The organism is Pseudomonas sp. GOM6 (genome assembly GCF_029537485.1).
Taxonomy (GTDB): Bacteria; Pseudomonadota; Gammaproteobacteria; order Pseudomonadales; family Pseudomonadaceae; genus Aquipseudomonas.
Window position 1 is genome coordinate 1 of the sequence record NZ_JARPUS010000014.1, and the last position, 57,400, is coordinate 57,400.

The 57,400-nt window shown below is 57.9% G+C and carries 52 protein-coding genes and 3 pseudogenes (1 of these 55 cut by a window edge); 27 read left to right on the top strand and 28 right to left on the bottom strand.

What is annotated here, in order from left to right; all coding sequences use genetic code 11:
• Nucleotides 1-2: 2 nt before the first annotated feature.
• Genes P7A97_RS15855 through P7A97_RS15865 form a run of 3 tightly spaced genes read left to right on the top strand, consistent with a single transcriptional unit; the run spans nt 3 to nt 1,606 of the window.
• Nucleotides 3-953: a hydrolase or metal-binding protein gene (locus P7A97_RS15855; protein WP_074918674.1), complete on the top strand. Its 951-nt coding sequence runs from the start codon at nt 3-5 to the stop codon at nt 951-953.
• On the top strand, nt 925-1,422 hold the full coding sequence (radC, locus tag P7A97_RS15860) for a DNA repair protein RadC (RefSeq protein WP_074918671.1): 498 nt from the start codon (nt 925-927) through the stop codon (nt 1,420-1,422). Before P7A97_RS15855 ends, radC begins: the two co-directional genes overlap by 29 nt.
• Nucleotides 1,423-1,432: 10 nt before the next feature.
• On the top strand, nt 1,433-1,606 hold the full coding sequence (locus P7A97_RS15865; RefSeq protein WP_009686156.1) for a hypothetical protein: 174 nt from the start codon (nt 1,433-1,435) through the stop codon (nt 1,604-1,606).
• A gap of 69 nt (nt 1,607-1,675) precedes the next feature.
• Here the strand turns inward: P7A97_RS15865 and P7A97_RS15870 are convergent, their stop codons facing one another.
• The 3 genes from P7A97_RS15870 to P7A97_RS15880 all read right to left on the bottom strand — a co-directional run bounded on the left by P7A97_RS15870 (nt 1,676) and on the right by P7A97_RS15880 (nt 3,075).
• Entirely contained in the window at nt 1,676-1,957 is a 282-nt protein-coding gene (locus tag P7A97_RS15870) for a type II toxin-antitoxin system RelE/ParE family toxin (protein ID WP_074918669.1), read from the bottom strand.
• The gene (locus P7A97_RS15875) at nt 1,947-2,192 is read right to left on the bottom strand and encodes a type II toxin-antitoxin system Phd/YefM family antitoxin (protein WP_033942931.1); all 246 of its coding nucleotides are present in this window, start codon (nt 2,190-2,192) and stop codon (nt 1,947-1,949) included. Before P7A97_RS15875 ends, P7A97_RS15870 begins: the two co-directional genes overlap by 11 nt.
• A gap of 184 nt (nt 2,193-2,376) precedes the next feature.
• Nucleotides 2,377-3,075, bottom strand: a complete 699-nt coding sequence (locus tag P7A97_RS15880; protein WP_271659928.1) for an inovirus Gp2 family protein — start codon at nt 3,073-3,075, stop codon at nt 2,377-2,379.
• A gap of 927 nt (nt 3,076-4,002) precedes the next feature.
• On the opposite strand from P7A97_RS15880, the gene P7A97_RS15885 reads away from it, so the two are divergent.
• The 5 genes from P7A97_RS15885 (at nt 4,003) to P7A97_RS15905 (ending at nt 11,828) form a co-directional block, all read left to right on the top strand.
• On the top strand, nt 4,003-5,265 hold the full coding sequence (locus P7A97_RS15885; protein ID WP_003139513.1) for a TolC family protein: 1,263 nt from the start codon (nt 4,003-4,005) through the stop codon (nt 5,263-5,265).
• On the top strand, nt 5,262-6,722 hold the full coding sequence (locus P7A97_RS15890; protein ID WP_003452298.1) for an efflux RND transporter periplasmic adaptor subunit: 1,461 nt from the start codon (nt 5,262-5,264) through the stop codon (nt 6,720-6,722). The genes P7A97_RS15885 and P7A97_RS15890 overlap by 4 nt, the downstream gene beginning before the upstream one ends.
• Entirely contained in the window at nt 6,719-9,868 is a 3,150-nt protein-coding gene (locus tag P7A97_RS15895) for an efflux RND transporter permease subunit (RefSeq protein WP_003452300.1), read from the top strand. Before P7A97_RS15890 ends, P7A97_RS15895 begins: the two co-directional genes overlap by 4 nt.
• Nucleotides 9,869-10,013: 145 nt before the next feature.
• Nucleotides 10,014-10,346, top strand: a complete 333-nt coding sequence (locus P7A97_RS15900; protein WP_003452302.1) for a DUF2790 domain-containing protein — start codon at nt 10,014-10,016, stop codon at nt 10,344-10,346.
• A 156-nt stretch (nt 10,347-10,502) separates the two neighbouring features.
• Nucleotides 10,503-11,828, top strand: a complete 1,326-nt coding sequence (locus tag P7A97_RS15905; protein ID WP_003452303.1) for an OprD family porin — start codon at nt 10,503-10,505, stop codon at nt 11,826-11,828.
• Between the two features lie 177 nt (nt 11,829-12,005).
• Here P7A97_RS15905 and P7A97_RS15910 read toward each other — a convergent pair whose 3' ends face one another.
• The 6 genes from P7A97_RS15910 to P7A97_RS15935 form a co-directional block, all read right to left on the bottom strand.
• Complete coding sequence (locus tag P7A97_RS15910; RefSeq protein WP_004574337.1) at nt 12,006-12,449, bottom strand: DUF411 domain-containing protein; 444 nt, start codon at nt 12,447-12,449, stop codon at nt 12,006-12,008.
• Nucleotides 12,439-13,281, bottom strand: coding sequence for a cytochrome c (locus tag P7A97_RS15915; protein WP_090432318.1), 843 nt, complete (start codon nt 13,279-13,281; stop codon nt 12,439-12,441). Before P7A97_RS15915 ends, P7A97_RS15910 begins: the two co-directional genes overlap by 11 nt.
• 9 nt (nt 13,282-13,290) lie before the next feature.
• Nucleotides 13,291-14,382, bottom strand: coding sequence for a copper resistance protein B (locus tag P7A97_RS15920; RefSeq protein WP_277691000.1), 1,092 nt, complete (start codon nt 14,380-14,382; stop codon nt 13,291-13,293).
• Nucleotides 14,372-14,686, bottom strand: a complete 315-nt coding sequence (locus P7A97_RS15925; RefSeq protein ID WP_024616826.1) for a hypothetical protein — start codon at nt 14,684-14,686, stop codon at nt 14,372-14,374. Before P7A97_RS15925 ends, P7A97_RS15920 begins: the two co-directional genes overlap by 11 nt.
• Before the next feature lie 12 nt (nt 14,687-14,698).
• Nucleotides 14,699-16,522: a copper resistance system multicopper oxidase gene (locus P7A97_RS15930; protein WP_277691001.1), complete on the bottom strand. Its 1,824-nt coding sequence runs from the start codon at nt 16,520-16,522 to the stop codon at nt 14,699-14,701.
• Between the two features lie 189 nt (nt 16,523-16,711).
• Nucleotides 16,712-16,918 (bottom strand): co-regulatory protein PtrA N-terminal domain-containing protein, encoded by a 207-nt coding sequence (locus P7A97_RS15935; RefSeq protein ID WP_220814142.1) that lies wholly within the window; start codon nt 16,916-16,918, stop codon nt 16,712-16,714.
• 291 nt (nt 16,919-17,209) lie between these two features.
• On the opposite strand from P7A97_RS15935, the gene P7A97_RS15940 reads away from it, so the two are divergent.
• The 4 genes from P7A97_RS15940 to P7A97_RS15955 all read left to right on the top strand — a co-directional run bounded on the left by P7A97_RS15940 (nt 17,210) and on the right by P7A97_RS15955 (nt 19,508).
• The gene (locus P7A97_RS15940) at nt 17,210-17,470 is read left to right on the top strand and encodes a hypothetical protein (protein ID WP_268126217.1); all 261 of its coding nucleotides are present in this window, start codon (nt 17,210-17,212) and stop codon (nt 17,468-17,470) included.
• A 44-nt stretch (nt 17,471-17,514) separates the two neighbouring features.
• On the top strand, nt 17,515-18,351 hold the full coding sequence (locus P7A97_RS15945) for a DUF692 domain-containing protein (RefSeq protein WP_277691004.1): 837 nt from the start codon (nt 17,515-17,517) through the stop codon (nt 18,349-18,351).
• A complete protein-coding gene (locus tag P7A97_RS15950; protein WP_277691006.1) occupies nt 18,348-19,142 on the top strand; it encodes a DNA-binding domain-containing protein in 795 nt (264 codons plus the stop codon). The genes P7A97_RS15945 and P7A97_RS15950 overlap by 4 nt, the downstream gene beginning before the upstream one ends.
• 87 nt (nt 19,143-19,229) lie before the next feature.
• Complete coding sequence (locus tag P7A97_RS15955) at nt 19,230-19,508, top strand: hypothetical protein (RefSeq protein WP_176739308.1); 279 nt, start codon at nt 19,230-19,232, stop codon at nt 19,506-19,508.
• Between the two features lie 19 nt (nt 19,509-19,527).
• Here the strand turns inward: P7A97_RS15955 and P7A97_RS15960 are convergent, their stop codons facing one another.
• Both P7A97_RS15960 and cadR read right to left on the bottom strand, forming a co-directional pair.
• Nucleotides 19,528-19,728 carry a heavy metal-associated domain-containing protein gene (locus tag P7A97_RS15960; protein WP_277691007.1) on the bottom strand — a complete coding sequence of 67 codons (201 nt, stop codon included), beginning with the start codon at nt 19,726-19,728 and terminating at the stop codon, nt 19,528-19,530.
• A 134-nt stretch (nt 19,729-19,862) separates the two neighbouring features.
• Nucleotides 19,863-20,315, bottom strand: coding sequence for a Cd(II)/Pb(II)-responsive transcriptional regulator (gene cadR / locus P7A97_RS15965; RefSeq protein WP_074918645.1), 453 nt, complete (start codon nt 20,313-20,315; stop codon nt 19,863-19,865).
• A gap of 191 nt (nt 20,316-20,506) precedes the next feature.
• Here cadR and P7A97_RS15970 point away from each other — a divergent pair, with 191 nt between their 5' ends.
• The 6 genes and pseudogenes from P7A97_RS15970 to P7A97_RS15995 form a co-directional block, all read left to right on the top strand.
• Nucleotides 20,507-22,783: a heavy metal translocating P-type ATPase gene (locus P7A97_RS15970; RefSeq protein WP_043217286.1), complete on the top strand. Its 2,277-nt coding sequence runs from the start codon at nt 20,507-20,509 to the stop codon at nt 22,781-22,783.
• A 12-nt stretch (nt 22,784-22,795) separates the two neighbouring features.
• Entirely contained in the window at nt 22,796-23,140 is a 345-nt protein-coding gene (locus tag P7A97_RS15975) for a DUF3703 domain-containing protein (protein WP_095938464.1), read from the top strand.
• Nucleotides 23,141-23,456: 316 nt separating this feature from the next.
• A complete protein-coding gene (locus P7A97_RS15980; protein ID WP_052520214.1) occupies nt 23,457-24,725 on the top strand; it encodes an OprD family porin in 1,269 nt (422 codons plus the stop codon).
• Between the two features lie 162 nt (nt 24,726-24,887).
• Complete coding sequence (locus P7A97_RS15985; protein ID WP_277691009.1) at nt 24,888-25,115, top strand: hypothetical protein; 228 nt, start codon at nt 24,888-24,890, stop codon at nt 25,113-25,115.
• A 310-nt stretch (nt 25,116-25,425) separates the two neighbouring features.
• A complete protein-coding gene (locus P7A97_RS15990; protein ID WP_021703091.1) occupies nt 25,426-25,653 on the top strand; it encodes a hypothetical protein in 228 nt (75 codons plus the stop codon).
• Between the two features lie 150 nt (nt 25,654-25,803).
• A pseudogene (locus P7A97_RS15995) lies at nt 25,804-26,351 on the top strand (IS3 family transposase); the annotation flags it as partial.
• Between the two features lie 446 nt (nt 26,352-26,797).
• On the opposite strand, the gene P7A97_RS16000 reads toward P7A97_RS15995, so the two are convergent.
• The 3 genes from P7A97_RS16000 to P7A97_RS16010 form a co-directional block, all read right to left on the bottom strand.
• Nucleotides 26,798-29,986, bottom strand: coding sequence for a CusA/CzcA family heavy metal efflux RND transporter (locus P7A97_RS16000; protein WP_074918641.1), 3,189 nt, complete (start codon nt 29,984-29,986; stop codon nt 26,798-26,800).
• Nucleotides 29,987-30,009: 23 nt separating this feature from the next.
• Complete coding sequence (locus tag P7A97_RS16005) at nt 30,010-31,263, bottom strand: efflux RND transporter periplasmic adaptor subunit (protein WP_021703094.1); 1,254 nt, start codon at nt 31,261-31,263, stop codon at nt 30,010-30,012.
• A 371-nt stretch (nt 31,264-31,634) separates the two neighbouring features.
• A complete protein-coding gene (locus P7A97_RS16010; RefSeq protein WP_228723613.1) occupies nt 31,635-32,843 on the bottom strand; it encodes a TolC family protein in 1,209 nt (402 codons plus the stop codon).
• Nucleotides 32,844-33,381: 538 nt separating this feature from the next.
• Between P7A97_RS16010 and P7A97_RS16015 the strand changes: the two genes are divergently transcribed.
• The 3 genes from P7A97_RS16015 (at nt 33,382) to P7A97_RS16025 (ending at nt 36,898) form a co-directional block, all read left to right on the top strand.
• Nucleotides 33,382-34,056, top strand: a complete 675-nt coding sequence (locus P7A97_RS16015; protein ID WP_277691011.1) for a heavy metal response regulator transcription factor — start codon at nt 33,382-33,384, stop codon at nt 34,054-34,056.
• Entirely contained in the window at nt 34,053-35,498 is a 1,446-nt protein-coding gene (locus tag P7A97_RS16020; RefSeq protein ID WP_277691012.1) for a heavy metal sensor histidine kinase, read from the top strand. Before P7A97_RS16015 ends, P7A97_RS16020 begins: the two co-directional genes overlap by 4 nt.
• 65 nt (nt 35,499-35,563) lie before the next feature.
• Nucleotides 35,564-36,898: an OprD family porin gene (locus P7A97_RS16025; RefSeq protein ID WP_021703182.1), complete on the top strand. Its 1,335-nt coding sequence runs from the start codon at nt 35,564-35,566 to the stop codon at nt 36,896-36,898.
• Between the two features lie 139 nt (nt 36,899-37,037).
• On the opposite strand, the gene P7A97_RS16030 is transcribed toward P7A97_RS16025, so the two are convergent.
• The 5 genes from P7A97_RS16030 to P7A97_RS16050 form a co-directional block, all read right to left on the bottom strand.
• Nucleotides 37,038-39,407, bottom strand: coding sequence for a heavy metal translocating P-type ATPase (locus P7A97_RS16030; RefSeq protein ID WP_277691013.1), 2,370 nt, complete (start codon nt 39,405-39,407; stop codon nt 37,038-37,040).
• 5 nt (nt 39,408-39,412) lie between these two features.
• Complete coding sequence (locus tag P7A97_RS16035; RefSeq protein ID WP_009686142.1) at nt 39,413-39,661, bottom strand: DUF2933 domain-containing protein; 249 nt, start codon at nt 39,659-39,661, stop codon at nt 39,413-39,415.
• 79 nt (nt 39,662-39,740) lie between these two features.
• Nucleotides 39,741-40,274, bottom strand: a complete 534-nt coding sequence (locus P7A97_RS16040; protein WP_169967924.1) for a plastocyanin/azurin family copper-binding protein — start codon at nt 40,272-40,274, stop codon at nt 39,741-39,743.
• A gap of 147 nt (nt 40,275-40,421) precedes the next feature.
• Nucleotides 40,422-40,979 carry a plastocyanin/azurin family copper-binding protein gene (locus P7A97_RS16045; RefSeq protein WP_021221949.1) on the bottom strand — a complete coding sequence of 186 codons (558 nt, stop codon included), beginning with the start codon at nt 40,977-40,979 and terminating at the stop codon, nt 40,422-40,424.
• Between the two features lie 166 nt (nt 40,980-41,145).
• A complete protein-coding gene (locus tag P7A97_RS16050; protein WP_003246763.1) occupies nt 41,146-41,505 on the bottom strand; it encodes a co-regulatory protein PtrA N-terminal domain-containing protein in 360 nt (119 codons plus the stop codon).
• Between the two features lie 206 nt (nt 41,506-41,711).
• On the opposite strand from P7A97_RS16050, the gene P7A97_RS16055 reads away from it, so the two are divergent.
• Both P7A97_RS16055 and P7A97_RS16060 read left to right on the top strand, forming a co-directional pair.
• Complete coding sequence (locus P7A97_RS16055) at nt 41,712-42,389, top strand: heavy metal response regulator transcription factor (RefSeq protein WP_004374688.1); 678 nt, start codon at nt 41,712-41,714, stop codon at nt 42,387-42,389.
• Between the two features lie 2 nt (nt 42,390-42,391).
• Nucleotides 42,392-43,768: a heavy metal sensor histidine kinase gene (locus P7A97_RS16060; RefSeq protein ID WP_012018612.1), complete on the top strand. Its 1,377-nt coding sequence runs from the start codon at nt 42,392-42,394 to the stop codon at nt 43,766-43,768.
• Nucleotides 43,769-43,899: 131 nt separating this feature from the next.
• Here P7A97_RS16060 and P7A97_RS16065 read toward each other — a convergent pair.
• Nucleotides 43,900-44,253, bottom strand: a pseudogene (locus P7A97_RS16065) (type IIL restriction-modification enzyme MmeI); the annotation flags it as partial.
• A 157-nt stretch (nt 44,254-44,410) separates the two neighbouring features.
• Between P7A97_RS16065 and P7A97_RS16070 the strand changes: the two are divergent.
• Complete coding sequence (locus P7A97_RS16070; protein ID WP_225850683.1) at nt 44,411-44,521, top strand: DUF4113 domain-containing protein; 111 nt, start codon at nt 44,411-44,413, stop codon at nt 44,519-44,521.
• A 3-nt stretch (nt 44,522-44,524) separates the two neighbouring features.
• Here P7A97_RS16070 and P7A97_RS16075 read toward each other — a convergent pair whose 3' ends face one another.
• The 3 genes from P7A97_RS16075 to P7A97_RS16085 all read right to left on the bottom strand — a co-directional run bounded on the left by P7A97_RS16075 (nt 44,525) and on the right by P7A97_RS16085 (nt 47,332).
• Nucleotides 44,525-45,250, bottom strand: a complete 726-nt coding sequence (locus P7A97_RS16075; RefSeq protein WP_034019520.1) for an inovirus Gp2 family protein — start codon at nt 45,248-45,250, stop codon at nt 44,525-44,527.
• Between the two features lie 477 nt (nt 45,251-45,727).
• On the bottom strand, nt 45,728-45,958 hold the full coding sequence (locus P7A97_RS16080) for an AlpA family transcriptional regulator (protein ID WP_034019465.1): 231 nt from the start codon (nt 45,956-45,958) through the stop codon (nt 45,728-45,730).
• 69 nt (nt 45,959-46,027) lie between these two features.
• Entirely contained in the window at nt 46,028-47,332 is a 1,305-nt protein-coding gene (locus tag P7A97_RS16085) for a hypothetical protein (protein WP_034019463.1), read from the bottom strand.
• 234 nt (nt 47,333-47,566) lie between these two features.
• Here P7A97_RS16085 and P7A97_RS16090 point away from each other — a divergent pair, with 234 nt between their 5' ends.
• On the top strand, nt 47,567-48,241 hold the full coding sequence (locus P7A97_RS16090) for a hypothetical protein (RefSeq protein ID WP_034019461.1): 675 nt from the start codon (nt 47,567-47,569) through the stop codon (nt 48,239-48,241).
• 148 nt (nt 48,242-48,389) lie between these two features.
• Here P7A97_RS16090 and P7A97_RS16095 read toward each other — a convergent pair.
• Nucleotides 48,390-49,286, bottom strand: a pseudogene (locus tag P7A97_RS16095) (alpha/beta fold hydrolase).
• A 139-nt stretch (nt 49,287-49,425) separates the two neighbouring features.
• Here P7A97_RS16095 and P7A97_RS16100 point away from each other — a divergent pair.
• Nucleotides 49,426-49,986, top strand: coding sequence for a TetR/AcrR family transcriptional regulator (locus P7A97_RS16100; RefSeq protein ID WP_277691027.1), 561 nt, complete (start codon nt 49,426-49,428; stop codon nt 49,984-49,986).
• Here the strand turns inward: P7A97_RS16100 and aspT are convergent, their stop codons facing one another.
• Entirely contained in the window at nt 49,987-51,681 is a 1,695-nt protein-coding gene (gene aspT / locus P7A97_RS16105; protein WP_277691028.1) for an aspartate-alanine antiporter, read from the bottom strand. It lies immediately after the preceding gene.
• A gap of 51 nt (nt 51,682-51,732) precedes the next feature.
• Nucleotides 51,733-53,355 (bottom strand): mechanosensitive ion channel domain-containing protein, encoded by a 1,623-nt coding sequence (locus tag P7A97_RS16110; protein ID WP_277691029.1) that lies wholly within the window; start codon nt 53,353-53,355, stop codon nt 51,733-51,735.
• A 257-nt stretch (nt 53,356-53,612) separates the two neighbouring features.
• On the opposite strand from P7A97_RS16110, the gene P7A97_RS16115 reads away from it, so the two are divergent.
• Complete coding sequence (locus P7A97_RS16115; protein ID WP_277691030.1) at nt 53,613-54,902, top strand: OmpP1/FadL family transporter; 1,290 nt, start codon at nt 53,613-53,615, stop codon at nt 54,900-54,902.
• A gap of 57 nt (nt 54,903-54,959) precedes the next feature.
• Here the strand turns inward: P7A97_RS16115 and P7A97_RS16120 are convergent, their stop codons facing one another.
• Both P7A97_RS16120 and P7A97_RS16125 read right to left on the bottom strand, forming a co-directional pair.
• Nucleotides 54,960-56,255, bottom strand: a complete 1,296-nt coding sequence (locus tag P7A97_RS16120; RefSeq protein WP_277691032.1) for an adenylosuccinate synthase — start codon at nt 56,253-56,255, stop codon at nt 54,960-54,962.
• Between the two features lie 56 nt (nt 56,256-56,311).
• Nucleotides 56,312-57,400 carry the 3' portion of an ATP phosphoribosyltransferase regulatory subunit gene (locus P7A97_RS16125; protein WP_277691034.1) on the bottom strand. Its footprint extends 99 nt past the window's final position, so the window shows 1,089 of its 1,188 coding nt (coding positions 100-1,188); its start codon lies off the right edge, out of view; the stop codon is at nt 56,312-56,314.

The window sequence follows — 57,400 nt, forward strand, 5'->3', positions numbered from 1 at the left end:
CCATGCTCAAAGGTCTGGCTATCACTCCGCCGGTACTCGGGCGGATTTCCATCGGCAAGGTCATCGAGAAGAACGGCAAGCGTCTGCCGGAGAAAGATGACCAGTTCACCATCACTTCCCAAGTGCAAGGCAAGGACGGCTGGCTGCTGCACCCGCTCAATGACGAGCTGCGCCAGGGCAAGGACGACAAGCTGCGCAGCATTCCGGTACGGCTTCTGTTCAACGAACCGGAGCTGAATTTCCGAGCTGACTACACGCTGTTCGACCGACAGTCCGGACGCCCAATCTGCGTGGGCAATGGTGAAACCTGCAAGCGGGTCACTCAGGACGGCATGCAGTCACTGCCCTGCCCGTCACCGGATGCCTGCCCACTGGCCAAAGGCGGTGCCTGTAAGCCCTACGGCCGACTGAATGTGGTCATTGGTGATGAGGATCCGCTGGGCAGCTTCGTGTTCCGCACCACCGGCTTCAACAGCATCCGCACCCTCGCCGCTCGCCTGCATTACTTCCAGGCCATCTCGGGCAACCGCCTGGCCTGCCTGCCACTGGAACTACGTCTACGTGGTAAGTCGACTCGCCAGAGCCATGGCACGCCGATCTTCTACGCCGATCTGACGGTACGTGGTGGCATGGACATGTCTGAAGCACTGGTGTCCGCCAGTGAACTCGATTCGCGGCGGCAAGCTGCCGGCTTCAATCAAGCAGCGTTGGATGAGGCTGCACGACGCGGCTTCGGCAACGGAGCCTTCGAGGACAGCGAGGAGGATGCCAGCGCCATCGTGGAAGAGTTCTACCCCGAGGGTGAAGCTCCTGCTGCAGCAACAATTTCCCAACTCAACCCCACCAAACCCAGCCTGGCTGAAAAGCTCGATGCACAGGCTGCTCGTCACACCCCACCCACAGACCAAGACCAAGGAGGCCGCCATGCACCTGCACAAGCTGAAAGCCAGTGACACGGCCGGCACCTACTTGGTCGAGTCCCCGGTGACGGAAAACGACATCCTGCTGATGGCCAGGCAACTGGCCAGCCTGCGCCTGCGCAAGGGACGTGCACTGACCTCGCCTAAGGAGGCGTTCAGTCACCTGCAGACGCTGCTGGCTGATTATGAGCACGAGGTTTTTGCACTGCTCATGCTCGACAGCCGACACCGGGTGATTGCGTTCGAGGAAGTGTTTCGCGGAACCCTGGATGGAGCCAGCGTCTACCCACGGGAAATCGTGAAGATCGCCTTGGAACACAACGCAGCGGCAATCATCCTGGTACACAACCACCCCTCAGGTGATCCCGAGCCCAGCCAGGCGGATCGCAATCTCACCACGAAACTGCAGGACGCACTGAATCTGGTCGGAGTCAGAACGCTCGATCACGTTGTGGTAGGCCAGGAGGATTGTGTGTCGTTGGCTGAGCGCGGCTACCTGTAAGGAGGTGCCAATGAAACTGCTGCTACGGACTGTTGCCTCGGCATTCATGTTTGCCGGGATCTTGGCCGGTTGTCTGGCGATATTGCTGCTGATGATTCTGATGGTGCGCTTTCCACCATTGCTGATTGCCGTGGTGTTGGCGTGCTGGATCTACCGGAAGCAGAAAGTAAGAATGAACCCTTGAACGGTGAGCCAGCGTGGGTAGTCGAAAGACTGCCTGCAATGGCTCTCACTTCTTCTTTTGCCCTGGTAGCTAACGCTTACCTGCTGCCTTGTAAGCTGCACTTCGTTCACGCTTGCCCACTGCGACCACAATCACAACCACCCGATCATCTTCGACCCGATACACCAAACGATAGCCTGCTGTTCGGAGCTTGATCTTGTAGTGCCCAGGCAGATCCCTGAGGGCATCAGCCTGTACCTTTGGTGCTTCCAGCCGCTCACGCAGTTTTTTCTTTGCCTGCTCACGCACTGTATGACCCAGCTTCTCCCATTCCTTCAGCGCTGAGGGCAGGAACTCGAGCTTATAGGTCATCCAGGTTCACCGGCACCCCCTTCTCACCGGAGCGTGCATTAACGACATCGATCAGATCCAGATCGTCCAGACGGTCCAGCATCTGCTCGTACAGCTCGGCTGGCACCATGTACCCCATCACGCGGTTATGATTGAGAACGGCGACCGGCATGCCACCAGCACCAGCCATAACACCGGTGGGGTTTTTCTTCAGCTCAGAAACGCTCACTGCAACGTCAGCCAAAACACTCTGCATACCATAGCTCCTTTTTTAGGTCTTTATTTTGGTCTTAAGGTGCATAGCATAGCAAGGCATCCCCATGGGCAATCTTCCAAATGGCACGAGGCGTCCAATTTTGAACCGCCGCCATCTGGGAGAACTGATTGCCCTGAAGCCTCCCATTGAGCTGTGAGCCCATGCGGCTTGCGCGGACTGCTCCCTACCCCCGACTGGTCTCGAAACTCCGCTGACGATCGCCGTAGGACTTGGTCGCTTTCTTACACAGGTAGCTGGCTCGTTTGAACAGCTCAGGCAGCTCATCGAACTCGTCTCGACGAATTTCTCGATTGATAAAGTACTCAGGATTCTTTGGCCTATGGACCAGCCCCCTAACCTGATCAGCTGATAATCCAAGTACACTGGCCCAAGACTCTTCAATCCGTCTGAACATGTTAATCCGTTCAGAACCTATCCGGCCTAGCCTGTAATAGGCATCACGGTTCAAAAGAATCAGTAGGTGGTAATGGCGACGACCTCTCTGACCGATCTCTTTCGACCAGACGTATCGTACTTTGCAACCACGCGAGTAACCACGCTCAGCCACGCGCTCCTGGTGGTACTGGATCTTCTTCGTAAACGATTCGAAGAACTTGCTTATGACCTTGTTCGTATAGGCGTACTCGGGTAGCTCGATAGCATTAGGCACATAAAGATCTACTCTGAAGGCAAGTACTCTAGGGTACTCAGCCATGGCTAAGTCGATGGTATGTTTGAGATCATAAAGGTATTCCAGAGCAAAGGGGCCTACTTCTGCCTGGATAGGAAAACCTTCAAAGGTCTCCCCGTAGTGCAAATGAAGATTGGTATTATCGGGATGACGTAGTGGGGAGTGCTGGGTTGTAGCGATATCGTTGACCATGGTTATGACTCCAGTTAATTTGACTCATAACACATATGCCATTATTAAATATTTAATACACCCTACACCCTCCACCCTTAACACCCGCACCATGCTAGATAAGTTTAATAGTTATCAATAAAATAATAATACTCCCGCCGCAAAATAAATAAGCAGAAAGCCCAGCAAACACGAAGGGCGCTATAGATAAAACAAAGCAATTACAGAGCTTTTAACAATCAATACAATTTCGGAATTAAATTATCCAAATTATCCAAAAATAATACGCTGATCCATGTAGTTAATTATAGAGTGATTATAGAATCCTCTTTGGCCTGAACTCTATCGCTTGCTCGATTGAAATCTCACCCGCTACAAAATCAGCTCGCCCTGTGAGACCAGCCACTCTATTTGATCCAAATCAACGAAGTGCTGTTATCGTCAAAAGGAGCATTCATGGCTCGGGGGCAATCTGCTATCGTCGGCCTATTGCCCCGCCTGGTGAATTGCTGTGCGTCGGATTGGATTGATCCTGCTAATGATTGCTAGCCTCGTGCTGCCGACCTTCGGCGGTGTGGCTTTCAGCATGCCGGCACAACCTTGCCCGATGCAGAGCGCCGATCATCAGGGCCATGCAATGGCCGATGCTCCGTGCTGCGAGCAAATGGACAAGTCTGATGGGGTGGCCAAGAAGTCCCCTTGCAAACCCGGCCAGGAATGCAAGACCGGAGGACTTCTCCAGACCACCGTGATCAAGAGCATATCCCCTCTCCCCTCACGCCCCGAGATATTGCTGACCCAGTCGGTGATTAAGCGAGAGCCCGCAGGACTCTGGCGCCCTCCTCGTTTCGTCTAATGCAGTGATCATCCCGCGCCTTACAGTCAGGCGCATCGTCGCGGTCACGTTTCGTAGTCGCGACTTCGATCAATCGCAATGGAGGCGAAAGCATGTCCGCTTTCCTTTTTCCACGCCGTGGCTTTCTCGGTGTGTTGGCTGCCGCATTCTGGGCAGCTCCCTGGCTTGCCGCGCAGGCGCAGCCCCTAACTTTCGAACGAGCCCAAGCTCTGGCCGAGCAGAGTGCCCCTGAGAACCTCGCGCGCCAGGCGCAGGTGGCATCGGCACAGCAGGCTGTCGAGCCCGCAGACGCCCTGCCCGATCCCAAGCTGATTCTAGGCATCGACAACCTGCCGATCGAAGGCCCTGACCGTTACACGCTTAATCGTGACTCCATGACCATGCGCCGCATTGGGTTCATGCAGGAAGTCCCCAACAGTGACAAGCGTCAGGCTCGGCGCCAGTTGGCCGAGGCTTCAGTAGGCCGAGCCGAGGCCGAGCAGCGTGCCATGCAGTTGGAGATCAAGCGCCAGACGGCAGTGAGCTGGCTGGATGTGTACTACGCCGAACGCAGTGTTGGCCTCTTCGATCAACTGGACCGTCAGATCGAGATGCTCCGCTCGACCGTGCAATCGCTGATTGCCGGCGGTAGTGCTCAGCCTGGCGAGCTGTTGCAGGCCGACCAGGAAGCTTTGGCGTTACAAGATCGGCGAGATGAACTGAATCGCGATGTGGCAGTAGCTCGTGCCAAGCTGCGCCGCTGGATAGGCAACGAGGCTGACCAGCCTTTGCAAGGAGGTGTTCCCAGTCTGAACCTGGTGGCACCGCACCTGCAGCAACGCATTGCCTCACACCCTGAGTTGCGCGCTGCCTCCGCCCGAGTCGGCGAGGCTAGCGCCGAGCTGAACGAGGCCATCGCCGAGAAGACCCCCGACTGGGGTGTTGAGTTTGCCTACAACAATCGCGACAACCAGTTCGGCGATATGGTGATGGTGCAATTTACCTTCGACCTGCCGTTGTTCGTAGGCACACGTCAGGGGCCCAAGATCAACGCCAGACAACAAAGCGTGTCGCAGATGGAAGCCGAGCAGGAAGCATTACTGCGCGCCCATCAGGCTGAGCTGGAAGGCGGTATTGCCGAGCTTGAGCAACTGCGCAGGACCTTGTCACGCACCGAAAAAACCTTGATCCCGCTTGCAAGCAAACGTGCCGATCTCGAACTGGCCGCCTACCAAGCCGGTAACAGCCAGCTCACATCCGTTATTACTGCCCAGCGCGACCTGATTGATGCGCAACTGCGGCAGATTGAACAACAGCGCAAGTTGAGCCAGCTCTCCGCAAGCCTGTACTACGCCTATGTGGAGGGCCTGAAATGAAGATATCGACATTTGGTTTTGCGGTCGCCGTGCTGACCGTGGGCATTGGCGCGGCGGGCGGTGGCTACTGGCTGGCCCAGCGGCAAGCCAAACACGAGCTACTGCCTAGCTCCGCACCGACGGACGAGCGCAAGGTGCTCTATTGGTACGACCCGATGCAGCCTGAGCAGCGCTTCGATAAACCGGGCAAGTCACCTTTCATGGATATGGAGCTTGTCCCTAAATACGCAGGATCCGAGCAAGATCCGTCTGTCCTGAGCGTCCCCGCTCAAGCCGTGCAGAACCTCGGAATGCGGACCTCGACGGTGATCCGCGGTGTACTGCCCTCGGATATCGAGGTGGTCGGCTCCCTGGCCTATAACCAGCGAGAGGTAGCGAACCTCCAGGCCCGCGCTGGCGGATTCGTCGAGCGGGTTTACGGGCGTGCCCCTGGCGATGTACTGCCAGCTGGAACACCCCTGGTCGACCTGCTGATTCCCGAGTGGTCCGCCGCGCAGTTGGAGTTCCTCGCGGTACTGCGTACCGGTGACGCCCGCTTGATCACTGCGGCCCAAGAGCGCCTCCGCCTGCTCGGCATGCCACAAGCGTTGATAGAGCAGGTTCGCCGCAGCGGCAAACCGCGGGCAGTGCAAACCCTCACCACACCTATCAGCGGCGAGCTCCAAGCCTTGCAGGTACGCGCCGGGATGACCGTTGAAGCCGGGCAGGATCTGGCGTTGATCAACGGGCTGTCCAGTGTCTGGCTCGATGCGGCGATACCCGAGGCCATGGCCGGAAGTATCCAGGTCGGGGACGAGATCCGCGCCAACCTGACGGCCTTTCCTGATCGACCGCTGCTGGGCCGCGTCATAGCCTTGCTGCCGAGTGCCGATCCGCAAACGCGCACGCTCACGGTACGCAGCGAGCTACCCAACCCTGCCGGTAAGTTGCGCCCCGGCATGTTCGCCGCCGTACGCCTGAACAGTGCCGTCGAACAATCCACGCTTCTTGTGCCGAGTGAAGCCGTGATTCGCACCGGGAAGCGTGCATTGGTGATGCTGGCCGAAGGCGACGGACGCTACCGTCCCCAGGAAATCACCTTGGGCCGCGAGGCCGATGGGCGTCTGGAGGTGTTTTCCGGTCTTGAGGAAGGTCAGGCGGTCGTTACCTCCGGCCAGTTCCTCATCGATTCGGAAGCCAGCCTGCAGGGCATCCTGGCCGGCAATGCAGAACAGGACAGCACGGAGGGGCTGCATGTGTCTCACGGCGTTATTCGCGCACTGGACGGGAAACAAGTCACCCTGGAGCATGGCCCCTTCGAGAGCCTGAATATGCCAGGTATGACCATGGCTTTTCCTCTGGTCAGCTCCGAAGTAGCTGTGGGACTTAAGCCAGGAGATCACGTACGCATCGCCGCACGTCAGACAAACTCCGGCCTGCTGATCGAGCAGCTCCGCAAGGAAGGAGACCAGCCATGATCGCGCGCCTGATCCATTGGTCGATCGGCAACCGCTTCCTGGTACTGCTGGCCACCCTGTTCATCACCGCCCTGGGCCTCTGGTCGCTGCGCAACACGCCGTTGGATGCACTGCCGGACCTATCTGACACCCAGGTCATCATCAGAACCAGCTTTCCCGGACAGGCACCGCAGATCGTCGAGAACCAGGTGACCTACCCACTGGCCACAACCATGCTCTCGGTACCGGGGGCGAAGACGGTGCGCGGCTACTCGTTCTTCGGCGACTCCTTCGTCTACGTGCTGTTCGAGGACGACACCGACCTCTACTGGGCGCGCTCGCGGGTGCTGGAGTACCTCAACCAGGCGCAGGAACGCCTGCCCGAGGGTGTTACCACCACCCTTGGGCCGGATGCCACCGGCGTGGGCTGGATCTACCAGTACGCCTTGGTCGACCGCAGCGGCCAGCATGATCTTGCCCAGCTGCGGGCACTGCAGGACTGGTTCCTCAAGTACGAACTCAAGAGCCTGCCCAACGTAGCCGAAGTGGCCACCCTCGGCGGCATGGTCAAGCAATACCAAGTGCTGCTCGATCCGCAGAAGCTGGTGGCTTATGGGGTAACTCAGCAGGAGGTCGAAGCGGCGCTGAAGAGCGCCAATCAGGAAACCGGCGGCGCCATCCTGGAGCTGGCAGAGCGCGAGTACATGGTGCGGGCTTCAGGCTATCTAGAGAGCCTGGCGGATTTCCGCAATGTGCCGCTGCGGGCTTCGGCCAGCGGAGTTCCGGTGCTGCTGGGTCAGGTGGCCACCATTCAGCTGGGGCCAGAGATGCGTCGTGGCATTGCCGAGCTGGATGGCCAGGGTGAAGTGGTAGGCGGCGTGGTCATCTTGCGCTCCGGAAAGAATGCCCGCGATACCATCGCCGCGGTGAAGACCAAGCTGGACAGCCTGAAGGGCAGCTTGCCGGCCGGCGTCGAGGTGGTCACCACCTATGACCGTTCGCAATTGATCGACCGCGCCATCGATAACCTCAGCTACAAGCTGCTGGAAGAGTTCGCGGTGGTTGCCCTGGTTTGCCTGATCTTCCTCTGGCACCTGCGCTCGTCGCTGGTCGCGATCATCACCCTGCCCCTGGGCATCCTGATGGCCTTCATCGTCATGCGCTACCAGGGCGTCAATGCCAACATCATGTCGCTCGGCGGGATCGCAATCGCCATCGGCGCCATGGTCGATGCCGCCGTGGTGATGATCGAGAACGCGCACAAGCACATCGAGGCCTGGAAGGCTCGACACCCCGGTGAACCGCTTCAGGGCGAGGCGCACTGGCGGGTGATCGGCGAAGCTGCGGCCGAGGTCGGGCCGGCGCTGTTCTTCAGCCTTTTGATCATCACCCTGTCTTTCCTCCCGGTCTTCACCCTGGAGGCCCAGGAGGGTCGCCTGTTTGGCCCGCTGGCATTCACCAAGACCTATGCCATGGCTGCCGCTGCTGGCCTCTCGATCACCTTGGTACCGGTGCTGATGGGCTATTGGATTCGTGGGCATATCCCCAGCGAACAACAGAACCCCTTGAATCGTTGGCTGATCGGTGCATACCGGCCGGTGCTGGAGTGGGTGCTGGCTTGGCCTAAGGTGACCCTAGCGCTGGCCTTGCTAGTGTTTTTGTCCAGTCTCTGGCCCCTCAGCAGACTCGGAGGAGAGTTTCTACCGCCGATGGACGAGGGCGACTTGTTGTACATGCCATCAGCCCTGCCCGGCTTGCCGGCCAGCAAGGCCACCCAGCTGCTGCAGCAAACCAACCGGATGATCCTCACGGTGCCCGAAGTGGCACGGGTATTCGGCAAGGCCGGGCGAGCAGAGACCGCCACCGATCCAGCACCGCTGGAAATGTTCGAGACCACGGTGCAGTTCAAACCACGCGATCAATGGCGCGCGGGGATGACACCCGAAAAGCTGATCGAGGAACTGGATCGCGCGGTAAAAGTTCCGGGGCTGTCCAATATCTGGGTGCCGCCCATCCGCAACCGCATCGACATGCTGGCGACGGGGATCAAGAGCCCCATTGGGGTGAAAGTGTCCGGAACCTCCTTGGTCGACATCGAGCGCATAACGCGCGATATCGAGGCCGTGGCCAAAGAGGTGCCTGGGGTGAGTTCGGCCTTGGCAGAACGCCTTACTGGCGGCCGTTACGTGGACATCCAGATCGATCGACTGGCCGCGGCGCGCTATGGCCTGAGCATCGCCGATGTGCAGGCGGTGGTATCGGGCGCCATCGGCGGCAGCAATATTGGTGAGACGGTTGAAGGACTGGCCCGCTTCCCGATCAACCTGCGCTATCCCAAGGAGTGGCGAGACAGTCCGCAGGCACTACGGCGTATGCCGATCCTCACGCAAGCCGGCCAGCAGATCACCTTGGGCACCGTCGCCCAGGTTAGTCTGACCGAAGGGCCGCCAATGCTGCGCAGCGAGAACGGGCGTCTGTCCGGTTGGGTCTATGTCGATGTCCGTGGGCGCGACCTGGCATCGACCGTGCGCGAGTTGCAGCAACGCGTAGCTGAGCAGGTACAACTCGATGCTGGCATGACCGTCTCCTACTCCGGTCAGTTCGAGTTCCTGGAGCGCGCCAATGCACGGCTGGCCTGGGTGGTACCGGCGACCTTGTTGATCATCTTCGTGCTGCTTTACCTGACCTTCAGCCGCTTCGGTGAGGCCCTACTGATCATGGCAACCCTGCCCTTCGCCCTATCGGGCGGCATCTGGCTGCTCTACTGGTTCGGCTTCAACCTGTCGGTTGCCACTGGGGTCGGCTTTATCGCCTTGGCCGGCGTCTCGGCGGAATTTGGGGTGATCATGCTGCTGTACCTGAAGAATGCCTGGCATGCACGTATGGATGCCGGGCGCAGCGGTGACCCGGCACTACTGGAGGCAATTCGTGAAGGCGCAGTGCTGCGCGTGCGGCCCAAGGTGATGACGGTGGCCGTGATCATCGCCGGCCTGTTGCCAATCCTCTGGGGCGGAGGTGCCGGATCTGAAGTGATGAAGCGCATCGCCGCGCCCATGGTCGGCGGCATGATTACCGCGCCGCTGATGTCCATGTTGGTTTTGCCGGCCGCGTACTGGCTGATGCGAAGGCAGCGTACACAGAAGGTTCGCGCACCGCAGGAGCTATAGCTTTACAAACCCGGGCAAGCCACGCGCCAAGCTGACTCGCCCGGGTAACGCGGCAGGAAGCATTACGGCGATGTAACTTTGACTTCATTTTTATGACAGGTTGAGCGGATATATTTTAATCACCACCTTGAAGGAGTGATTAAACATGAAAAGCCTCAAAGTTATTGCAGCCCTTGCCGCTATGGTTGTTTCCTCTGCCACTCTGGCAGAAGGCGGCGCTGATCGTGTTTATGGTCGGATGATTCAGGCCAATGAGCAGGCCATGCAAGAGTATGCTGCCGCTAACGGAAAGAATCCGCCTGAAGTTATTCATTACCGCTACGGCATGAAGCTCGATATCGCCAGGGTCGTGGCCACTACCTCAACGGACTCTAGCTGCAATGTGATGCCAGCCCAGATGACCTACGAGGACTCCAACGGCGATCTGAATATTCTTGAATACCGTGCAGCCGGAACAGGTTGCCGGAACCAAAACTAATAAATGACATCGCGCTGACTGAAAAGTAATTTTCAAGTCACCCTGACGTTATTTGGCATGTGGAAATATGGCCAAGGCGCGCCTGGTTATGCCCGGCGCGCTTGGCACATATATGCAACCACACAATGACAACTGCCAATAACATCAGGAGAATTTATGAATAACAGAACCCTGTTAGGACTTTCTCTACTCGCTCTGAGCATCAGTACCGGGCAAGCTGCAATGGCCGCCGACGAGAAAGGCGAGGGATTTATCGAAGGCAGCAGCCTGACCATCCTCAATCGAAATCTCTACTTCAACCGTGACTTCCGCAAAGGCCAGTCCAGCAGCTCGGGTAATGGCTATTCGGAAGAGTGGGCGCATGGCGTGATAGGCCGATTCGAGTCTGGCTTCACCGAGGGCACCATAGGCTTCGGTGTCGATGCCTTTGCCATGCTAGGACTCAAACTTGACACCGGCGACGGCCGTTCAGGAGCCGGTGGCTCAGTCGATGTGCTGCCTTACAACAGCCTCGGGCAGGCTGAGGATAACTACTCCAAACTGGGTGGCGCGGTGAAAGCTCGGTTCATGGATACCGAGATCAAGGTAGGCGACGTCTTTCCTGTCAGCCCTGTCGTCCAATACGGTGATGCGCGGCTTTTACCGGAGAGTTTCCGAGGTATCACCGTGCTCAACAGCAGCGTGGAAGGACTGTCGCTTCAAGGTGGTCGCCTCCACTCGATGAGCCAACCCAATACCAGCAGCATGCGCGACGGCTTCGCTACCTTCTACGCAGGCGAAGTGGACTCGCCATGGATCGCCTATTTCGGTGGTGATTACACGCTTAATGACAACGTCGGCTTTAGTCTCTACACCAGCCGCCTCAAGGATGCCTGGAATCAATATTACGCGGGCACCACGCTGAGCTACCCGCTTGCGGACGATGTCGCCTTGATCGGCGGGCTGAACTACTACAAGGCGGTCGATGAAGGGAAGCAGCTCCTCGGGAGCTTCGATAACAACATCTGGAGCGGCAAGGTCGGCATCCAATTCGGCGCTCACACAGTGCTGGTGGGTCTCCAGCGCAACAATGGCGATGATGACTTCGACTACTTGCGCCAATCGGACTCCATCTACCTCGACAACTCCATCCAGTACAGCGACTTCAACTCGCCGAAGGAGAAGTCATGGCAAGTGCGCTATGACCTGGATATGGAGCCTTTCGGTGTGCCTGGGTTGAGCTTCATGACTCGATATGCCCAAGGCTGGGATGCCGACTACAGCAAGGCCAACGAAGTCTATATGCGCCGTGATGACAACGGCGATCCGTTGACCAACCAGAAGCGCTGGGAGCGGGACATCGAGGCCAAGTACGTTGTGCAGACTGGATCACTGAAGGATATGTCTTTCCGTGTTCGCCAAATGACCACTCGCGCGACCGATTACGAGTCGGATCTGGATGAAGTCCGCCTGATTGTCGAGTACCCGCTGGAAGTTCTCTAACCCTGGCAAGCGGGCGGGTTGATTGCCCGCTCGCGCCTTGGTCCTGCTGTCCCCTCGTAGTGCTCCTTTGGTTTGGAGACAGCCCTTGGCGCCCTCGGGCGCCTTTTTTACTTAGGTTAAAGGGCGTATGAAAAAGAGTCGGCCACTACACACAAGCGGCCGTGCTGGCAGGCAGTACTACTGAGCGGGATATTCTGCAACGACCTGATCAGACCCCGCCTTGGTCAAGCCAATGACCTGGTAGGCATGCTGTACGCCATCGACTTCCATACCGGGGGAGCCCGCCGGCATCCCGGGAACAGCGATGCCCACGAGATCATCGCGCTTGGTGAGCTCGATGACCTGAGCCGCCGGCACATGACCTTCGACGAACTTGCCGTCAATCACCGCGGTGTGACAAGACGCCAACCGCGGCGCAACGCCCAGACTTTGCTTCACTGCCGACATGTTGCTTTCGACATGGTCGACGACTTTGAAGCCATTCGCTTCGAGGTGTGAGATCCACTTCTTGCAACATCCGCAATTAGCATCACGATGGACATCAATCGTCAGGGCATCAGCGGCTTGAACTCCAGTTGTGACGGAGAGAGCGGCCAGCAAGGCCAGATATTTAGCTTTCATGCACGTGCTCTTTGCCATCGGCGTGGGTGTGGGTCTTGGGCGAGGCATTCGGAGTTTGCTCGGAATGATGGTCTCCGCCGCTTGGGGCGGCCTCATCCCCGGCATGGTGATCATCGCCACTCATGTCCGAATGGTGACCTGCCTCAGGTGCGGAGCCACCCTCGCTATCAGTAGCCGCGGCATCGTGATGGCCAGGCTCTCCGGCATCACCTGTTCCATGATGGTCTTCGCCACCGCCGCTATTGCCATGATGGCCAGGCTTGTTGTCGCCGTGCTGACCTTCATGATTGTGCATTTGCGTTTCCCCACCACCATGCTGATGGCCGCCACTGGATGCGACGAGTGCTTGGTATTGCTTGGCATCCATCGTCGGCAATTGGTCAATGAAGGCAACCATGCCCCAGATGTACTCATCGCCCATGCTCTTGCCCCACGCAGGCATACCCGTTGCCTTGATGCCATGCTTGATCACCCAGAACGCTGCTGACGGATTGCCATCGACACCGATCTTGGCGAGGTTGGGGGGCGCAGGATAAAGCGATTGGCTCAGCTCGGTCTCCGCCACACCTGGCGCCAAATGACAGCCGATACACATGGAGTTGTAGTTGCCCGCACCGGCGCGAATAAGAGCTTGATCATCCAGGTTGGGAACCTCGATGTTCCGCGAACGGACTTCGATAGAGCGGTCACGGGCCATCGTGAGAAACGCATTCACTGCAGGAAAATGGGGATCGTCGGCCCCCACGTTGACCACGCCAAAGTAGGCACCGGCCAGGACAGCTGTGCTACCGACCACGCCGGCCGCCACCAAAGTTTTAATTGTTCTTTTCATGTCAGGTTCTCAAAACCACATCCGGATACCGGCGACAAAACGCGCCTCGTCTACATCACCGCCCTCGTCGCGCACCATGTCTGCCGTGTTGCCATAGGAGCGGCTCCAAGAAACCCCGATATAGGGGGCAAACTGCCGGACAATCTCGTAACGCAGACGTAAACCGAGCTCGGTATTGGCCAACCCGGACCCCACACCTCGCTCAGGATCGTTCTTGCCGTAGAAGTTCATTTCGGCAGTTGGCTGGAGAATCAGCCGGTTGGTCAGCAGAATGTCGTACTCGCCCTCCAGTCGGGCAGCAGTTTGGCCATTCTCGCCGACGAAGGCCGTGGCTTCGGCCTCAAAGGCGTAAAGCGCCATGCCCTGGATACCGAAGGCGGCCCAAGTCTGCGGCGACTCCGGTTTGAAGTCCTGGCGGACGCCCGCGACGACATCCCACCAAGGGCCGATCGAGCGGCCGTACAGCAGCTGTAATTCAGCGTCCTCGGTAACGCCGTTGGTACGCTCGCCTTCGGAGCGGAACCAGACCCGGTTGATATCACCGCCTACCCAACCCGACGCATCCCAGGCCAGGGTGCTGCCCTCATCTGCGTCTTGGTATTCGAGCTGATCGAGCAGGAAAAAGCTGTTGATGGCGCTGTCATGCACCTTGTGGCCAGGCAGTGGCGGGAAAGCCGCTTGGCGATCAGCATCCGTCAGAACGGGAATCGGCGTACGACTGGTAGTTCTCGGGGCTTCAGCGGAGCCATGGTTCATCTTCGAATGATCCATGCCCTCCATCTGTCCCTGCATGGTGCCGTGTCCCATCTTGCTGTGGTCCATGGCTGGGGCCTTCTCTTGGCTCTGGCTGTGGCCCATCTGGCTATGGTCCATTCTGCCCGATTCGCTCTGCATGGCACCATGATCCATCTTGCTGTGATCCATGCCCTCCATCGGCGCTTTGGCGGAACCGTGGCCCATCTGGCTGTGGTCCATCGACATGGAGCCGTGCCCCATTGCCGAATGATCCATTTCTTCCGCAGCCTGGGTAACGCCGCCGCTGAGTGCACTCAGCGACACGACCAGCGCTATGAGGGACGGGCGTGAAAACCTAGTGGTCATGGTTCGAACCTGCTTCGGCTTCGGTGCCGCCATGCTTATCCATCATCTTCTCGTGCCCCATATCGTCATGGTTCATGCCCTCATGATCCATGGTGCCATGATCCATCTGCTGGCCAGCGGCCTTGCCTTTCGATTGATCTGCAGGCTTGTCACTGATGGCCTCGGGCGCAGCCGACTCGGCAGCATGTTGTTCGTGCTCGCTGTGCCCCTCACCTGCCAATGACGTCGGCGCGTACAAAGCAGCCAAAAAACTGAACATCGCTGCGCTGCCAAACAGGGCATTACGCTTCATAAAAGTACTCATCAGAAATCTCCTTTACTCATCCACACGGACTTCACGGAACATGCCCATTTCCATGTGGAGCAACAGGTGGCAGTGGTAGGCCCAACGCCCCAACGCATCGGCGGTCACCCGATAGCTGCGCTTGGAACCTGGCGGCATGTCGATGGTGTGTTTACGCACCAGGAAATTGCCGTTCGCATCCTCCAGATCACTCCACATGCCATGAAGATGGATCGGGTGAGTCATCATGGTGTCGTTGACCAGCGTGATGCGAACACGCTCGCCGTACTTGAGGCGTAGAGGCTCGGCGTCAGAGAACTTGATTCCATCGAAGGACCAGGAGAATTTCTCCATATGCCCGGTGAGGTGCAGCTCGATGGTGCGACTTGGCTCACGCCCGTCCGGATCAGGGAAGGTGCTGCGCAGGTCAGAGTACGTCAGCACGCGCCGGCCGTTATCACGCAGGCCGATACCTGGGTCGTCCAGCTTGTGCGTCGGCGTCATGGTCTGCATGTCGACCAAAGGATTGTTGGTCTCTGAGGCCGGGTGTGCCTGCATGTTGCCAGCCATGCCAGCCATGCCAGCCATGCCAGCCATGTTTGAATGATCCATTCCGGCCATCTGGCTGTGATCCATACCAGCCATGCCACCCTGCATGCTGCCATGATCCATTCCCGCCATATTGCCCTGATCCATCCCGGCCATGTTCCCGTGATCCATACCGCCCATGCTGCCGTGATCCATACCCATGTCGCCCATGGCAATCAGCGGACGCGGGTCGGGGCTGGGTACTGGTGCACTCAACCCCTCCTGTACAGCAAGGGTGCCGCGCGCATAGCCAGTGCGATCCATGGATTGTGCAAACACGGTATAGGCCTGTTCGCTGTCTGGTTCGACGATCACGTCGTAGGTCTCGGCCACGGCGATACGGAACTCGTCGACGCTGACCGGTTTGACGTGCAGACCATCGGCCGCAACCACAGTCATCTTCAGGCCCGGGATGCGCACATCGAAATAGGTCATCGCCGAGGCGTTGATGAAGCGCAGGCGGATCTTTTCGCCTGGTTTGAATATGCCGGTCCAGTTGCCATTGGGTGCCTGGCCATTCATCAGGTAGGTGTAGGTGTAGCCACTGACGTCAGCGAGATCCGTCGGGCTCATCTTCATCTCGGCCCACATCTTGCGATCGGCTACGGCGGCGGACCAACCCATCTCGCTTACGTCATCGATGAAGTCACCAACGGTGCGCTTGTGCTGGTTGTAGTAGTCCGATTGCTTCTTCAGCTTGGCCAGAACCCGAGCTGGGTTTTCATCGGTCCAGTCGCTCAGCAGTACGACGTAGTCACGGTCGTAAGTGAAGGGTTCGGACTCTTTGGCATCGATGACCAGCGCGCCATATACGCCGACCTGCTCCTGAAGCCCCGAGTGGCTGTGATACCAGTAGGTACCGTTCTGATTGACCTTGAACTTGTACTCATACATGCCATCAGGCGCGATGCCATGGAAGCTCAGGCCCGGAACGCCATCCATGTTCGCCGGCAGGATAATGCCGTGCCAGTGAATGGACGTGTCCTCCTTGAGGCGGTTGCGTACGCGCAAAGTCACGGTCTCGCCCTCCCGCCAGCGCAGGATCGGGCCTGGCAGCGAGCCATTGATCGTCATGGCGGTACGCGCTGCGCCGGTGATGTTTACCGGAGTCTCTCCGATAAACAGGTCGAAATCGTTACCGCTCAGCACGTTGGGCTGACCTGGGCTGGTTACCGCCCAGACCGGCGTGCGCCACATGCCCATGCCGCCGAGAATACCGGCGGCGGCGAGGCCTTTGACGAAAGTACGTCTTGTGGTTTTGCTTTGCATGCCGTTATGTCCAATCCGTCAGATGAGCCGGTGATGTGCATCCGGTCTCGGGTTCATTGACTGCTCCAGTGTCGGGAGATTTGATCTTCAAGCCTTGCGCGTTGCGCAAGTTCCCCCCGACACCAAGCAGTATGAAACTGCCATATCTCAACCATCCGGGTGATTACATTTCTGTAAGGTTGAGGGGGCTCAGCAGTTGGCGTGTTCCGCCTGTTTGGCTTGGCTGCCGGCGACGGGAGCTTCATCCTTCTGCTGCTTGGCCAACTGATAGGCTTCCAGCGAGGCCTGACGGGCTTGTTCCATGCGTGCAAACGTGCGATCAGCACCGCCTTCGGCCATCGCCAGGCTGGAAACACTCAGGGCAGCAACTACAAACAGGGTTTTGATCGATTTCATTTCGTTAATCCTCGTAAGTTCAAAAGCCCCCGTAACAAACGGAGACGAGCGTTAAGCTCGATGCCACGTTAACCACGAAGCCCTGTCAGCAACCTGATCCGAACATTACAGTTCTGTCAGGTTGCTATTTCTTTCTTGTAGGCCCTCCTGAAGGCTCGGTACTGTCTTCCTGCCCGCGCAGCCTTGCGGATTTCATGGGCCTGCTCGGTAGCAATGCCTGAGCTAACTCGCTCACTCGCTCACTCGCACCGACGGATCGCGACCATCAAACAACCAAGAGAGATAGCCACTATGTCGAACAAATCCAACGTAGCTACCGGTGCCGCCCTGGCTCTGGTGGCCGCCAGCCTGTTCTCCACCCTGCCTGCCCAGGCTGCCCAGGACACCAAAGCAGCTGAAGTGAAGTGCTTCGGGGTCAATGGTTGCAAGGGGCAGAACGACTGCATGACCGCGAAAAACGCCTGCAAAGGCCAAGGCGAATGCAAAGGCCAAGGTTTCAAGTTGATGACCCAGGCCAAATGTGACGAAGCCGGTGGCAAAACCAGCGAATAAGGCGGTTCAGGGGAGTGCATGCCACTCCCCTGCTGGAGTCTCGAATGAGTAAGCGCAAAACTCTGGGTTTCGGTCTTGGCCTTCGCAACGAGTATTACCGGCAGATCCTGGAGGAACGGCCTGCGGTCGACTGGTTCGAGATCATTTCCGAGAATTACCTGGTGGAAGGCGGCAAGGCTCTCTACTTCCTCGATGCGATCGGCGAGCACTACCCCCTGGTGATGCACGGGGTGTCTCTTTCGATTGGCGGCTCACATGCCTTGGACATCGACTACCTACGACAGCTCAAGCAACTGGCAGATCGGGTGCAGCCTCAGTGGGTGTCTGATCACTTGTGCTGGAGTCGAGGCAACGCCCATCAACTTCACGATCTGCTGCCGCTGCCGTTTACCCAGGAGAGCCTGCTGCATGTCGCGGCCCGGGTGCGCCTGGTGCAGGATGTTTTGGAGCGTCCCATCGTGCTGGAGAACGTTTCCTCCTACGTGCAGTGGACAACATCCAGCATGAGCGAGTCTCAGTTCCTCTCGGAGCTCAGTTACCTGACCGGGTGCGAGCTGCTTCTCGACGTGAACAACGTCTACGTCAGCTCGCGAAACCAGGGTTTCGACCCTTGGCAGTTCATCATGGAGTTGCCGCACGAGCGGATTCGGCAAATTCACCTGGCCGGGCACAGCGATTACGGGCAATACCTCATCGACACCCATGATCAGCCCATCGCTGATCCGGTTTGGTCTCTATACAGCAAGACGTTGAGCTACTTGGGCCCGACATCGACCTTGATCGAGCGGGATGACCAGTTTCCGCCGCTGGAGGAGCTGCTGTCCGAATTAGCACATGCCCGTGCTATCGCCAAAGCTGTGATATCGGGGGCCATCCCTTGAGCCTGATCGCCGTACAGACTGCATTTGAAACTTACCTGACAGGTGACAGTGCCCTGCCCTCCAACGAACTTTTGGAGCAGATCCGAGGTAGCACAGCGCTGAGTGCTCTCGAAGGCCTGCAGATCTACCACAATGCTTACCGTTCGCGCCTGCTTGCGGTATTGCGAGAAGACTTCCCTGCCCTGCTTCACTGGATCGGCAACGAATCATTCGAGCAGCTCGCACTGGCCTACTTGGCCGCCTGGCCACCACGACATTTCAGCATTCGCTGGCTGGGCGAGAAGCTGCCCGAGTTCATTGGCAGCTACGTCGAAGAACCCCAACTATCGCCGATGCGCGAACTCGCGGAGCTTGAGTGGGCTTTTACACTGGCTTTCGATGCTCAGGACGTCGAAGTGCTTTCACTGCAGGCCATCAGTGATTTTTCGGCTGAAGACTGGATTTCACTCAGGGTTTCCCTGACTGCATCTGCCCGGTGGTTGCAGCTGCAGTACAACACGCTGGAGTTGTGGAAAGCCGCCAAGTCCGGCAGCTTGCTGCCTGATATTACCCGCCTGCCAACGAACCTAGCCTGTCTTGTTTGGCGTCATGAACTCGTCTGCCAGTACCGGAGCCTGGAGCCAGCGGAGGCTTCGGCATTGCAGTTTCTCATCGAGGGCGGATCGTTCGCTGAACTCTGCGAGTCGTTGAGCGCCACGCATGGCGAGCAAGCTCCCTTGCAAGCCGCGACCTGGTTGAAGTTGTGGGTCAACGACGGTTTGCTAAAGCGCGGCCAGCTATTACACGAATGACCCGGAACCTTTAGGCTAGCGCTCTCTCTTTGGCCACTCCGAGCGCTTCTATGACTCACCGCATCATTCATTTCAAACAGCAAAGCCTTGCTTGACCCGGAGACCTATCAGGCAATGCTGGCCGACGGCGTTGGTCACTGGGAGCGGCTTGCAGGAGAAGTCGTCGGCATAGAAGACGAAAAAAGCCACGAGTTCGCTGCATTGAAAAGCCTGTTCAAGCGCAAGCGGTACTCCTATGACACGCTGGAAATGCGCGAGCCAGGCGATCACTCAAACTGGCTTCGCGGCCGAGATGGTTCAGAAGGTATGACCAACGAGGTCACCAGTATCCCAGGGCTAAAAGAGCTCTCAGAACTGGAGATTTAGTGGGATAGCAGGTCAGCGCTCAAGCGCTGACCTGGGCCGAATAGCCAAGCTCCTGGATGAGTTCGCGGATCGACTCGGCACTTTCTGTGCTCTCAACGGTGACCTTGCCGGCCGTTCGATCCACTTCTACTCGTGCGTTCTGATCCAGCGCCTGGATGGCCTTCGTGATTTTGCTTACGCAACTGCCACAGCCCATCCCCGCAACACTCAGACTGAACATGTCTTTCACCTCATTTCGTCAGCGGCTCAAGTTACCGCACAGACAGGATCGACCTTGACACGATGGCAAGGTCAAGCCCGTACTCTACAAGAGGTTCAAGCGCCAATGCAGGCTGCGATCTGGCTGAAGGGGCTTCAGTGGCGATGGCTCTTGCCAACGTGCGTATGCTCTGCCTCAGGCAAAGGTTGAACCCCTCCGCTCGAACTAAGTTGCTGGATGATTGCGCATGCATCGACACTTCTCTCCGCGGCGCATCGATGGCGCAACTCAACGAGCTGCTTCTGCAGAGCTAACAGACTGTTGATCCGAAGCTCCACATGGCGAATGTGCTCGTCTACCAAGCCGTTAACGCTATCGCAGCTCTCCTCCGGACGATCGATGAGCAAAAGCAGCCGCCGTATTTCATCAAGCGTCATGTCCAGGGTTCGGCAGTTACGGATGAATACGAGCCGCTCTAGGTGCTCCTTCCCGTAGACCCGGTAGTTCCCCTCGCTTCGACCAGGAACAGGCAGCAGCCCTTCACGTTCATAGTAACGAATAGTCTCCACCTGACAGTCAGCCTGCTTTCCGAGCTCACCAATCTTCATGGGACGAATCTCCTGATCAATGCTTGACCCTATAGTGGCTTCAGGGTGTTGACTCTGCAATGACTTAGATAAGAGATCCCGCCATGAGCAGTTGCTGCAGTCACGACCACTCGGATCATCATAAACCTGAAGACCAAAAGCGCGAGCCAGCGCCACCAGGAACGACATTCAGCGCTTTCCACATCCAGGCGATGGACTGTCCGACAGAGCAGAGCCTGATTCAGAGCAAGCTTGGCTCGCTGGCCGGGATACACCAGCTCGACTTTAACTTGATGACTCGCGTTCTAGGGGTACAGCACAGTCTCCCTTCGGTCACCCCCATCATTGATGTGATCGCCTCCCTGGGTATGCAGGCCGAGCCCACGGACGCTCATGTACAAACACGAATTCGCATCGAGCAGATGGACTGTCCTACTGAGGAGAAGCTCATTCGCGACAAGCTCGCTAACCAGAAAGGCATCAGCAATCTGCAGTTCAACCTGCTGCAACGCACTCTGGTCGTAGACCATGTTCCAGAGCTGTTACCTCAGCTCATGGCAGCCATCCAGGAGCTCGGGCTTTCACCGGTTGTCGAGGAGAGTGCCGACCGCCAGGAACCTACCCCAACGAAGAAGAAGCATTGGTGGCCGCTGGCGATCGCGGGGATCGCTGCGGTTTCAGCCGAAATAATCCACTTTGGGCAGTTGGCCCCCGAATGGGCGGTTGCAGCCTTAGCAATAGTGGGGATAGCGCTAAGTGGGCTCGGTACCTACAAGAAGGGCTGGATTGCGCTCAAGAACCGCAACCTGAACATCAATGCCCTCATGAGCATTGCTGTAACCGGTGCCGTATTGATTGGCCAATGGCCCGAAGCGGCCATGGTTATGGTGCTCTTCGCGGTAGCCGAGGTTATTGAAGCGCGCTCACTGGAGCGTGCACGTAACGCCATCCGTGGACTCATGGACTTAAGCCCCGAGCGGGCCACTGTTTTGCAGGCGGATGGATCCTGGCTAGATGCGGACATCAAGGCGGTAGCACTTGGCGCTGTTGTTCGGGTACGGCCAGGTGAGCGAATTGGCTTGGATGGCGAGGTGACGGCAGGCACCTCCACCGTCAATCAAGCACCTATAACCGGCGAGAGCTTGCCGGTAGATAAGAGCATTGGAGATCAGGTTTTTGCGGGCACGATAAACGAGGCAGGGTCGTTGGAGTTCAGGGTAACAGCAGCGTCTACCAACACTACCCTGGCTCGGATCATTCATGCGGTGGAGGAGGCTCAGGGCTCTCGGGCGCCGACCCAACGTTTCGTTGACCGCTTTTCTCAGATCTACACCCCCGCCGTGTTCTTGGTGTCCCTAGGGGTCGCCTTGCTCCCACCGCTATTGCTGAGTGGCGCATGGCAGGAGTGGATCTATCGAGCGCTGGTATTGCTGGTCGTCGCGTGCCCATGCGCGCTGGTCATTTCCACTCCCGTTACCATCGTCAGCGGCCTGGCAGCGGCGGCTCGCAAAGGCATCCTCATCAAAGGTGGGGTCTATCTGGAGAGCGGCAAAGATCTGGCACTGCTTGCACTCGACAAGACTGGAACCATCACTCAAGGGAGGCCGGTTCAGACAGACTTCCTGCCGCTCAAAGAAACAGATATCGAAATGCATCGTGTCAGTGCCGCTAGCCTAGCTGCTCGCTCTGATCACCCGGTATCAAAAGCACTCGCTCGACATGCGATGGATAACGATGTGTCGCTACTGGACGTCAAGGAGTTTGAAGCGCTTCCTGGACGGGGAGTCAAAGGCCGTGTGAAAGGCCAACTGTTGTATCTAGGCAACCATCGTCTGGTTGAGGAGCTGGGGCTCTGTTCTAAGGAGCTGGAGCTTACGCTGGAGCGGCTGGAGCGTCAGGGTAAGACCGTCGTCATCCTGTGCGACGGCCAACAGCCCCTTGTTCTATTCGCAGTCGCAGACACCGTGAAAGAGACCAGTGCCGATGCCATGCGGCAGCTCCACGAGCTTGGGGTAAAGACATGTATGCTCAGTGGCGATAACGAGCACACAGCCCTGGCGATAGCCCAGCAGGTGGGTATTGATGAGGCTCGTGGCAACCTGTTGCCGGCAGACAAGCTCACAGTCATCGCTGAAATGCAGGCCCAAGGTTTAACGGTTGGCATGGTGGGAGACGGCATTAACGATGCCCCAGCGCTGGCAAAAGCTCAGATTGGCTTTGCCATGGGTAGCGCAGGGACCGACACGGCGATAGAAACCGCGGACGTTGCACTGATGGATGACGACTTGCGCAAGGTCGCTACGTTCGTCCGTCTATCTCGTAGTACTGCTGCCATCCTCAAGCAGAACATCGCCCTGGCACTTGGCATCAAGGCTATCTTCCTGGGCATAACCATCACAGGAGGCGCCACTATGTGGATGGCTGTCTTCGCTGACATGGGCGTCAGCCTGCTCGTGGTGTTTAACGGCCTGAGGCTGCTCAGACAATAATGGGAGGTAGCCATGCAATCTCAACTGAAATCAGCAATTGCAGAGGCCTTTGCGCAAGCCGATACGAACCTGCGGCTGAAGCAGCCTGGTAGAGCATTTGAGTGGTTAGAGCGCGCCCACATCCTGACTCAACGGCATCCCTACCTGCATGCAAAGTCACATTGGCTGATGCTACGCCTAGGCCTGCAGACCAAGGACTATCGGGAGGTCCTTGGGCAAATACCTCGCATAGTGGCTGCACTACTTTTCTCACGCATCTGGGTCCCCATTGGCAATACTGGGCGTGCACGAGTTAGCGCATTCCTCCCCATGCCCGTCCCAGAAGATCTGCAGCAGCTCCTCGCAAACGATAACTAAACCAGAACTGACTCCCTCGACTCTGCGCACCATTCGAGTGCGCCGCTGGGTGTCGTTTGTGCAAAAAATGTCAAATTAAGCAGCCCCATCCCTCATCTTTTCGAAGATTACAAAATTGTAATTTTCCAATCATCTTCAAGTTATCTACGGCTTGCAACGATAGGTGCGACCGCCTCTGGCTGCTCTCGCACCGGGGCTCAATACCTACAAGAACAGTCATGGCAAATATCCAATTCTGCCAAGAATAAAGGAGCAATTAATGAGCAAGACCAAATTATCTCTTGCAGTATTTTCGGCAATCATTGGAATCAGCCCCATGGTGGCCACTGCTGAGGAAACAAAAGGCGAGGGTTTCGTTGAAGGAAGCAGCCTTAATATCCTCAATCGAAATTTCTACATGAACCGTGACTTCCGAGATGGTCAGTCCAGCTCAACTGGAAATGGCTATTCCGAAGCATGGGCGCATGGCGTCATGGTGAACTTTGAGTCCGGCTTTACCGAGGGAACCGTCGGGGTGGGTATCGACGCGTTCGCCATGCTGGGCATCAAACTGGATACCGGTGATGGTCGCTTTGGCCCTGGCGGCAGCATCAACCTGCTTCCCGTGAACAGCGATGGGGAAGCGGAAGACGAGTACTCCAAGCTGGGCGGAGCTGTAAAAGCTCAGCTCTTCGATACGGTCATTAAGGCCGGCGATGTGTTCCCGATGACCCCGGTTCTTCACTATGGTGACTCTCGCCTCCTTCCGGAAACCTTCAAGGGTGTCACCGTCGTCAATAACAGCGTTGATGGTCTGACCCTGCAGGGTGGTCGAGTTCATGCGATGAGCCAACCGCAGCAGAGTGGCATGAGCGAAGACTTCGCCACCTTCTACGCCGGCGGCGTGGATGCACCTTGGGCGGCCTACTTTGGCGGCGACTACACCCTGAATGACAACCTGGCGTTTAGCCTTTACACCAGCCGCCTGGAAGATGCCTGGAATCAGCACTATGCCGGCATGTCCTGGAGCCACCCGCTTTCTGAGAGCGTCTCGTTGTTCGGCGGCCTGAACTACTACAAAGCCGTTGACCAGGGGCAGAAGCTGCTGGGCGAGTTCGACAACGACATCTACAGCGGCAAGGTCGGTGTGAAGTTCGGTGCCCACTCCCTGGCGTTGTCTCATCAGCGCAACAACGGCGACGATGACTTCGACTATCTGCGTCAGTCTGACTCGATCTTCCTCGATAACTCGATCCAGTACAGCGACTTCAACTCCCCGAATGAGCGTTCCTGGATGCTTCGCTACGATCTCGACATGGCCACCTTCGGTGTCCCTGGCCTGAGCTTCATGACCCGCTACGCCTTCGGTACCGACGCCGACTACTCCGATGCGAACAACGTGTACATGCGTCGTGATGAAAACGGCAACCCGCTGACCGATCAGAAGCGCTGGGAGCGAAACATCGAAGCGAAGTACGTAGTTCAGTCTGGCTCGCTGAAGGATATGTCCTTCCGCGTTCGCCAGATGACCACTCGTGCGACCGACTACGAGTCCGATCTGGATGAAGTTCGCCTGATTGTCGAGTACCCACTGGAAGTGCTCTGACTAGAAAGTGGAGCGGGCAACTACTTGCCCGCTCTCTCTAGCGCTGCATGTCAATATTGTAATTTTGAGCTCATGCTGCCGTTAGCTTCATTTTCGTAAAATCTAGGCATCTTCACAGAGCGCAAGCAAATAGCTCATTACAAACTGAACGAGGCCTGATTTATGAAGATCGCAAATATTGCACTTATTGGAATTCTCGCACTCGGTACTGCTACTTCTGCACTTGCAGAAGATGGCTACGGCCGCTCTTTGGAAGCGGTGAAAAAATTTCGGGAAAACCAAGAAAAAATTCACGGGAAAGACAACAAGGCATTTCAAGTAGAAAGCCAGAAAAGTGGAGCTACTGAAAAAGACGCCGCCAAAAGCAACAACACAACCAACGAAGACTGATTGTTTTTCCCCTACCGAGTCCACCTCTAGAAGCTCCACGAGCTCCTTTGGAAAGAGGTGTACCCTAAGCGCCCTTTAAGGGCGCTTTTTTTATGCCTTTCTTTGTCATCATGGCGCGCGACCATGAGAGCTCCTGCACTTACTTGAGGGTCAGTTGTAGGTTCAGCCAGATCTGCCCGTTCTTTATAGTCCTGGATGTCAACATTTTAATCTTGAGCTCACGCTCCGGTTAGTTTCATCTTTCTAAGATTTAGGCGTGTTCAAAGAGCGAAACCCAATAGCTCATCACCAACTGAGAGAGACCCAGCTTATGAAGATTGCACATGCAGCACTTATTGGAATTCTTGCCCTCAGCGTTACAGCTCCCGTGCTTGCGCGAGGTGATAGCCATAACCGTCACGAAATGGTAAAGCGATTCAAAGAGAATCAGAAAAAGATTTACGAAAAAGACAACCAGGCGGCACAAGCAGAAAGCCAGAAAAATAGCAGCACTAAGAAAGATACAGCCCAAGATAAAAATACAGCAAACGAACGCTGATAGCCTTTTCCCTGCCGAGTTCACCTCTAAAGGCTCCACGAGCTCCTTTGGAAAGATGTGTACACTTTGCGCCCTTCCTAGGGCGCTTTTTTATCCCTGTTGTGGCTCAATGATTCTGGACACCCCGATAAGGCGTTAAGCTTCGCCCAAAGTCGTGGTTCCGCAGGAGCCAGAACATTATCGGCAGCGCTGCGAATACAGGGTGTGCAGGTTGGTCACTTTCTGGCTGGACGCCTGATGAAAGAAGCCAGGCTATACAGCTGGCAATGTCGCAAGCATCGCCACCGCAAGGCCGATGGTGAAGGTGCCATTGCGGCCAACACACTGGATCGGCAGTTCACAGTGAGCAGCCCCAACCAAGTGTGGTGCGGTGATGTGACATACATCTGGGCGGGTAATCGTTGGATCTACCTGGCAGCAGTCATGGATTTGTATGCGCGCCGCATCGTCGGTTGGGCACTGCCCAATCGACCTGACTCGCAGCTCACGACACGCGCGTTACGCGTGGCCTACGAGTCCCGAGGTTGCCCGCAGCAGCTAATGTTTCACTCTGACCAGGGTTGCCACTACACCAGCATTGAATTTCGCCAGATGCTCTGGCGCTACCGTATCAAGCAGTGCATGAGCCGCCGCGGTAACTGCTGGGATAACGCGCCGATGGAGCGTTTTTCAGAAGCCTGAAAACGGAATGGTTGCCGGAGCATGGATATGCCAGCCAAGGGCAAGCGGAGGCTGATGTGCTGCGCTACCTGACGGATTACGCCTTGCGCTGGATGCAATAGATGGGGCAGATGCATACCCAGAAATGTTTGAATCTTCCTGGGCAGCCCAACCTGATTGGTTTGACGATCCGATGCGAGAAGACTAAAGATTTGGGCGGTTGCAGCGGGTCTAGATGTGGAGCAGACCACGGCTGAGACGAGCTCATCTGACATCGATGACATGCTCGAAGCCGATTGCAGGCTGTATTGGGGATTGGTGTTTCAGGTGCGCCCGCGCTCTTGAACGGCTAGCTGCTGCAGAAGTTCGGCCCAGGAGTCCTGCGCAAAATGGCTCTCGATGAGATTACGAAAGCGAAGGTGGGTTGACCATGCGGTGGTCCATACCGCCTGGGGCACGGACCACCTGGTTCATTTGAGTGACGTCATCCCTTGTGCAAGGCTACATCTCCATCGGTTTCCGACGACTCAGCATCCTCTTCCTCATCCCGTCGGTGTACCCACTGATACAGCACTGGCAGTACCAAGAGCGTGAGGGTGGTGGAGGATAGAATCCCTCCGATGACGACTGATGCCAGAGGTCGCTGAACTTCGGCCCCGGTACCTGTCGCCAGCGCCATTGGCACAAAGCCCAGCGACGCCACCAACGCTGTCATCAAGACCGGCCGCAAGCGAGTCAGAGCACCTTCAATGATTGCCTCGTGCAGCGTCCTTCCTTCCTCACGCAGATTACGGATGAAGGAAATCATCACCAAGCCGTTCAGAACCGCGACGCCCGACAAGGCAATGAAGCCGACGCCAGCCGAGATGGACAGGGGGATATCTCGCAGCCAAAGGGCTAGTACACCGCCAGTCAATGCGAAGGGAATGCCGGTGAACACAACCAGGCCATCCTTGACGTTATTGAACATCATGAAGAGCAAGGTGAAGACCAAGAGCAGAGCGACCGGGACTACGATCTGCAGCCGCTTGGCTGCTGACTGCAGCTGCTCAAACTGACCACCCCAGGTGGTCCAATATCCGGCCGGAACCTTCACATCCTGCAGCAGGCGATCGCTGGCCTCTTGAACAAAGGATCCGATATCCCGTCCTCGCACGTTGGCACTGACCACCACCAGGCGTTTACCGTTCTCACGGCTGACTTGGTTAGGGCCAAGTACGAGGTCGAGGCTGGCGACTTCTGATAGTGAGATGAACGATATCTGCTCTGCCGCTCCGCCTGATGGCGCAGGAACTGGAATCAGCAGGCGCGAAAGGCCCTCGATATCCGTACGCAGCCGATCCGAGAGCCGCACCACCATGTCAAAGCGACGGTCGCCATCGAACAAGGTGCCTGCACGCTGGCCTCCTACCGCGAAAGCGATAGTGTCTTGAACATCGCCTACGTTCAGGCCAAAGCGAGCAGCCTTGTCACGATCAATGTTGATGGTTAGCACGGGCAGCCCAGTGGTTTGCTCAACCTTTACCTCGGAAGCGCCCTCTACTTTCTCCAAGGTTTCCGCAATCTCAGCAGCAGTGCTGTTGAGCACACCCATATCGTCACCAAACACCTTCACCGCGACGTCACTGCGTACACCTGAAATCAGCTCGTTGAAGCGCAACTGGATGGGTTGAGAAAGCTCGTAGTTGCTACCTGGAACTTCCGCACTCACACGCTGCAGGTCAGCTATCAACTCTTCTCGCGACTTGTCCGGATCAGGCCACTGGTCCTTGGGCTTGAGCATGACGTAGGCATCCGAGATGTTCGGCGGCATTGGGTCAGAGGCGATCTCAGCGGTACCGGTCCGGGCAAATACCCTCTCGATCTCCGGCACCTTCTCTACCAGTCTCTTTTCCAGGCGCGCCTGCATCTCCACCGACTGCGTCAGGCTAGTTCCTGGTACGCGCAATGCCTGCAAAGCAAAGTCCCCCTCGCTGAGGCTAGGGATGAACTCGCTGCCCATGCGACCTGCCAATACACCGGACAACACCACCAAGGTAACTGCGCCGGCAAATACTGCGGTTCGGTTGCCCATGACCCAGCCCAGTACCGGCTCGTAGCCTTTGCGGGCGGCACGCATAACGAAGTTCTCTTCCTCTTTGACCTTGCCGGTGATGAAGAGCGCAATTGCAGCTGGAACAAAGGTCACGGAAAGAATCATCGCCCCGAACAGAGCAATCACCACAGTGAACGCCATGGGGTGGAACATCTTCCCTTCGACCCCTGTCAGCGCAAAGATCGGAAGGTAGACCACCATGATGATTAGCTGGCCGAAGATCAGGGCCCTGCGCGCCTCTCGCGAGGCGGCAAACACTTCATGCAAGCGTTCGGAACGGGTAAGCATCCGGCCATGGTGCTGTTGCGCATGAGCCAGCCGGCGAATGGCGTTCTCGACAATGACCACCGCGCCATCAACGATGATGCCGAAGTCCAAAGCACCGAGGCTCATCAGGTTAGCGCTCACCTTGTTGGTGAACATCCCAGTGAAGGTGAAGAGCATCGACAGCGGGATCACCATCGCGGTGATGATCGCTGCGCGAATATTGCCGAGGAACAGGAAAAGGATGGCGATTACCAGGATCGCGCCCTCGATGAGGTTCTTCTTAACCGTAGCGATGGCCTTGTCCACCAGATCGGTTCGGTCGTAGACCGTGATGGCTACTACCCCATCTGGGAGCGATCGATTGATCTGCTCCAGCTTGGCGGCAACTGCCTGCGAGACGCTGCGACTGTTCTCGCCAATGAGCATGAACACCGTGCCGAGCACAACTTCGCGACCGTTTTCGGTGGCAGCTCCAGTACGCAGTTCTCGGCCAATCTGCACATCCGCAATATGGCTGACCCGAATGGAGGTCCCGTCGACGTTGCTAATTACAATGTTGGCGATGTCCGCTGCAGTGGCGACCTGACCGGGAGCCCGAATCAGCAGCTGCTCGCCACTGCGCTCGATATAACCGGCACCAACGTTGGCATTGTTGCGTTCAAGCGCAGTGACCAGGTCTCCCAAGGTGAGCTTATAAGCGGCCAAACGCTTGGGGTCCGGGGCGATCTGGTATTCCTTCGCGAAGCCACCGATGGTGTTGATCTCGGCCACGCCTGGAACATTGCGCAGCTGAGGTTTGATGATCCAATCCTGGATTACCCGCAGGTCGGTGGGCGTGTATGGCGTGCCGTCCTCCTTCAACGCCCCCTCTCTAGCCTCGACCGTCCACAAGAAGATCTCACCCAATCCTGTCGAGATTGGACCCATGATTGCCTCTGCTCCTTCTGGCAGTTGTTCGCGGGCAACCTGCAGGCGCTCATTGACGAGCTGGCGGGCAAAGTAGAGATCCGTGCCGTCTTCGAAGATTACGGTCACCTGCGACAAACCAGAGCGCGATAGCGACCTGGTCTGTTTGAGGTGCGGTAAGCCGGCCATGGCCGTCTCGATCGGAAAGGTAATGCGCTGCTCGGTTTCTAGAGGTGAGAAGCCTGCTGCTGCGGTATTGATCTGTACCTGAACGTTGGTGATATCAGGGACAGCGTCTATGGGGAGCTTCTGGTAGCTGGCAATACCTAAGCCAGCCATCGCCAGTACGGCAAGCATCACGATGATGCGCTGCTCGATAGCGAACTGAATTATGCGTTCGAACATACGAATTTCCCGTCAATGGCAGGTCAGTGGGCGTGGTCGGCGGAGCCTTTGCCCAGCTCGGACTTGAGGATGAAGCTCCCTTCTGTCGCTACCTGCGCTCCGGCGGCCAAGCCTTGGGTAATTTCCACAGCCCCTTCGCTACGGGCGCCTAGCACCACGGGAAGCGCCACGAATCCATCGTCCACGCGAACGAAAACCGTGGGTTTCTCTTCGATGGTCTGAATTGCCTGGACTGGAACGGTGACGTTGGCCTGGCGGGAGTCGGCTGACAACGCGACGGATACGAAGAGGCCTGGGCGCCATGCGCCATTTGGATTTTCGAGAGTGGCGCGGGCAGTCGCCGTGCGTGTCTGCTCGCCAAGCAAGTTACCCACGTACGAAACGTTGCCTACAACCTCAGCCTCCAGCTCCGGGGCACTGATCTTGACCGGCTTGCCGACCTGGACCTTGCCCAAGTCCCGCGGTGCAACACTGAAGGTTGCCCAGACACGGCCGAGATCTGAAATGGTGAAGGCGTTGCTCGCCTCGTTCACAACCTCGCCAAGCACTAGGTGCTTTTCCACCACGATGCCATCGAACGGGGCCCTTAGCTCGTAGCGGTTCCCCCCCGCAAGAGCAACGTTTTCGCCCAGGGCTCCCATTTTCTGACGAGCATTGCTGAGAGCAATTTCTGCCTCCTGTAGCGCCTGGCGGGCCTGCAGGTAATCCTGTTCTGCAGAAATCTTCTCCTTCCACAGTTGCTGCTCTCGCTCAAAGGTTGTGCGGGCCAGTTCGACCCTGCGCTGGGCCGCAGCAAACTCACTACGCTGATCTGATATTTGCTGGCTTGCGATAACAGCCAGGAGTTGCCCCTTCTTAACTGACTCTCCCAGGTTGACCTGGACGCTTTCCACGACACCAGCAGTTCGAGGAACCACGTGAGCCGTATGGTCCTCATCGAAGCGAATCTCACCGGGAAGGCTGATGGTAGTGCTCATAGCTCCGGCAGTAGCCTTCACCAACTGGATTCCGGCGGCATCGATTTGCTCGTTGCTGAGCTCGATGAGTCCCTCCTCTTTGGCGTAGCTGAAACGATAGGCCCTCCCTTCTCGCTCAATCAGAATGCGAGCCTCGAAGTAGTGCGGCTCGGCGATACCCATGGCACTGACAAAGGCATCGCCCTTGGGCTCGAATCGGAGCGTATTCACTTCACCTGAAGGACGTCTGACCTCCATGGACACCCGGGTATTCTCCCCGGGCACAATCTGCTGCCCTTCCTGTGCTAGATACAGCGACATGGGAGCACTTCCATCCTGACTCTCTGGCGCAACTAGCTCGGCACTGAAGTTGTCCTGACTGAACAGCGTTCCTCCGTTTGGACCGCGAGAGTGATGCTCGGTATCTCCATGTTCATCAGCATCGCCGTGACCCTGCTTTGCTTCTTCGCCATGGTGCTCTGTGTCCTGATGGCTGCTTGTCTCGGCGTGCTCATCCGATTCATGGCCTTTCTCCTCATTCATGAGGGTTACTCCGCCACCAATAAGCCCTATGCCCGCAATGATCGCGAGTACGAGGGGTAATTTTTTGCTCATAAGCAACTCCTAAAGGAAATGCAGCGACCCGCACTCCAGATGCGGGTCACCAAGACGGTCGGTAGGAACTCGGCGGCTCAACGTGCAGCGGGGATGGCTGATACATCGCCATACACGCGCTCTAACTGCACCCATGCCGCGGTGGCTGAGGCCAGGGCGTCGACATACTGCGTGCGGGCACCAATCAACGTGCGCTGAGCATCCAGCACATCGAGAAAAGCGAATTTGCCCATCTCAAATCCGCGGGTAGCGCTATCAACAGCGCTCTTGGCCGATGGGAGAATCGTCTGGTCGAACGAGTTGATCTCCTCCTTCGCAACGACCCACTGATCCATGGCTTGCTCTACATCTGCCCTGAGGCGTAGCTCGGTCGCGTTGCGCAGGTCGCGGGCTTGGTCGGCGCGACGTGCAGCGGAGAGAATGTTGCCCTGGTTACGATTGAAGAGAGGGATCGGCATCGATAGGCCAACTACGTTGACTCGCTCCCGATCTTCAGCGCTGTATTGGCTGCCCAGGCTCACATTCAGGTCTGGAATGCGCTGGGTCTTTTCCAGCTCGAATGAAGCCTCTTGCTGATCCACAGACAGCCGGGCTAGGCGCATTTCTGCGGTTGTCTCCAAGGCAGACCACAGCTGATTGACTGTTGGCGGTTCTGGGATGCTGGTCGCACTCCCAACAACCCTGATGTCTGCGTTGCCACCGATGACAGCCTGCAGTCGAGAATGGGCTCTAGCCTGATCCCGTTGAGCTCGACGTAGCTCAAGTCGGACCTCAGAGAGCTGCACCTGGGCCCGAGTTAGCTCAACTGGTGAAACCTTGCCCGCCTTGACTCGCCCCTCGGCCCCCTGAACTCCTCGCTCAGCCAGCGCGAGAGATTGCTCCGCCAGCTCGACGCGCATCCTTGCTTGCAGGTTGTCGTAGAACGACTGGATGACATCGGCGCGCAGCTCATTCTGGCTGCGCTCTAGCTCGACCGATGCCGCACTCTGCCCCTTCTCCGCTAGCTCGATGCGTGCCCCTCGCTTTCCCCCAAGCTCAATCGGCTGCGTAATCTGGGTGGTAGTGGTCCGCGTGTTGCTGCGGGTGTCTTCCACCTCCCATGACAGCTCTGGGTTTGGCAGCAGGCCGGCTTGCTGCCGCTCGCCCAAAGAGATGTCTACCAATCGGCTCGCAGCCGAGAGAGTCGGACTGTTGTCTTGCGCCTGGCGCAATGCTTCAGCCAGCGACAGCTCCGAGGACGCAGCGACTGCTGGCCGGCCAACCACCCATAGGGACACCAGTAACACCGGAAGCAACTTCCGATAAAAACCTGCAACACCACCATCGCAAGAGAGCAAGGGTTAATCCTCCGCAACCAATGATCATCCCTGACTAAAACGGCTCGACCCGGCAGTAGCGGTCAGCTGATGAAGACAGGAAATGAGTTAGCCGCAGAATTTAGATATCAGTTCATATCGCCAAGGTGACTGGAAAATTACAAATATGTAATCAAGGCCTACAGGCTATTTCGCTGTATTAAGATGCCCCCATCAGAGAGTCCTGTGAAGTTACATGCTGATACAAATATAGCGTCAGCGAAGGAACCTTTAGGGAAATCAGTAACCCCACCAGGGAAATCTGCCTGAAATACTCGCTAAATGTGACAGCTTGTCGCAATGCCAGTCACAGCAAGGCTTGCGCATTGACCCTGTAGCCGCTACAGGCTTTAGGATTGTCTACTCCTATCGTGCGCTAAAAGCCTCTTCATGCCACGTCATTATTAATTTATGAAACTTTACGCGGCCCAATAAACAACAATATGCCGCCTGCCTGGGTAAATTTAATATGCGAATCCTAGTTATCGAGGACGAGCCCAAAACTGCCGAATATCTGCATCAAGGACTGACCGAGAGTGGCTATGTAGTCGACAAGGCCTCTACTGGATTAGATGGTCTTCATCTTGTGCGCCAACACACTTACGACTTGGTCATTCTGGATGTAAACCTTCCAGAGATAGATGGCTGGGGCGTATTAGAAAACCTTCGCCGTGATAACAACACAAGGGTCATGATGCTCACCGCCAGAGGAAGGCTGGCAGACAAGATCAAGGGCCTGGACCTAGGTGCGGATGACTACTTGGTGAAGCCCTTTGAGTTTCCTGAGCTGCTGGCCCGAGTTCGCACCCTTCTGCGTCGCAGCGAGCAGGCTCCGGCACCAGAAACTCTACGTGTAGCAGACCTAGAGCTGGACCCTGCCAGACATCGAGCCTTCCGCGGTGAGCAACGGATAGACCTGACGACCAAAGAGTTTGCGCTGCTGCACTTGTTGATGAGGCGTTCGGGTGAGGTGCTTTCACGCACTCAGATCATTTCGTTGGTGTGGGACATGAACTTCGATTGCGACACCAATGTGGTCGAAGTCTCCATCCGCCGCTTGCGCGCCAAAATCGATGACGCCTTTGAAAGGAAGCTCATCCATACCCTCAGAGGGGTTGGTTATGTACTCGAGGAGCGGGGATGAAACCTGCCAGCCTCTCCATGCGATTAGGGCTATCTGTCGCCCTGATGGGAGCCGCATTGGTGGTGCTCCTGGCCGCCCTTGCTTACTTCTCGCTGACGCACGAGCTGGCCTCGCTGGCCCGAAGCAGCCTGAACGGCAAGCTTGAGCAGATCCAGCACCGACTCAAAGAAGATTCGATATCGAGTGCCGACATCGCCAAGCAACCGCATGGACTGCTCGACCTTGTTGTAGGCCACGACAACCTACAACTTGCCATCTATGAGCGAGGGCCTGAAGGGAAGAAGCTGCTGAGCGTTAGCAACAGGTCGAACGCTCCGAAACTGCATTCTGAAGGCGCCGTGGGCGTTTTCTTCCACGAATGGCTGGATAGCACCAAGCACAGTTTTCTGACGGCCTCGAAGCATGTGCGCTTGAAAGATGGCAATGAAGTCACGATCCAGCTCTCTATAGATCGCTCTGCAGACGACGCACTGCTAACGGCGTACCTGCGATCCACCATGATCGCCTTGCCTTTTCTTCTGCTCTTCATTGGCGTTGGAGCTTGGTGGATTGTCCAACGCGGATTGTCACCGCTGCGCCAGTTCAGAAAAATAGCGTCACAGGTTTCCACTCAGGACCTGACCCATCGCATACCAATAGATCGACTGCCTCAAGAGCTAAGCGAGCTGGCACACGGCATCAACTTCATGCTCCATCGCCTGGACAGTGGCGTTCAACAGCTCTCGCAGTTTTCTGACGACCTGGCCCACGAGCTACGTTCCCCCATCAGCAATCTGATGGGTAAGGCTCAAGTAACGCTTTCACGAGAGCGTCCACCAGAAGAGTACAAGGCGGTCCTTGAATGCTGTACCGAGGAGCTTGGGCGCGTGACACGCATTGTCTCGGACATGCTCTTCCTCGCTCAGGTAAGTCACCCCGCTTCGTTGGTGCCTTTCGAGCGAATTGATTTAGACGACGAAGCACGGCGAGTTGTAGACCTCCTCTCTATCTCCGCCGAGGAAAAGCAGATTGCGATAGACATCAGTGGGGCAGGCCACACCTTCGGTGATCGATTGATGATCCAAAGGGCCGTCTCGAACCTCTTGTCGAACGCCATACGTCACAGCCCCCGCAACAGCAGCATCTCGCTGCTGATTGAAAAGCAGCATGAGACGGTCTCGCTGTCTGTTGGCAATCCAGGGATTGGTATCCCAGCCCAGCACATTCCTCATCTGTTCGAGCGCTTCTACAGAGTAGATACCAGTAGATCCCGAGCAGAGGGAGGCACGGGCCTGGGATTGGCCATCGTGCGCTCCATCATGAGCCTGCACCAAGGCACCGTCGATGTGTCCAGCGTGCCGGGCAACTACACCGTTTTCCGATTGTTGTTCCCTCGCGCGCCAGAAACTCCAACGAGCCTGGTGCGTGCCGGAATCGGAAAGCAGAGAAGACAGCTGAGCTGACTTCTATCGCCTTAGCCGCTGTGATCTCACATACGGCTGAGCCGCCTTTACCCCGGAGCATCACCATGAAAAAAATAAGTGCCTCCCTAGCACTGGGACTTTTGAGCCAGCATGTATACGCCGCCGGCTTCATCGAAGACAGCAAGGCCAGCCTCGGCCTGCGCAATTTCTACATCAACCAGGACACCCGCAACGCGGACGGCGCCACCCAGGAAGAATGGGGTCAGGGCTTCCAGTTCAACTACATCTCCGGCTACACCGAGGGGACCGTCGGCTTCGGCGTCGACGCTCTCGGCCTGCTCGGCGTCAAGCTGGATTCCGGCAAGGGTCGCCATTACAACCCCGACTCCAGCAAATACGGCGGCACCGTGTTCCCCACCGACGAGAACGGTCGCGCGGTGGACAACTTCGGCAGCCTGGGGCTGACCGGCAAGGTGCGTCTGTCGAAGACCGAGGCACGCATCGGTACCCTGCAGCCCAAGCTGCCGGTGGTCACCTTCAGCGACGGTCGCCTGCTACCGCAGACCTTCGAGGGTGGCCAGATCACTTCAGCCGAGATCGACAACCTGACCCTGGTCGGCGGCCAGCTGGAACACGCCAAGGGGCGCAGTTCGAGCAACAACGAAGGCCTGTCCATCTCCGGAGCCAACAACGCCAAGACCGGCCAGTTCAGCAACAAGTTCTACTACGCCGGTGGCGACTACAAGATCGGCAAGGACCTGCTGGCGCAGTACTACTACGGCGAGCTGAACGAGTTCTACCGCCAGCACTTCCTCGGCCTGACCCACAGCCTGGCCATCGGCCCGGGCGCGCTGAAATCCGACCTGCGCTACTTCAAGAGCGACGCCGACGGCAAGAACGACAGCGCCGCCGGGGTGGCCAAAGGCTATGCCAGCACTGGCTACTACGGTCTGAACGCGGCCGGCAAGGCGATCACCAAGGGCGAAGTGGACAACGACACCTGGAGCGCCCTGTTCACCTACAGCCTCGGCGGCCACGGGCTGAGCGCCGGCTACCAGGAAGTCTCCGGCGACAGCAACTTCCCCTACCTGAACCAGGGCGACGGCGCCACCGCCTACCTGATCACCGACCGGCAGATCGGCAAGTTCGCCAGTGCCGGCGAGCGCACCTGGCTGGCCGAGTACGGCTACGACTTCACCAAGGCCGGCGTACCAGGTCTGAAGGCCACTGTCACCTATCTATCCGGCGACAACATCGATTCGGCCGACGGCGAGAAGAAGGAATGGGAACGCGACTTCCGCCTCGACTACGTGCTTCAGGACGGTGCCCTCAAAGGCCTCGGTTTCTCCTGGCGTAACGCCAGCCTGCGTGGCAACACCAGCGCCGCCGACCAGGACGAGAACCGCCTGATCGTCAGCTACAGCCTGCCGATACTCTGAGCTAGCCCCAAGAGGAGCCTCGCCTGATGGCGAGGCTCTTAGATTGCTATGTCGTGGGCGATGGGGAATGCCCCTACGATGAAATGGCGTCAGCTTGCCCTTCGTCGACCGAGGCAAACGATGTTAGCTACCGCAAGGTCTAATCGATCCGTGACTGCCGCAGCCGTAAGGCGTTAAACACCACGGACGCGGAGCTGACACTCATCGCCAGCGCAGCGATCAAGGGCGACAGAAGATGTCCTGTCAGCGGATACAGCAGCCCGGCCGCTAGCGGGATTCCCATCGCGTTGTAGAGGAATGCAAAGGCAAGGTTCTGCCTCATGTTCTTCACCGTGGCCACCGACAAGGTGCGCGCCCGCAGGATGCCCATCAGGTCTCCCTTGACCAGGGTCACCTGGGCGCTGTTCATCGCCACGTCGGTGCCCGTGCCCATAGCGATGCCTACGTCGGCCCTGGCCAAGGCCGGCGCATCGTTGATGCCGTCGCCCGCCATGGCAACACGCCGGCCATAGCTCTGCAGTTCGGCGACTAATTTCTCCTTGTCCTGCGGTTTCACCTCGCCATGCACCTCCTCGATGCCTAACTGCTTCGCCACGGCTCTTGCTGTGGTGAGGCCATCGCCAGTGGCCATGATGACCTTCACGTCAGCGTTCTGGAGTTGAGCAACAGCCTGTTGGGAGGTCGGTTTGATTGGATCGGAAACGGCCAGGAGACCCGCCAGGCGACCATCGACGGCCAGATAGATGATGCTGATGCCCTCCAGGCGCAGTTGCTCTGCACGGTTACGCAGCGGAGTAATATCGACGCCCGCCTCCTCCATCAACGCTGTGTTCCCAAGCTGCAGTTGATGGCCATCGACCTGTCCGCGTACACCAATACCTGAGCCAGATTCGAAGGTCTCCGGTTTCACCAGGGCAAGACCCTGTTCACGCGCATGATCGACAATGGCATGCGCCAGCGGATGCTCGCTGCCCTGGTCGAGGCTTGCGGCCAAGCGCAGAACCTCGACCGAGTCGAACGGCCCGGTTCCCTCTGCACTATGAAAGGCCGGCCGCCCCTGCGTCAGGGTCCCGGTCTTGTCGACGATCAAAGTGTCGATTTTGCAGAGGTTCTCGATAGCGCTGGCATCACGGAACAACACACCGCTGCTGGCGGCCTTGCCGGTCGCGACCATGACCGACATCGGCGTTGCCAAGCCCAGGGCGCATGGGCAGGCAATGATCAGTACGGCCACGGCGTTGATCAGGCCAAATACCCAACCTGATTCCGGCCCGAACAACCCCCAGCCAAAAAATGTCAGGATCGCGATCAGGATCACCCCCACCACGAAATACCCTGCCACGGCATCGGCCATACGCTGCATGGGCGCCTTGGAGCGCTGGGCCTTAGCCACCATCTGGACGATCTGCGACAACATGGTTTCGGCGCCCACCTTCTGCGCTTCCATCACCAGACTGCCGTGGGTGTTCAGGGTGGCACCGATGAGGGTATCCCCTGCCCGCTTGGTGACGGGCACCGGCTCGCCGGTGAGCATCGACTCGTCGACAGCGCTCTCGCCCTCCAGCACGGTGCCATCCACCGGGACTTTTTCGCCCGGCCGGACACGCAAGTGGTCACCCTGATGGACGTGGGTCAGCGGAATATCTTCTTCCTGGCCGTCAGGCCTGATGCGCCGGGCAGTCTTGGGGGCCAATCCCAGCAGTGACTTAATGGCGGCAGAGGTCTGCGAGCGGGCTTTGAGTTCGAGCATCTGGCCCAACAGCGTGAGCGAGATGATCACCGCGGCGGCCTCGAAGTAGACGCCGATGCGTCCATCCTGAACGAAGGCCGCCGGGAACCACTGCGGCACCAGGGTGGCTGCCACGCTGTAGAGGTAGGCGGCTGCAGTTCCTAATCCGATCAGGGTCCACATATTAGGGCTGCGTTGCCGGATGGAGTCTATTCCGCGAGTGAAAAATACCCAGCCACCCCAAAGCGTCACGGGCGTTGCCAGAACCAGCTCAACCCAGTTCTGGGATGTTCCATGGAACAGCTGCAAGGAATGACCAGCCATCGCCAGCACGGTCACGATGACGGTCAATGGCAGGGTCCACCAGAACCGTCGCGAAAAGTCTTTCAGCTCCGGATTTTCTTCGTCCTCCAGCTCTGGAATGACGGGTTCGAGCGTCATCCCACAGATCGGGCAGTTGCCAGGGCTCGGTTGGCGAATCTCGGGATGCATCGGGCAGGTGTATTCAGCCCCCAGTCCTGCCTGAGTTGAGTACTCTGGCCGAGCGGCATGCTGGTGGTGCCCGGCATGCGATTGATGGCTCATGTACTGATGAGGGGCTGCCTGGAACTTCTCCTGGCATTTTGTACTGCAGAACCGATAGGCCCTTCCCTCAAAGTTCTCCTGGTAAGGACTATCAGATTTGACCTCCATGCCACACACCGGATCGCGTGGGCTCTCTGGATGGCCGTGCGAGTGATGTGCATGGCCCTGGTCATGATGGCAGGAGGTCTTTTGCATTCGAGTTACTTCCTATCCTCGTCCTTGGAAACTGCGGCTCCGCTGGAGTGGGAGTGCCCGCCATGATTGTGGCCAAACAGATGCATCAGCGGGCATAGCAGCAGGATGAGGTATGGCAAAGCCTGCGAAAGATGACCGTAATGCTCGCGCGCGACATAGAAGATGCCGATTACGGCCAGCATGATCAGTGCGATGCCAATCTTGCTCTTCCAAAAAGGTGGTTCCGTAGTGCCAGTGTGGTGCGTGTGATCCATGACAATAGCCTCGGTTCAATGACCATAGAATCAGCATAGGTTGCTCTAGCCAGGCAGAGTTGACGCGTATCAATGGAGTTCAGCGTACGGTCACCTTACCGACCATTCCCGACTGATAATGTCCAGGAACATTGCAGGCGAACTCCAGATCAGTAGCGTCGGAGAAGGTCCAGATCAGCTCTTCGCGTGCACCTGGCTCGACCAGAACGCTGTTGGGATCGTCGTGCTCCATGCCGACCATCTTCATGCCGCCCATGGCGTGGTCCATTTTGCTCATGTCATGCGCTGCAGTCGGGGACAGCGTGCCGTTCTGAAACATCGCAGCCATCTCTTTCTGATGCGCGGCATGGGATGCCGCTTTGCCAAGATTGAATTCGTGTAGCAGTGCACCGTCATTTTTCAGGACGAAGCGAACTGTCTCGCCTGCTTTGATCTCCATTGCTTTGGGTTCGAAGAAGATGTCCCCCATCCGGACTTCGATGGTGCGATCTACTGCCTGACCGTCTCCCGGTTGCCCAATACTGTCTTTCTTGTGGCCCGGGCTGGCCAGCGCATTGGCAGCACTGAGCAGTAAACCAAGGGTGGTGATTATGAAAGCGGGTCTGAGTTTCATGGTGTGCCTCTGAGGTGTTGAGGAGGGATGAGTCCCGATGCTAATGAGGTGCAACTGGCGGTACGCTGACGCGAAAACTACATCGCAGTAAGGTTCGTCAGATCGGTGCTACCCAGCCCGCGGCCAACGGGTAGCACCGGTGCCGGACTAACGCAGAGCAAACTCACCGACCATCCCCGCCTGGTAATGCCCAGGCAATGTACAGGCGAAGCTCAAACTGCCCGCCTGAGGGAAGGTCCACACGAACTCTTTAGTTGTGCCGGGCTCGACGAGAACCGCGTTCGGGTCGTCATGCTTGGCTTTGATGACTTCCGGATAGCCTGGAGGGTTGGAGTCTCCCGTGCCATAACGCTCATGCCAGACAATGCGCTCGGCCATGCCGGTCGGGGTCAGTGTGCCGTCCTTGAACAAGGACGCCATCTTGCGCTGGTGCTCCAGCTGGGACGCTGCCTGCCCGATGTTGAACTCGTGCATCAACGCGCCCTCGTTCTTCAGAACGAAGCGCACGGTTTCACCTGGCTTCACATCGATCGTTTTCTGGCTGTAGTTGATGTCGTCCATCTTTACCAAGATGGTACGAGTCGCTGGCGTCGCCTGGGCCTGCTGCCCAATGCCATTGCTACTGCCGCCGACCTCGGCAAATGCCGGAAAGGTGGTGCTGATGAACAGAGTGCTGATCAGCAGTTTAAGGGGTAAGCGTTTCATGGTGAGACCTCGAGATGGGTGCTGGAAATCTCATGCTATTCCCCGCTTGCTGCCAGGCCGCTGACCCCAAAACTACAATTGCGTCAGCTGGGAAAAAGCACGGCGCCATAAAGGCGCCGCTAGGCCAAAGGAGCAATCACGGAAGGCCTGGAAGATGGGAAAATCCTTATCGATGGCACTCTTTGTCGGCCATCATTAGCTTGTGCTCGCGGATCATTTGAGCCAGCACGTCGTCTACCAGCTTGTCATGCTTTTCCATCCAGGCCAGATGCTCTTCGGCAGACATGTTTGGCGCGGGATGTTCGTTGTGCAGCTGGCTCATGATGTCTTCGAGCATGTTCATATGCTCCTTCATGTGCACATGCCGCTCGCCGACCGGGGCCTTCTCCGCCTGGATCAGCACGGCTTCTGCTTTGTCGCGCATCTGCTGGATGCGCTCGAATACACGGTCGCTGCCCCCTTCGGCCCAAGCCATGGAAGACAGCAGTAGCGAACCAACCAGAAGCAAAGGTTTCAGCGATTTCATGGGCAGTCTCCATCAGTGCAAACTATGGCCGGCACCTCTGCTTTTGGTCTGTCGAGGGCCGAGAGCACAACCTAGTACTCATGCTTGCACCCTAGACAAGCCACCCTGTCAGTGAGCTGAAGTCAGAATTACATTTTCGTAAGCTTCTGGTTGGGGCCGCGGTTTGCCTGCAAACTCAGGCCACCCGACTTTTGGAGTCTGCACACATGAAACTACTGGTAGCTGAAGACGAACCCAAAACCGGTACGTACCTCCAGCAAGGTCTCACCGAGGCTGGGTTCAATGTCGACCGGGTTATGACCGGTACAGATGCCCTTCAGCATGCACTTAGCGAAGCCTATGACCTGCTAATTCTGGATGTAATGATGCCTGGGCTGGACGGTTGGGAAGTGCTGCGCATGTTGCGCGCAGCAGGAAAAGACGTCCCCGTACTGTTCTTGACGGCACGCGATGGTGTGGAAGACCGCGTAAAAGGGTTGGAGCTGGGTGCGGACGACTACCTGATCAAGCCATTTGCTTTCTCAGAGCTTCTGGCCAGGGTCAGAACGCTGTTGCGCAGAGGTAATGGTTCGCCGACGCAGACCACCATGAAAATTGCCGATCTGGAAGTCGATCTGATGAAGCGGCGTGCGATCCGTGGCGGGAAAAGAATTGACCTGACCGCGAAGGAGTTTTCACTGCTGGAACTGCTACTGCGCCGGCGCGGCGAGGTGCTCCCGAAGTCGCTGATTGCCTCTCAGGTTTGGGACATGAATTTCGACAGCGACACCAATGTCATTGAGGTTGCGGTACGCCGGCTACGCGCAAAAATCGATGACGATTTCGATCTCAAGCTGATTCATACCGCCCGCGGCATGGGATACATGATGGATGCTCCGGAGTGAATATGAAGCACCTTTCGCTGACCGCACGCATGAGCCTGATGTTCATGTCCGCGGTAATTGCAGTCCTGACGGTAGCAGGGCTGAGTTTCAATATGCTCAGCCAGCACCACTTCAAGATGTTGGATCGGCAGGCCCTGGTGGAGAAACTCGAATCCGCCAAACATATCCTCAACAATGCTCGCGGTGAAGCGAGCCTTTCGGAAGAATTACCGCAGTTGCGAGCTTTGCTGGGAGCCCATCAGGATCTGGCCGCCACTATCCTGGCCAGTGACGGTTCTGTACTGTTTTCCGACCCCAGAGCAGTCGAAGTACCTGAGCGTTTCAGACGTGCAAATGAGCAGAGCATGTGGGAGTGGCAGAACGGCCAACACATGTACCGTGGCATGACGGAGCAAATCTCGGTAGCCGATCAGGCTGAGCCGCTCACTGCGTTGCTGATTCTTGACGTCACCAATCACACACACTTTTTCGACACGCTGCAACGATGGTTTTGGATTGGATTGGTCATCAGCGCCCTGTTCAGTGCCGCACTCGGCTGGGTGGTTGCTCGCAGCGGCCTTAGGCCTCTGCGGCAAGTCACTCATGTGGCCTCCGGGATGTCCGCTCGCTCGTTACAGGAGCGAATCCCTCTCGAACCAGTGCCGCGGGAACTTCAGCAACTGGTTCTCTCCTTCAATGCGATGTTGGCTCGGCTAGAGGATGCCTTCGTTAGGCTCTCCAATTTTTCGGCCGACATTGCCCACGAGCTACGAACTCCAGTCAGCAATCTGATGACCCACACCGAGGTCGTGCTGAGTAAAAAACGCGATATCAATGCCTATGAGGAGAATCTGTACTCCAACCTGGAGGACTTGAAGCGCATGTCTCGGATGATTGATGACATGCTGTTCTTGGCCAAGGCTGATAATGGCCTGATCATCCCCGAGCAGGCCAGGATCGAACTGGCTGACGTAGTCTTCAAGCTGTTTGACTACTACCACCTTCTGGCCGAAGAGCGCGGCATTGAGCTATCGCTCACAGGCAAAGGCCAAGTGCTGGGAGATCGGCTGATGCTTGATCGCGCGCTATCCAACTTGCTGTCCAATGCGCTGCGCTACACGCCGGCGGGACAGACAATTTCGGTTCTGATCCGCGAGACAGAGGACTCCACTACCTTCAGTATCGAGAACCCAGGGGACACAATCAGCTCAGAGCATCTAGAGAAGCTCTTCGACCGTTTTTACCGGGTTGACCCCGCTCGGCGGGAGGGCAGCCCGAGCAACGCCGGGCTCGGGCTTGCAATCACCCGATCCATCATTGAGGCTCACAAAGGCCGCATCTGGTGCACCTCAGCGGCTAGCCTCACGGGCTTTCACATCGAATTGCCCCATCCCAGATAATGCCGGTCTGGCGGTAAGTAGGCTACAGCTAACCGCTAGCCCAACTTGACAGGGTGGGTGCAGGTGCAACTCGACTGAGCGCAGATTGCATTCGCCATCCAGATAGGTAACGAGCGGTGAGCTGACACAAGAGGAAACTGCGGGTAGTCGCAGGCGACCGTCTCGCCGCTTTCCAGCTCCTCAGCTTCCAGCGTCTCGCCATCGGTAGCGAGCACATATTTAGCCTTGGCACGGGCCGTCGCGGGGCTGGCCTTCAGTGCCGCCAGGGTTTCGGTGACCTTGCCTGGCTCACACACAGCCAAATGGATATTGCTGGTCTGCAGTACGCCGCCCAGATCGGACTTATTGGTTGCACCCGAACGCAGGCGCTTGAGGGTGGTTTCCTTGTTACCGAAAGCCTGCAGGAAGGCATAAGGGAACTCGACCCGGTCAAACGGCTGGCTGGCCAGGTCGGTGATGGCTTGTTCGATTTCTACGGCGTTCATATAGGGCTGTTCCGATCACTGCTGCCAAGGCGGCACAGGGGGCCTTTAGGCCCACCATCCATGCAAAGTGCATGGATGATAAAGGAACGAGCATTGGCATGTGAAAATGATCCTGTGCCCCATGGAAGCTATCAAAAACTGCTGAGGACGTGGAACGCTGCAGCCAGGACGCATCGCCAAGCCAGTCGAGTGGGCTATGCGAAGAAAACTGCTATCCCCCGCCTACACCACTCGCTGGTCTGAGTTAATGGTCGCAAAGGCGAACTAGCCACTACCCTCGACTGGTACCGAATCCTCGCTGACGATCCCCGTAGGACTTGGTCGCTTTCTTACACAGGTAGCTGGCCCGGTGGAACAGATCCGGTAGCTCATCAACAAGAACCTTGTGTTCTGACCATGCAACCTTCCGCATACGGGGATGCCGATCTATCCGATACGTTGGATTGTCGGGGATATGTACCAGCCCGTCGACCTCATGCTTCGACAACCGCAGTGCACTGGCCCATGACTCTTCTATCCGGCTGATCATGTTGACCCTCTCTGAGCGCAGCAGCCCCAGGGTGTAATAGGCATCGCGGTTCAACAGGATCAGCAGGTGATAATGCTGCCGGCCTGCCTGACCTATTTCTCTCGACCAGACGTACCGTACTTTGCAGCCACGCGAATAGCCACGATCAGCCACTCGTTCCTGGTGGTACTGGATCTTCTTCGTAAACGATTCGAAGAATCGGCTGATGACCTGGTTCGTATAGGCGTAGTCAGGTAGCAGGACGCCTTGAGGCAAGTGGAGGTCAACTCTGAAGGCTAAGACCCTCGGATACTCAGCTAATGCCAGGTCTATGGTGCGCTTGAGATCGGACAGGTGCTCACGAATGAAAGGCCCCTTGTCACGCATCAAGCGGAAGCCCTCAAAGGTGTCGTCGTAGTGAAGATGCAGATTGGTATTGGCTGGATGACGAAGCGGGTAGCGTTGGATGGTGTCGGTATCGTTGAGCATGGTTATGACCTCTCGTTGGTGGAGTTTCATAACCTTTTGTCTACTGTGTACTTTTTAACCGCTACCTTGCTCGCCTGATCCGTTGGTTGGTCTCTCTGGACACGCTGTAGTGTTGGCCTCTCAGATGGTGGATCAGTGTCCGACTCCCTGTGTAGGTCAGTGAAGGTTGCTACTCGGTTAGGCGTGAACCCTTCGGGGGGTAATAGCTAGTAAAAGCATAATACCCGCACCGCAATTTCCTTCGCCGAGCTGCTCGGGCAAAGCCACCTCAATCGTCCCGCCATAGCGGCAATTTTTGCCGAGTTCGGATTTCGGAAATAAATCAAGCTGAAGAGGCCTGAGCCAGATATCGAAGAGGCTGTCGGGGCGGCGGGAGCGACACCGCCACGACTTGCCATGCGAGGCCGCACAGCCAGTGACTGAACGACGGCATAAGCGCCATGACCAGCCGAAGCTGATCATGGCGCAGGAGCGGTTCTAGCCGGCCATACTCAGGTGGCCAATCGGGCGCGTAGCAGCACCCTCAGCCTGGTCACGCTCCTCAATCCTGGCCAGGATCCAGTCGTGCACCTCGCTATCGACCCAGCCGACGCATCGGTCGCCCAACGATACCGGTTTCGGGAAGGTGCCTTCCGAGATGTACTTGTACAGGGTCGACCTAGACAGGCCAGTAGCAGTGATCACGTCTTGTAAGCGGAAAATTCGCATCAGCAGGGCTCCTCTGTATGTCCCAGAGGATCTGCGAGGGCCGTATAAAATGACCTGCCTGTTGCTCGCCTAGGGGGCCCTGGTCAAAAGCCTTACGTCATAGCGAAGGGCCGAGTCCAGCGCATCCTCACGGACATACGAGTCAACCCTCCCACCGCGTACGTCCCATACCCAAAGGCATATGTTGTTATCTCTCGGTGCGGGATGAACAACCAGCGACACAATGCTGAGGCCATCCTTTCTCACCGGAGCTGGAATGAGCCGAACCAGGTGGGGCTTGTATCCTGGCCAGACTTTCATACGGCGCAACCCCTTGTGGATGCTTTCCGCCCACCGGCAAGCCTCGGCCTGGAAACTTTCCCTCAAGCCTCCCCAACCAGCGTACGCAGTCCGATCAGAATTAACGGTCAACGGACCGCCCAGCTCTTCAGCAATCCTTTTGGAAATTTCCGCTTTCGCATCACCCAGGTCGCATTCTGGATCTGACCAAATAGCCGTCAGCAGATACGACGTATGGCTTGCCAGCTTGTGATAGAGCAGATCCAGCACATAAGGCTTTTGTCCTTGCTTTGGCTTCAGCGCATTTAGCGCCTCTGTCGTCGGCATTGCCGCGCCGAGTATGTCGTATCTGCCCGGCCCATGCGTTACGTATACCACTACCCCCCGTTCCCTCTGTCTCAAACGAAGCTGCGGGTGATCCAGGTTTAGGTAGTAGATGCTCGTTACCTTTGAGCCAACGAAGACCCCATGCGACAACCCCGGCATATAGCTCCTAACGAACCCCAAGCTCAAAAGACGCTTCAATTGATGCTTGATCGATAAGGTGTCGAGACCAGTCATAGCCCTGAGCCTAGGCCCTCCAAGCCCGGCCACTACACCGCACTCGTCAGCCTCACTGAGAAGGGCCGCTAATAAAACCCGGGTAGCAGCCCCCAACCGCCCCTTGGCACCAGGAGCTGCAGGCCGACCGTCTTTGCGCGTCGCAGTACGGGGTGGCTTTTCCTCATGCCCTGTCGATGCCGTCGTTTCACCGTCCCTAACTGCGTGAATCTCCGGTTCAAGAAAAAGACGAAGCATCAGCTCGCGATGAGTGAATTCTGGGTCTGCCTTGACGAGCACTCTAAGCAAGTTTTCTGAGGCTACGTAGCTGACATCAGGACGCCCAACCCTGCCGTCCTGCTTGCACTTCTTCAGAAGCCCAGCCCTGACCAGCTCTTGCGAAGCATCCCAGACAAACCTTTCCGTCAGACAGAGTTGCTTCGCTACAGGCTTGATCTTGTAAGGCACGTCCAGACTGACGTCATTCCGACAAACAAAAGCCTGCAAAAAAAACCGTGCCTCTGCATCTGCTTCTATATCTGATAGAGCTATCATGGCCGTAAAAATCTTAATCCAAAAATAGAAATTGAGATTTTATACCCTATTTTATCAGAACAGTTAATTCAGTTAACAAGACCGTTAACGATGCATTTAACATGCTAATTAACAAATCAGTTAACACCTCATAATTCACATCAGCTAACACATCAGTTATCTTTTCTGTTAACAGGCTTGGCATAGCGAGCGCCCACGGCATGGTGGTGGAGCTCAGTAAGAGGAGAGAGGTGGATGGCGAGGACTGAAGGCAAGCCGAGCTGGCTCAATGAGGATGATCATGAAGAGTGGCAGTGGGCCGCGAACTATCTGTCCAAACACTGCCCTGATCGACTCAAGGACAAGCTCAGCCTGATGGCCGCGACGATTTTCAGCTCGCTTGTCAGATCGATCCATGCCCTAGAAAAAGAGGCCGAAGGCGTAAAGCTCATTCAGCGACTGAGAAATGCCATCCGGCAACGGCGCTATCGAGCGACAGAGGGTGGCCGGCAGACGTGCTCCTTCACCCTCCCCAAAGCAACCAAGGCAAAGCTCAAGACCTTGGCAAAAAGACACAAAATTACTGAAACAGGCGTGATTGAAAGCCTGATCGAGGTAGCCTCTAAACAGGTTTCCATTAACAAAGAGGAAGCCAGGCACGAATCTCAGGCAATGAAAGCCATACGCAACGCACGCAAGCTTGAACAAGAGTTAGCCAAGATCCGCATTGATGAAACCTGGAAGCAGCTGCGCCATTGCATAAAACAGCTTGCGCAGTGGGAGGCCTACCTAAAGGAAACACTCCCTGCGCTATCCCCCGAGGAAGAAGCCGCTGCAACGCCTCTTGCAGAGGAACACCTGCGTGTAATCCAAGAGGCCATCGACGCCGCCGTATTCAAGCATAGAGAGATGAGCCCAAGAGCCATCTGAAATCATCGCCCCAGGGCAGCGACCCACCAGAGTGTGGGTCAAAGTGTGGGTCAAAGTAATTTATAAATATAAAATCTTATAAAATCAATGAGATACAACAATAATACACCGGCCACAAGCCGGCCTTTTTATTGCCTGAGATTTTTCATCAGCCCTGTGTGCCCGAGCGCAGCTGCACTTCGGCACTCACCTCCTGAGCCAGTAGCCAGTCGAGCGCCTCATCCCACAAGGGCGCCAGTGTCGGGCGGAAATAGCCCATGTGGCCAATCGCTTGACCGGCTGAGACCGGCAGATCGCGGCGCTCCAGCGTTGCGTTGCGGTAACCCACGATAAAAGCGTCACGCGAGCGCGGCAGGGCCCAGAGGTCATCCTCGGCATTGGCGAACAGGCAGGGCATGCGCACGTCCGCGAAGCGGCGTACGGTGTCCGCCATCTGCGGGTCATCAAAGAAATAGCGGGGGAAGCTGCACCAATGCCGCCAGTCCCGATAAACCCCACGCGGCAAGTCCTCACCCATACCGAGCAGGCTCCAGGCCAGATAGCCCTTGACCCGGACGATCAGCGGTAGCACACCACCCCACATCAAGCGCACCTTGAGCGCCTCCAGGCCAGGCATCCAGCCAGCCCAGCCGGCGCCCGTACCAAAGCAGTAGGCTGCGGCAATACGTGTCTGATTGGGTAGCAGCCCCAGCGCGTGCCCGCCGAAGGAGTGCCCCATCCAGTACAGAGGCTGATCGTCTTTGCCCAGGTAATCGACGGCGGCCTTGAGATCAAGTAACGCCCAGTCCAGATAGGCCATGTCGAAGCCTTTGAGGGAATCGGGCTTGGAGTCGCCAATGCCTCGGTAGTCGAGGGTCAGCACGGTGAAACCGCGCTGACTGGCGTGCTCGGCAAAGCGCCGGTAGAAGCGCTGTGGCACCCCCGTGGCAGACGCCATCAACAGGTTGCCCCTGGCCTTGCCCTACGCCGGATAGCGGGTCGCGCCCAGGGGGTAACCATCGTCCGCCTGCAAGGTGAACTGTTCGGGAGAAGTGCTGGCCGTCATCGCTGTATTCCTGTCTCGTTCCGGGGGTGGCGCAGTGCGCCGCCCAGCAAAACTAAACAAACGTTCGGTAATCGTCAAATTGAGTCAATACGGCGCATGACATAGAATCAACCGCACTTATCGCTGACAGGATGCTGCTGTGCGCCCCCCCAAGATTTCTCGCGATGAACTGCTGCAGCACTGTGCCAGAACCTTCAAGCGCCATGGCTACCATGGCACGACCATGGACATGCTGGCCCAGGCCTGCGGCCTGACCAAGGCCTCTTTCTACCATCACTACCCGAACAAGGATTCACTGCTGCGCGATGTGCTGAGCTGGTCTCACGAGCGCCTGAAGCATTCCCTGTTTGCCCTGGCCTACGATGAGTCGCTACCCGCTGCCGAGCGGCTCAGCGTGATGGGGGAAAGGGCCAAGCGCCTGTTTCAGGACGACTCAATTGGCTGCCTGATGGGCGTAGTGGCGATGGACGCGGCCTATGGCAATGAGACGTTGATGGCACCAATCCGTGACTTCATGGATGACTGGGCCAGGGCCTTCGCCTGCCTGTTCGAGGCGCAGCATGGCGCCGAGCAGTCTCTGCAACAGGCTCGCCAGCTGGTCGCCGACTTCGAAGGCGCTATTCTGCTGGCGCGCATCTACGCCGATCCCGGCTATATCGATGCAGTCTGCACACGGGCGGCGCGCCAGCTGCAGGCCTGATCAACCGGCCGCTGTCAGCGCGATGATGACCGGCCCGCACACCGCCAACAGGACGTTGGAGATGGCATAGCACACGGTAAAGCCGACCACCGGGGTATTGCTGCCGGACTGCTCGATAATCTTGTTCATCGACGCCGCTTCGGTCTGTGCCCCCGCCAGGGCGCCCAACAGGATCATCGGGTGCAGGCGCAGGACATAGCGGCCGAAATACAGCGCCACAAGGGGCGGCAACAACGTCACCACCACGCCCGAAATCAGGATCGCCACCCCATGTTCCTGCATCGCCGCAATTGCCGCCGGGCCGGCCAGCAGACCGACCACAGCCCCAAAGGCGGTCAGACCGAACTCGGAGAAGGCCCACTGTGCCGCCGGCGGCATGGCCCCCAGCTCAGGATGCCGCGAGTTGATCCATCCGATGACCAGCGCCACCACCAGCACGCCACCGCCCACACCAAGCTCCACCGGAATCATGCCGATATGGGTCGATAGCAAACCCAGCAAAGAGCCCAGCGCCATGCCCAGCGCATGCACCGCGATATCGGTTCGGTAGTTTTCCTTGCGGATGCGCCCCAGCCGCGCGGCCAGCGACTCGACGCTGGCAGTACGTCCAGCCAACGCGATGACATCACCACGGCGCAGCACGGTATCCGGCAGTAGAGGCAGCTCCAACCCTTGACGGGTGATGCTGCGCAGGAAGCAGCCCATACGCTCGACACCCACCAGCTGGGACTTGATCTGGTGAATGGTGTGGCCGGCAAACTCCTTGCTGGTCAGCACGATATCGACTTTCCGGGTGGGGAAGGACATCGACTCTGGATGGTCGACTTCCTCACCAATCCAACCGGCCAACTCACCAACGGCCTCACGCAGGGCATACACCCCCACGATGTCGCCCTCGGCCAGGATCAGCGACGGATCACGCTCGATCACCTGCCCGCCCCGAACCACCCGTTCGACGCTGAAAGACGGATGCCTGGCCTCCACCTCGGCAATGGTCTGCCCCAGCGCGGAACCACCACTCATCACCCGATGAGCACGAACTACGATGCGCGTGTAAGGCACGGTGATGGCGTCTTCGTTCTTGGCGATCCCCAGTTCCAGCTCCAGCTCGCGGGCCGAGCTGACCAGATCAATACCCAGCAGGCGCGGCGCCACGCTGCCGACGAAAACAATCAGCCCGACCGTGCCAAACAGGTAGGTGATGGCATAGGCGATGGCCATGTGGCTGTTCAGCTGAGCCTTCTCCGCGGCACTCAGGTCCAGATGACTGATCGCACTGCTCGCGGTCCCCATGATCGCCGTGTCGGTCAGCGCGCCGGCGCCCAGCCCGGCCGTGAAGCCGGCGTCGAACTTGTAGATGCTGAACATCAGCATGATGCTGGCCAGCGCCACGCCACAGAGCACCACGGACAGCACCACCAGTTTGAGCGTGCCGCGGTTGAGACTGCCGAAAAACTCCGGGCCGCTCTTGAAGCCGATGGCATAGATGAACAGCACAAAGAACACTGACTTGAGTACATGCGGCACCTCCAGGCCGATCTGCCCGATCAGCAGGCCCATCAGCAACGCCCCCGCCACCGAGCCCAGGTGGAAGCTGCCCAGCCGCAGGCGTCCGATCAACACACCCAGTGAGATAGCCAGGAATACCGCTATCTCGGGTGTGGCCCGCAGTGCATCGAGAATGAAGTCGAGCATGTGCTTCTCCCTGTTACTGAACAAGGCCGCCGCCGGCAGGCCGCTGCATGATCACTCTTGCGCAGGCTCCCGGGCGGGCGCCTTGAACCAGTGTTCACGCGGCACCAGCTTGTCGCTCTGCGGGTCACCCAGATAGTGCGGCGACATGATCTGTACGCCGTACTCGTTGAACACATCCTGAATATTGGCGTGCAGCATGCTCAGCAGCACCGCCCGTGGCAGCGGCTGGCTGGGGATGGCCTGGGCCACGAGGCGGTACTCCGGATAGAAGTCCGACAGGGCCGTCTGAAACACGATAGGCTCAGGTTTCTGCAGTATGCCGTCGGTACGCCGGGCGGCCTCCAGCAGCATGGCTTCGACCTGGCGCCAGGGCGTGTCGTAGCCGATGGTGACCACCGTATCGACGATGTAGCCCTCGCCCTGCACGGCTCGCGAGTAATTCTTGGTCACCGCGCCGGTGATCATCGAATTGGGAATGGTCAGCACCTCACCCAGGCCGGTGCGGATAGTGGTGGTGAACATGCCCATCTCGGTCACCGTACCCTCGTGTCCGCCCACCTGAACAAACTCGCCGGGGCGCAGAGTGCGTGAATAGGTAAGGATCAAACCCGCCGCCGCCTGACCGACCACACTGGAGGCGCCCAGAGAAATCATCAGACCGATCAATACCGACAGCCCCTTGAACGCTTCGGTACCGGCCCCCGGCAAATAGGGATAGGCCATGGCCAGGGCAAACAGCCAGATGGCCAACGACGTCAATCGAGTCGTCGGTTGCAGCGTCTCGTGACTCAGCCAGCTGATGGTGCCAGGACGCGCCATGCGCTTGAGCAGACTGCGCATGAAACCACTGATGCCACGGGCGATCAGGAAGATCGTCACGGCAATGGCCAGCCCCGGTAACGCACCGACAATTCCGTCGAGCAGATAGCGAGCCATGTGCAACAGATAGATGTTGAGGCTCTCTCCCCAAGGCCGGGTATAGGGGAACTGCGACAGGACGAAGCTCAGCCATTGGTAGCTGAACAACAGCACCAGCAGCCAATAGATCAGCCACAACAGACGATTGACCAGGTAATACAGGTTCTGCATGTCAATGATTGGGGTGTGCCCGACCTTGAGCATGCGGGTGTGGCGCTGCATGACTTGGGGAATCAGATTGAGCAACTTGCTGCGCACAAAGCTCGCCCCACGCAACAGCGCGATATAGAGCAAAGTGGCGATCGCCGAGAACCCAGCCGCCTTTAGCAGGAAGCGTACGTTACGCGCCTCACCGCTCTCCTCCACGACCAGGCGCAGATTGTCTGCCGCCACCTGAGCCGCTTCACGCACCGAGGTCTGACCTACATCCAGATCCTGAGGCGTCACGATGAAGGCCCGACTGTAGCCCAGCAATACCATGTAACTCTGCTGGATCGGGTCGATGCTGACCTTCAGCTCATCATCCCCAGCCAGTGCTTCGTTAATGACAGCCCGCGCGCGCTGCACCCTGAGCGCAGGCGTTTCCCCCAGCAAGGTCGCGCGAAACACCATCACACTGCGATTGGCCAGCTTGAGTTCTACAGCCTCTGCCGCAGGTGCCGCAGCCGCCTTTTGCTCTGCCGTTTCCACTGCCTCTGCAGCCACACCGACAGCCGACCAGAAGAGCGCAGCAAGCAGCGCTCCCCATGCAAACATCCGACGCCCCATGACACTCACCCCAATGATTAGACCGCCTCAACGCATGGGGTCTGTGCCCCTGCAACATTCCATTGCACCGCTGACAAGCAAGCGTAGCGCAGCTCCGTAAACGCGCATGGCAGCAGCACAGCGGCGACCGAGCCGAATCATTCCAACCTTGCCGCCGTAGCCTGCTACTTTTCTTGAGGGGCCACATTGCAACCGATAGCCATCATCCAAGCTGCATTCAGCGCATGACCACAGGAGTGCTCAATATGCCGGGACTTTATCGCTCACGCCGACGCCTGTTCTGCGTCGCACCGCTGCTATTGGCAGCGAGCCCGAGCTGGGCGGGCGGCATCATGATTTACGAGGCCGGCAACGAAGGTAGCGGCCTGGCCAACGCCGGAGCGGCGGCGCTTGCCAGCGACCCCAGCGTATTGATGAACAACCCCGCCGGCCTGACAGAACTGGCCGGCACGCAGATATCCGCCAATGGCCAGTTGATCCTGGGCGACCTGACCTTCTCCCGCGACGGCAATAACGATTTTTCCGGCAACGAAGGCGGCAACATCCTCAAATACCTCCCCGGCAGCAGCTTCTTCGTCAGCCATCAGATCAACGAACGGGCCAGCATCGGTTTCGGTATGTATGGCAACTTCGGCCTTGCCGTTGACTACGACGATGACTGGGCCGGGCGCTATTTCACCCAGGAGTCGGCCATTCTGGGGGTATCGCTACAACCCACCTACGCCTACAAGATCAACGATGACCTCTCCATCGGTTTCGGACCACGCCTGATGTATGGCTATTTCCGCACCGAAGTGGCAGTCAACAACAATGTGCTGGGGCTGGCAGACCGTGAAGATGGCCAGCTGGAATACAAGGACACCGATGTCGGCCTTGGCTTCAATATCGGCGCGCTCTACCGCCTCAATGAACGCACCAGACTCGGTATTGCCTACACCAGCAAGGTCGACCTGGAGTTCGAAGACAAGGCCAGCCTCGACGACATCAGCAACCCCTTGCTGAACTTGGCCCTGCAACGCGCCAACCCCAGCGGCCTGGAGATAGACATGGAGGTGCCACAAACCGCCGTGCTCAGCCTGGCCTATGACCTGGACTCACAATGGAAACTGCTCGGCAGTCTCGGCTGGCAGGACTGGAGCGAGTTCGGCAAGATCGGCGTCGAAGTGGACACGGATCTGGCGGGCACCAGCACCAGCGTCGACCGCCAGTACAAGGACACCTGGCATGCCTCCCTCGGCGCACAGTACCAGGCCACCCGCCAATTGCGCTGGAGCATGGGGGTGGGTTACGACAGTTCGGCGGTCGACGACGAAGATCGCACCGCCGACAACCCCATGAACGAGAGCTGGCGCCTGGCCACCGGCATCAACTATGCGGTGGACGAGGGGCTTGACCTGCACATGGCCTACACTCTGGTATGGCTGGGCGACATGGACATCAACCAGACCAAGAGCAGATCCGGAGATAGCCTGTCTGGCAGCTATGACAACAGCGCCCTGCATATCATTGGCGGAGGCGCTACCTGGCGCTTCTGATCATGCAAACGCCCACAAAAAAGGCCGCATCAGCGGCCTTTTTCATGACAGCACCGATCAGGCGAACGGATGACGCAGCACGATGGTCTCGTTGCGATCCGGGCCGGTGGAGATGATGTCGATCGGCGCACCGACCAGCTCTTCCACGCGCTTGATGTAGGCACGGGCAGCCGCCGGCAGCTCTTCCAAGCTCTTGGCGCCGACGGTCGAGTCGGTCCAGCCCGGCATCTCTTCGTACACCGGCTGCAGGCCGATGTAGCTGTCGGCGTCGGTCGGCGCGTCGGTCAGCAGGTTGCCGGCGGCATCCTTGTAACCGGTGCAGATACGGATGGTTTCCAGGCCGTCGAGCACGTCCAGCTTGGTCAGGCACAGTCCGGAGATGCTGTTGATCTCGATGGCGCGGCGCAGGATTACCGCGTCGAACCAGCCACAGCGACGGGCGCGACCGGTGGTGGAGCCGAACTCGTGGCCCTTCTTGGCCAGGTAGGCGCCGGTCTCGTCGAACAGCTCGGTGGGGAACGGACCGGAGCCGACACGAGTGGTGTAGGCCTTGGTGATACCGAGGATGTAGTCCAGGTACAGCGGACCGAAACCGGAGCCGGTGGCGGTGCCGCCGGCGGTGGTGTTGGAGCTGGTGACGTAGGGGTAGGTGCCGTGGTCGATGTCCAGCAGCGAGCCTTGGGCGCCTTCGAACATGATGTCCTTGTCGGCGCGACGCAGCTCGTGCAGCTCGGACGTGACGTCAGTCATCATCGGGCGCAGCTGCTCGGCATAGGCCATGCACTCATCCAGCGTCTTCTGGAAATCGATGGCCGGTTCCTTGTAGTAATTGACCAGCACGAAGTTGTGGTAGTCCAGCAGCTCGCCGAGCTTGGAAGCGAAGCGCTCACGGTGGAACAGATCACCGATACGCAGGCCGCGACGGGCCACCTTGTCTTCGTAGGCCGGGCCAATGCCGCGACCGGTGGTACCGATCTTGGCATCGCCGCGGGCCTTCTCACGGGCCTGGTCGAGCGCCACATGGTAGGACAGGATCAGCGGGCAGGACGGGCTGATGCGCAGGCGCTCGCGCACCGGTACGCCCTTCTCTTCCAGCTTGGTGATTTCGCGCATCAGGGCGTCGGGGGCGACCACCACACCGTTGCCGATCAGGCAGCGCACGCCTTCACGCAGGATGCCGGACGGGATCAGGTGCAGTACGGTCTTTTCACCGTCGATGACCAGGGTGTGGCCGGCATTGTGACCACCCTGATAGCGCACTACCGCGGCGGCCTGCTCGGTCAGCAGGTCGACGATCTTGCCCTTGCCCTCATCACCCCACTGGGTGCCCAGGACGACGACATTCTTACCCATAACACTTGTCCTCTATTCGGAAAGCTCGATGCCGGCCGCAGCCGGCGGAAAACTCGTCAGGACGCCAGCGGCGCCACTTGCCAACGGCCATCGCGCAGCTGCAGCTGGCGATCACAGCCCGCCTCGCTCGCTGCGCTCACATCCTGCTCAGGCAGGGCCTGAACCACGCGAACACCTTCGCTGCGCAGTCGCTGCACGGTCTGCCACAAATACAGATCATGGTGGTCAGGCGCCCAGACGCCGCCGACTTGAGCCTCGGCCTGCATGTCACCCAGCGTCACCAGCGTCTTCAGGTCGGTGGAGAAGCCCGTGGCGGGGCGCGCACGACCGAAGTTGCCGCCTACATCATCGTAGCGGCCACCCTGGGCGATGGACTGACCGACACCCGGCACAAAAGCGGCGAACACCACGCCTGTGTGGTAGTGGTAGCCGCGTAGCTCGCCGAGGTCAAAATACAGCGGCAGCTCGGGGTAGCGCAGCTCCAGCTGGTCTGCGATGGCGACCAGTTGATCCAGCGCTGCGTGCACTTCAGCTGGCGCCTCGACCAGGCAGGCCTGGGCCAGGTCCAGCACTTCGCGACCGCCACACAGCTCGACCAGTGCGCGCAACATGCTGGCCAGGTGCGGCTGCAGGGATTCGGTGAGCGCATCAACCTCATCGACAGCCTTGCGCTGCAGGGCGTCAAACAGCTGCTGCTCGGCCTCGCCGGACAAGCCTGCCGCACGAGCCAAGCCGCGGTAGATGCCGACATGACCGAGGTCCATGTGCACATCCGGCACGCGGGCCAGCGCCAGTGTGTCGAGCATCAGGCTGATGACTTCCACATCGCTGGCCGGGCTGGCGTCGCCATACAACTCGGCACCCAGTTGGATCGGGCTGCGCGAGGTGGCCAGGGCACGCGGCTTGGCATGCAGCACGCTACCGGCGTAGCACAGGCGGCTGGGGCCTTCGCGGCGCAGACTGTGAGCATCCATCCGCGCCACCTGCGGGGTGATGTCGGCGCGAAAACCCATCTGCCGGCCTGACAGCGGATCAGTCACCTTGAAGGTACGCAGATCCAGATCCTGACCAGCACCCGTCAAAAGGGACTCAAGATATTCGATGTGCGGAGTAACGACGAACTCGTAGCCCCAGCGCTGGAACAG

Coding starts and splice junctions, on each gene's coding strand:
- P7A97_RS15855 (WP_074918674.1), top strand. CDS start 3: ATGCTCAAAGGTCTGGCTATCACTCCGCCGGTACTCGGGCGGATTTCC.
- radC (WP_074918671.1), top strand. CDS start 925: ATGCACCTGCACAAGCTGAAAGCCAGTGACACGGCCGGCACCTACTTG.
- P7A97_RS15865 (WP_009686156.1), top strand. CDS start 1,433: ATGAAACTGCTGCTACGGACTGTTGCCTCGGCATTCATGTTTGCCGGG.
- P7A97_RS15870 (WP_074918669.1), bottom strand. CDS start 1,957: ATGACCTATAAGCTCGAGTTCCTGCCCTCAGCGCTGAAGGAATGGGAG.
- P7A97_RS15875 (WP_033942931.1), bottom strand. CDS start 2,192: ATGCAGAGTGTTTTGGCTGACGTTGCAGTGAGCGTTTCTGAGCTGAAG.
- P7A97_RS15880 (WP_271659928.1), bottom strand. CDS start 3,075: ATGGTCAACGATATCGCTACAACCCAGCACTCCCCACTACGTCATCCC.
- P7A97_RS15885 (WP_003139513.1), top strand. CDS start 4,003: ATGTCCGCTTTCCTTTTTCCACGCCGTGGCTTTCTCGGTGTGTTGGCT.
- P7A97_RS15890 (WP_003452298.1), top strand. CDS start 5,262: ATGAAGATATCGACATTTGGTTTTGCGGTCGCCGTGCTGACCGTGGGC.
- P7A97_RS15895 (WP_003452300.1), top strand. CDS start 6,719: ATGATCGCGCGCCTGATCCATTGGTCGATCGGCAACCGCTTCCTGGTA.
- P7A97_RS15900 (WP_003452302.1), top strand. CDS start 10,014: ATGAAAAGCCTCAAAGTTATTGCAGCCCTTGCCGCTATGGTTGTTTCC.
- P7A97_RS15905 (WP_003452303.1), top strand. CDS start 10,503: ATGAATAACAGAACCCTGTTAGGACTTTCTCTACTCGCTCTGAGCATC.
- P7A97_RS15910 (WP_004574337.1), bottom strand. CDS start 12,449: ATGAAAGCTAAATATCTGGCCTTGCTGGCCGCTCTCTCCGTCACAACT.
- P7A97_RS15915 (WP_090432318.1), bottom strand. CDS start 13,281: ATGAAAAGAACAATTAAAACTTTGGTGGCGGCCGGCGTGGTCGGTAGC.
- P7A97_RS15920 (WP_277691000.1), bottom strand. CDS start 14,382: ATGACCACTAGGTTTTCACGCCCGTCCCTCATAGCGCTGGTCGTGTCG.
- P7A97_RS15925 (WP_024616826.1), bottom strand. CDS start 14,686: ATGAGTACTTTTATGAAGCGTAATGCCCTGTTTGGCAGCGCAGCGATG.
- P7A97_RS15930 (WP_277691001.1), bottom strand. CDS start 16,522: ATGCAAAGCAAAACCACAAGACGTACTTTCGTCAAAGGCCTCGCCGCC.
- P7A97_RS15935 (WP_220814142.1), bottom strand. CDS start 16,918: ATGAAATCGATCAAAACCCTGTTTGTAGTTGCTGCCCTGAGTGTTTCC.
- P7A97_RS15940 (WP_268126217.1), top strand. CDS start 17,210: ATGTCGAACAAATCCAACGTAGCTACCGGTGCCGCCCTGGCTCTGGTG.
- P7A97_RS15945 (WP_277691004.1), top strand. CDS start 17,515: ATGAGTAAGCGCAAAACTCTGGGTTTCGGTCTTGGCCTTCGCAACGAG.
- P7A97_RS15960 (WP_277691007.1), bottom strand. CDS start 19,728: ATGTTCAGTCTGAGTGTTGCGGGGATGGGCTGTGGCAGTTGCGTAAGC.
- cadR (WP_074918645.1), bottom strand. CDS start 20,315: ATGAAGATTGGTGAGCTCGGAAAGCAGGCTGACTGTCAGGTGGAGACT.
- P7A97_RS15970 (WP_043217286.1), top strand. CDS start 20,507: ATGGACTGTCCGACAGAGCAGAGCCTGATTCAGAGCAAGCTTGGCTCG.
- P7A97_RS15975 (WP_095938464.1), top strand. CDS start 22,796: ATGCAATCTCAACTGAAATCAGCAATTGCAGAGGCCTTTGCGCAAGCC.
- P7A97_RS15980 (WP_052520214.1), top strand. CDS start 23,457: ATGGTGGCCACTGCTGAGGAAACAAAAGGCGAGGGTTTCGTTGAAGGA.
- P7A97_RS15985 (WP_277691009.1), top strand. CDS start 24,888: ATGAAGATCGCAAATATTGCACTTATTGGAATTCTCGCACTCGGTACT.
- P7A97_RS15990 (WP_021703091.1), top strand. CDS start 25,426: ATGAAGATTGCACATGCAGCACTTATTGGAATTCTTGCCCTCAGCGTT.
- P7A97_RS16000 (WP_074918641.1), bottom strand. CDS start 29,986: ATGTTCGAACGCATAATTCAGTTCGCTATCGAGCAGCGCATCATCGTG.
- P7A97_RS16005 (WP_021703094.1), bottom strand. CDS start 31,263: ATGTCGCTGTATCTAGCACAGGAAGGGCAGCAGATTGTGCCCGGGGAG.
- P7A97_RS16015 (WP_277691011.1), top strand. CDS start 33,382: ATGCGAATCCTAGTTATCGAGGACGAGCCCAAAACTGCCGAATATCTG.
- P7A97_RS16020 (WP_277691012.1), top strand. CDS start 34,053: ATGAAACCTGCCAGCCTCTCCATGCGATTAGGGCTATCTGTCGCCCTG.
- P7A97_RS16025 (WP_021703182.1), top strand. CDS start 35,564: ATGAAAAAAATAAGTGCCTCCCTAGCACTGGGACTTTTGAGCCAGCAT.
- P7A97_RS16030 (WP_277691013.1), bottom strand. CDS start 39,407: ATGCAAAAGACCTCCTGCCATCATGACCAGGGCCATGCACATCACTCG.
- P7A97_RS16035 (WP_009686142.1), bottom strand. CDS start 39,661: ATGGATCACACGCACCACACTGGCACTACGGAACCACCTTTTTGGAAG.
- P7A97_RS16040 (WP_169967924.1), bottom strand. CDS start 40,274: ATGAAACTCAGACCCGCTTTCATAATCACCACCCTTGGTTTACTGCTC.
- P7A97_RS16045 (WP_021221949.1), bottom strand. CDS start 40,979: ATGAAACGCTTACCCCTTAAACTGCTGATCAGCACTCTGTTCATCAGC.
- P7A97_RS16050 (WP_003246763.1), bottom strand. CDS start 41,505: ATGAAATCGCTGAAACCTTTGCTTCTGGTTGGTTCGCTACTGCTGTCT.
- P7A97_RS16055 (WP_004374688.1), top strand. CDS start 41,712: ATGAAACTACTGGTAGCTGAAGACGAACCCAAAACCGGTACGTACCTC.
- P7A97_RS16060 (WP_012018612.1), top strand. CDS start 42,392: ATGAAGCACCTTTCGCTGACCGCACGCATGAGCCTGATGTTCATGTCC.
- P7A97_RS16075 (WP_034019520.1), bottom strand. CDS start 45,250: ATGCTCAACGATACCGACACCATCCAACGCTACCCGCTTCGTCATCCA.
- P7A97_RS16080 (WP_034019465.1), bottom strand. CDS start 45,958: ATGCGAATTTTCCGCTTACAAGACGTGATCACTGCTACTGGCCTGTCT.
- P7A97_RS16085 (WP_034019463.1), bottom strand. CDS start 47,332: ATGATAGCTCTATCAGATATAGAAGCAGATGCAGAGGCACGGTTTTTT.
- P7A97_RS16090 (WP_034019461.1), top strand. CDS start 47,567: ATGGCGAGGACTGAAGGCAAGCCGAGCTGGCTCAATGAGGATGATCAT.
- aspT (WP_277691028.1), bottom strand. CDS start 51,681: ATGCTCGACTTCATTCTCGATGCACTGCGGGCCACACCCGAGATAGCG.
- P7A97_RS16110 (WP_277691029.1), bottom strand. CDS start 53,355: ATGTTTGCATGGGGAGCGCTGCTTGCTGCGCTCTTCTGGTCGGCTGTC.
- P7A97_RS16115 (WP_277691030.1), top strand. CDS start 53,613: ATGCCGGGACTTTATCGCTCACGCCGACGCCTGTTCTGCGTCGCACCG.
- P7A97_RS16120 (WP_277691032.1), bottom strand. CDS start 56,255: ATGGGTAAGAATGTCGTCGTCCTGGGCACCCAGTGGGGTGATGAGGGC.